We start from the raw sequence: 55,695 nt of genomic DNA, 5'->3' as shown, positions 1-55,695 counted from the left end.
GCCTTCCTGCGGCGTGTTCAGAGGAATGCCGGCCACCGGCGTCAGGCGGTCGCTGTACTTGCGGTACTGGTCCGCATGGAAGTGGTTGATGGCGCGGTGCAGCGGCTGGCGGAACTCATCGCCGGCGCCCAGCGGCGCCAGCACGTCGTTGGGAAACAGCACGGAATAGTCCGCGCCTTGCTCGGCCAGGCGTTCGTTGAGCAGCTCCGGCAGGGTGTAGGTGGCCAGGTCCAGCGTGTTGCGCGTGACCCGCGCCCACCAGGGCGAGCGCAGGGTGCGGTTGTCCTGGCGCTCGGCCGGGGTCTGCTGGTACCAGTCCTTGCCGCCGCTCCTGGTGGCAAAGCGCGAACCGAGGGCCTTGCGCAAGGCATCCACCAGCTTGCCGCCGCCGTAGTGCTGGACGTAGTCCTCCAGGACCGGCGCGTAGTCGTTGACGTGCACGTCGGTGTCGATCACCGGGTAGTCCAGCGTCGCCTTGACGGCGGCGGATCGTGACGCTTGGCTCGGGTGCAAAGGCTGGTTCATGCTGGCGCTCTCCGTAGTTCATGTCGCGAGGCGCAGGGGAATTCCCTGCTTGCCTGGCAAACATTACGGGAGCGCCGCGCGGCGCCCAACGAAGGATTGGTTGTTTAGTTGTGCGTCATGACTAAATAACCAGGCCGCCCGATCAGCCGCCGCGGCGCGCCGTCAGCCACTGCGCGGGCTTGAGCGCCTGGTTGACGATGCGGATTTCGCCGATGCTGCCGAAGAAGCCGTCGGCGCGCGCGCCGTCCCACGACCCGGCGCCGATGATCCACGGCATGTTGGCGGCCAGCGTCGCCAGGCCAGGGGCGTCGGCCACGTTGCGCAGCACCGGGGCGCCTTCGACGTACAGGATGGTCTCGTGCGTGGCGCCGTCGTTGACGATGGCCACGTGCATCCATTTGTCGGCGATGATCTCGCCGGACCAGTTGGCCTTGGCTTCGCGCGCGCCGCTGCGCTCGGGCACCACCTCCCATTGCACTTCGCGCAGGCTGGAGATGGCGAACAACAGGGGCGGCGATTCCGGGTCGCCGCCGCTGTAGCCGGGCAGGTCGCCGCGCTTGCCGTCGCGCGTCATGATGTTCATCCAGGCATTTTTCTGCGAGGTCCAATCGCGGTCGATCTTGATGAAGGCTTCCACCGTGTAGCCGTTGGGCACGGTCTCGGCGTTCAGCACCGCCGAGGTGGCGGTGCTGAAATAGCTCATGCGGCCGGTGTTCTTGTCGGTGTTGAGAAAGCGCACCGAGCCGGGCGCCGCCGACAGGTAGTGATGGTCGCTGGACCACACCAGGTCGCCCAGCTGGGCGCCGGCCACGCCGTCGATGTTGAGCGCGGCGCGGCTGATGGGGTTGAGGCCGGCCCGGTCCTGGATCACCTGGCCCACCGGCACCGGCTGGCCATCGGCGCCGCCGAAGAAGCGCCAGTGCGCCAGCGTGCCCGGCACCTGCGGGTAGTCGTCGCTGTCGACCGCGGGCTTCTGCGCGTTGGCGGTGGGGTCGGTGTAGTTGGCCAGGATCAGCGCGCGGGCCTGGTCCACCAGCGAGGTGTGCGTCGGCGCGGCGGCCTGGAACGTCTTGTTGAAGCCGCCAAAGCGCTTGGCGAAATCCATCTTGATGGTGAATTGCTCATTGGCGCCCGTCAGCACCGCCTGGTCGAAGGCGTTGAGCGTGTCCTTGGGCTTCTGCGGCACCCAGGGCGAGAACGACAGCACCCGGATCTCGTTGTTGCTCAGGTCGAATTCATACAGCCGCATCAGGCCGTTGCCACCCTGGTAGGCCATCTGGTAGTCCACCACCATTTCCTCGACCGCGTTGCCGAAGGCATTCATCTTGGTCAGGCGCGCGGCGCCATGGTAGTGGCCGTTCAGGGTCATGAAGATCTGGTCGTTGTCGCGGATCAGCTTGTCCCACAGCATCAGGCCATACGGCACTTCGAGCGGGCTGACGCCGTCCTTGTCGATGTTGAGCAGTTGGTGGTTGACGAGGATCACCGGCAGCGTCGGATTGGCGCGGATGACCTGGTTGGCCCAGGCCAGGGCGGCCGTGGAGATGCGCCACGACAATGACAGCACCATGAATTTCTGGCCCTCGGCCTCGAAGACATGGTATTCGTGGAAGCCGCTGGGATCACGGCCACCGAAGGTGGCCTGCTTGGCCGCGCGTTCGGGCCCGAAGGCCTTCAGATAGGGTTCGTTCGCCAGAATGCGATCGGCATCGGAGTCTTCGTCCATGTGGGCTTTGTCGATGTAATCACGGTCCCGGATCACATCGTGATTGCCCGCCAGGATCGAATACGGCACCTTGGCGTCTTCCAGGATCTTCATGGCCGAGCTGGCCACGGTCCACTGGTCCGGCTTGCCCTGCTGGTCGACCACGTCGCCCAGGTGGATCAGGAAGGGGATGCCCAGCGACCTGGCATGGTCCGCGACCCACTGCGTCTGGGCCTTGTACGGCTCGCTGCCGTACTTGCGCATGAACTGCTGGTTCTCGGCGTCGGTGGCGTAGCGCGAGTAGAACTGCGTGTCCGGCAGCACGGCCACGGCGAAGCTGGAGATGTTCTTCGGTTGCGGCGCGGGCGTGCCGGTCGACGGGCTGTCCTCATCGTCGTCGTCATCGCTGGAGCAGGCCGAAAGCAGCAGCGAGCCGCCCACCGGCAGCAGCGTGGCGCCAAAGCCGGCTTTCAGCAGGCTGCGCCGGCGCGGATCGGCCGCCGTCGGCAGGTTGTTGGAAATCGTGGCAATGCCGTGCTTGCCGTCTTGCGTGTCGTGCGCCATCTGTGTGCTGCCCATTCAGAAAAAGTGGGAAGCTTAGGAACGCCGAATGACGAACGTGTTAAGCGCGCATGAATATTGTGCGCGGCAGGCCGACGGCGGGCGCGGGCACGGCGCCCGGGCCCGCGCCGTTGCGCATCAGGCGCGTTGCGAGTCCAGCGCTTCCTGGTTGCGTTCGACGTCCTGCGCCTTGGCGTAGCTTTCGGCCAGCAACTGGTACGACGGGAAAATGCCGCCGTAGATTTCCGCCCATTGCGCCGCGTCGTCGCGGTGCCAGGTGCGTTGCAGTTCCGACGCCACCGCGGCGGTGTCCATCGGCACCACGCCGGCCTGGACCACGCGCGCCAGCGTGATTTCCTGCGCCATCTTCGAATAGGTGCCCGAGGCGTCGATCACGGCGAACACCTGGTAGCCGTCGGCCACCGCGGCAATGCTGGGAAAGGCCATGCAGACGCTGGTGATGGTGCCGGCGATGATCAGCTGCTTGCGGCCGGTGGCCTTGACCGCGGCAACGAAGTCGGGATTGTCCCAGGCGTTGATCTCGCCACGGCGCGCGACGTACTTGGCATGCGGCGCGTTCTGGTGGATCTCGGGGATCAGCGGACCATTGGGACCTTGCGGCACCGAGGCGGTGGTGATCACCGGCATCTTGGTCAGCGTGGCCATCCTGGCCAGCGCCGAGGCGTGGGCGCGCACGGTGGTGAAGGGCAGGTCGCCGATGGTCTGGAACAGGCCGCTCTGATGGTCGATCAGCAGCATCGCGGCCTGGTCCGGAACGATGACCGGACGGGCGCCATTGAAGTTCGCGGGTTGGCTCATGACGGGACTCCTTTGGGGGTGGGTAAGCAGAGTCATCACGATAATTTGCGGACGATGGCGGCGCTAGTAGGTCAAAATTGCCATCAGCGTTCCAAAAACAGGACGATAGCGCGGTCCGCGCGACAGCGCGCTAGGGAAAGGCCATCAACCCGTCCGCCTCGCCCGCGCCCGGATCGACCAGGTCGACCCGGTCCGGCGCCATCTCGCGCACCAGCCGCGTCAGCACGCGCGCGAACTCGCGCGCCTGTTCCGATGGCGCATAGGAACTGGGCAGCAGGAAGCCATACGGCATGGTCAGGCGTGGCTCGAAGTCGCGCAGCACGATGCCGGGCACGTTGGCCGCCAGGATCGGATCGGCCAGCGCGATGCCCATGCCCAGCGCCGCCAGTTGGCAGGCGGACTGGCCCGACGAGGTTTCCATCACCAGCCGCAGGCGCAGGCCGCGTTTTTCCATCAGGTCGTCGATGTGCTGGCGCAGCAGGGTGAAGGGACGCAGGGCGATGAAGGGTTCGTCCTCGATGTCGTCGACCGTGACGACGCGCCGGGCCGCCAGCCGGTGGCCTTCCGGCATGGCGATCACCAGGCGCACCTGGGCAAAGGTGCGCGAACGGATGCCGGGAAAGTCGATCGGCAGCGCGGCCACGCCCAGGTCGAACTGCTGCCCCGACATCCACAGGCCGACGTCCACCCGCGAGCGCACTTCCAGCGACACCCTGACCTTGGGATGGCTGCGCGCGAAATCGGCGATGGCGCGCGGCGTGACGCTGTAGGCGAAGTAGGGCTGGGTCAGGATGCGCAGCCAGGCGTCCTGCTGGGTGCGGATCGAGTCGGCGATGCGCGAGACTTCTTCGAAACCGGCCAGGATGTGGCGCGTGCCTTCATAGAAGCGCAGGCATTCCTGGGTCGGGATCAGGCCGCGCCCCTGGCGCAGGAACAGCGGAAAGCCGACTTCATCCTCGAGCGCCGAGATCAGGCGGCTGATCTGCGGCTGCGTGCGGTGGATGCGGTGCGAGGCTTCGGTGACGCTGCCGGTCTCGAGCACGGCGCGCAGCGCCTGCAGGCGGTTCAGGCGCATAGGGACAAACCCCGACAGGCGGCGCGAGGCGGGCGGGCACGGACCGGTGCCTGCCCCAGGGCAGGGCGGCCTGGCGGCGGCAACACATTACAAAAGCGCATGAATCAATACTCCAAACGAAATTGACGCATGAATTCACGCAATCTTAGGATCATCCCACCTTCAACGAAAGAGGCGCGGCGTGAATATCCTGGACAGACCGGTTTCCGTGGGCGGACCCGCGGCACTTTTTCCCGATGACCGCAATGGCATCGAGCAGCTCGACTGGAGCAATGTCGGCGACGCGTTCCCGATCAAGCAACGGCGGGCCTACCTGAACAACGCGTCGATCGGCGCGCTGAGCCTGCCGGTGGTGGCGGCCGTGAACCGCTTCATGGAGGACGTGCGCGACAACGGCCGCAACGCCTATCCCGAGTGGTGCCGCTACGCCGAGGAGACCATCAAGGCCCGCATCGGCCGTCTGATCGGCGCGCACCGCGACGAGATCGCCTACGTCAAGAACACCACCGAAGGCCTGGTGCACGTGGCCAACGGCTTTCCCTGGCGCGATGGCGACAACCTGATCCTGGCCGACATCGAATACCCGTCCAACGTGTATTGCTGGATGAAGCTGGCCGCGCGCGGGGTTACCATCCGCTGGGTGAAGAACCGCAACGGCCGCATCCTGGTGGACGATATCCGCAAGCTGATGGACGACCGCACCCGCCTGGTGTCGCTGAGCGCGGTGCAGTTCTCCAATGGCTTTCGCCAGGACCTGGAGGCCACCTCCAACCTGTGCCACGAACGCGGCGTGTACCTGAACCTGGACGCGATCCAGTGGGCCGGCGCGCTGGAGCTGGACGTGGAGCGGCTGGGCATCCACTTCCTGTCTGTGGGCGGCCACAAGTGGATGCTGGCGCCGATCGGCACCGGCTATTTCTATTGCCGCAAGAGCGTGCTGGGGCTGCTGGACCCGCCCAGCGTGGGCTATCACAGCGTCGACAGCACCGAAGACCACATGCATTACCTGCTGGAGTACCGGCCCAATGCCGGTCGCTTCGAAGAGGCGCTGGCCAACTTCACCGGCATCTGGGGGCTGGACGCGGCGGTGCGGGTGCAATTGGCGTTGACGCCGGCCCGCATCGAAACCCACATCCTGGAGCTGACCGACCATGCCGGCGCCGCCTTGCAGCGCAAGGGCTACCAGATCGTCAGTTCGCGGGCGCCGGGCGAGGCGTCGGGCAACCTGTCGTTCAAGCATCCGGGCCATGACGCGCAGGAACTGGCGCAGCGCCTGCGCGACGCCGGCGTCGACCTGGCGGTGCGCGGCGGCAACCTGCGCATTTCGCCGAGCTACTACAACGATTCCAGTGAAATCGACCGGCTGGTCGAGGCGCTGCCGTCCTGACGGCGCGCCCGGCACGGACCGGCATTGTGTACAAGGGGTAAAACATGACGATGATGCATACCTGGCGCCGCCTGGCGCACCTGTTGAGCGCCTGCGCCCTGGCGGCTGGCGCCGCGGCCGCGCAGGCCGCCGAGACGCCCAAGCAGGGCGGCACGCTGCGCTATGGCACGGTGTCCGAGATCGTGTCGCTCGATCCGCACGTCTATGGCGGCAGCGCCTGGAAGGTGCTGATCGAGGCGCTCTACAGCCCGCTGGCGGGCTATGACAAGAGCGGCGCGATCGTGCCGCGGCTGGCGCAAAGCTGGGAACAGCCCGACGCCCGCACCATCGTGTTCCACCTGCGGCCCGACGTGGCCTTCCAGGACGGCTCGCCGGTGACCGCCGACGACGTCAAATTCTCGCTCGACCGCATCCTGGACCCGGCCACCGGGGCCACGCTGCGCTCGAACCTGCAGGGCGCCACCGTCACCGTGGTCGATGCGGCCACCGTCAAGGTGGAAAAGCCCTCGGCCGACGCCACCATGCTGAGCGTGCTGGCCTTGCCCGAGGCCGCCATCGTCTCGCGCAAGTGGGTCGAGGGCGGCGCCAACCTGAAGCTGTCGGCCAACGGCACCGGCCCGTTCCAGCTAAAGAGCTACGAACCGGCCGTGCGCGCCAGCCTGACGCGCAACCCGCGCTACTTCGTCAGTGGCCAACCGTACCTGGACGGCGTCGACTTCCGCATGATCAAGAGCGACGACGCGCGCGTCAACGCCTTGCGCAGCCAGTCGCTGGACATGATCGACTTCGTGCCGTGGAAGGACATCGACGTGCTGCGCCGCAATGCCGGCACCCGAATCGACACCGCCGGCGGCGCTTTCATGAGCGTCTGGTTCAACACCGGCAAGAAGCCGTTCGACGACGCCCGCGTGCGCCGCGCGGTGTCCTACGCCATCGACCGCGAGGCCGTGTCCAAGGCCGCCTTCTTCGGCTACGGCAAGCCGATCTACGGCGCGCCCACGCCCGAGGATTCGCCGTACTACGACAAGTCGCTGGACGGCACCTACAAGCGCGACACCGCCAAGGCCCGCGCCCTGCTGGCCGAGGCCGGCTACGGCAACGGCGTGGACGCGTCCATGGTGGTGTTCCAGGGCCTGGGCATCTACACCACGATGGCACAGGTGGTGCAGGCCAACCTGAAGGAAGTCGGCATCAACCTGAAGCTGGAACCCGTCGAATGGGCCACGCTGGTCGAGCGCAAGAACCGCGGCGACTACGAGTCGATGATCTACGGCGTGTCGGTCAAGCTGCCCGACCCGGACGCCTACGCCTATTACCTGGGCGGCGACTCCAGCTACTGGGCCAAGCCGATAGGCTACCGCGATCCCGAGCTGGAAAAGCTGCTGGCCCAGGGCCGCGCGCTGACCGATCCCAAGGCGCGCCAGCCGATCTACCAGCAGGCGGAGAAGCGCATCCTGGAGACCAGCCCGTGGGTCTTCGTGAGCTGGCGCGAGCAGGCCCAGGGCTACCTGCGCAAGGTGCAGGGCTACACCCAGCTGGGCGGGGCGCTGAGCGAAAGCAGCCCGGGCATCTCGCTGCCCACCATGTGGCTCAAGTGAGCGCGCCGGCATGCTGCCCTTTCTGCTGAGGCGCCTGGGGTCTGCCGCCATCACGCTGGCGCTGGCCACGGGCGTGGTGTTCATCGCCATCCACCTGCTGCCCGGCGATCCGGTCGCCATCATGCTGGGCGACCAGGCCGGCAGCGATCCGGTGGCCGTGGCGCGGGTGCGGGCGCAACTCGGCCTGGACCTGCCGCTGGGCACGCAGTTCACGCACTGGGCCGGCGCGCTGGCGCGCGGCGACCTGGGGGTTTCGCTGCGCACCGGCGAACCGGTAGCCGACGAACTGGCGCGGCGCATTCCGCGCAGCCTGGAGCTGATCGGCGCCGGGCTGTTGATCGCCGTGCTGCTCGGCGTGCCGCTGGGCGTGGTCGCGGCGCGCTCGCGCGGCCGGCTGGCGGGCGCCCTGGCCGCGGTGATCGCGGTGGCGGGATTCTCGGCGCCGGTGTTCGTGCTGGGCATCCTGCTGGTGCTGCTGTTCAGCCTGGCGCTGGGCTGGCTGCCGTCGTCGGGCTTCGTGCCGTTCTCGGACGACCCGCTGCAGCACTGCCTGGCGCTGATCCTGCCGTCGCTCACCATCGGCCTGAACTTCATGGGCGTGGTGGCGCGCATGACGCGCGCCAGCCTGGCGGACGTGATGGGCCGCGACTACGTCAAGCTGGCCCGCGCCAAGGGCATGCCGCGCGGCCGGGCGATCCTGCGGCACGCGCTGCCGAACGCGCTGGTGCCGGTCATCGCCATCGTCGGCGTGCGCGCCGGCAACCTGCTGGGCGGCACCGTCATCATCGAGGCGCTGTTCGATTGGCCGGGCCTGAGTTCGCTGCTGGTGAGCGCGGCATTCTCGCGCGACTACCCCGTGATCCAGGGTTCGCTCCTGGCCATCTTCGCCTTGTTCATCCTGATCAGCCTGGTCATCGACCTGGCGCAGGGCTTCGTCGACCCCCGTATCCGCAGGCCTTCCGCATGATCGCATCGCTTCGTATCCCCAAGACCGGCGTGGCGGTCCGGCTGGCGCTCGGCTTCCTGGCCGTGGTGGTGCTGGCCGCCATCCTGGGCCCGGCGCTGGGCCTGGCCGATCCGTACCGCATCGACGCCGCCAACCTGCTGTCCTCGCCGTCCTGGCGGCACTGGCTGGGCACCGACGAACTGGGCCGCGACCTGCTGGCGCGGGCGGTCTACGGCGCCCGGGTGTCGCTGTCGGTGGCCGCGGCGGCGGTGATCCTGGCGGGCGTGCTGGGCGTGGCGCTCGGCGTCGGCGTGGCCTTCCTGGGCCGGCGCGCCGAGGCCGCCGCGATCCGCGTGGTCGACGTCTTCGTGTCGCTGCCGGAGATCTTCGTGGCGCTGGTGGTGCTGGCCTTCATCGGCGGCAATCTGCCGACGCTGGTGGGCACCATCGGCATCCTGTACGCGCCCCAGTTCGCCCGCGTTGCCTGGGGCGTGGCGCGCGGCATCCGGGCGCGTGAACACGTGCTGGCGGCCAGTTCGCTGGGCGCGGGCAGCGGCTGGATCATCTGGCACGAGGTGCTGCCCAATATGCGCTCGATCATCGCGGTGCAGGCTTCGTTCACGTTCTCGTTCGCCATGCTGCTGGAGGCCGGCCTGAGCTTTCTCGGCCTGGGCGTGCGGCCGCCGGTGCCTTCCTGGGGGCAGATGGTGGGATCGCTCAAGGATTACCTGTTCACCAATCCGTGGCCGGTGCTGGTGCCGGCGCTGGCGCTGTTCTTCACCGTGCTGGCCGTCAACGTGCTGGGCGACTGGCTGCAGGACGCGCTCAATCCGGAGTTGCAACGATGAGCCACGACGCCGACGTGCTGCTGGCGGTCAGGAACCTGACCGTCGATTTCGACACCCCGCAAGGGCCGTTCGCCGCGGTCAAGGGCGTGGACCTGACGCTGCGGCGCGGCGAGGTGGTGTGCCTGGTGGGCGAATCCGGCTCCGGCAAATCGGTCACGGGCTTTTCCCTGATGGGCCTGGTGGACCCGCCGGGGCGGGTGGCGGCCGATTCGCTGCGCTTCGACGGCCGCGACCTGCTGCGCGCGACCGAGAGCGAGCGGGATGCCCTGCGCGGCAAGGAGATGGCGATGGTGTTCCAGGAACCGATGACCGCGCTCAATCCCGGCCGCACCGTGGGCAGCCAGATCGCCGAGGTCATCCGCCTGCACGGCCAGGCGGGCCGCAAGGCGGCCTGGGAGCGCGCCGTGGCGCTGCTGGAGCGGGTCGGCATCCGCGAGCCGGCGCAACGCGCCAAGGCCTATCCGCATGAGCTTTCGGGCGGAATGCGGCAACGGGTCATGATCGCGATCGCCTGCGCGCTGTCGCCCAAGCTCATCATCGCCGACGAGCCGACCACCGCGCTGGACGTGACGGTGCAGGCCCAGGTGCTGGAACTGCTGTTCTCGATCCAGGCCGAAACCGGCGCCGCCGTGCTGTTCATCACCCATGACCTGGGCGTGGTGGCCGAGATCGCCGATCGGGTGGTGGTGTTGCGGGCGGGCGAAGTGGTGGAAGAGGGCATGGTGCAGCAGATCTTCGCGCGCCCGGCGCATCCCTACACCCAGGCGCTGCTGGCCGCCGTGCCGGACGTGGACGCGCCGCGCGACCGCGCCCGCCGCCTGGCGCCACCGGCGCGGGCCGCCGTCCGGGGAGCCACGCCATGACCGATTTCATCCTGCGCGCCGAAGGCGTCACCAAGGACTATGTCGCCGCCCGCGGCCTGCTGGGCCGGCCGACCCGCGTGGTGCACGCGGTCAAGGGCGTCAGCCTGGCGATGGCCGCCGGCACCACGCTGGCCCTGGTGGGCGAGTCCGGCTCGGGCAAGAGCACGCTGGGCCGCTGCATCGCCGGCCTGCTGCGGCCCAGCGCGGGCCGCATCCATCTGGCCGGCCATGACGTCGGCCAACTGGCCGGTCCCGCGCTGCGCGCCTTCCGGCGCCAGGTGCAGACCATCTTCCAGGACCCGTACTCCAGCCTGAATCCGCGTCGCACGGCAGGGGACGCCATCATGGACGGCATGGTGATCCACCGGCTGCACACGCCCGACGAACGCCGCGCGCGCATGCTCGCGCTGCTGCAGCGGGTGGGGCTGCGGCCCGAACACGCGCAGCGTTTTCCGCACCAGTTCTCGGGCGGCCAGCGCCAGCGCATCGCGATCGCCCGGGCGCTGGCGCTGGAACCGCGCTTCATCATCGCCGACGAGGCGGTGTCGGCGCTGGACGTGTCGGTCAAGGCGCAGGTGCTGGACCTGCTGGCCGACCTGCAGGCCGAGCATGGACTGACCTACCTGTTCATCTCGCACGACCTGGGCGTGGTGCGGCACTTCGCCGACCGCGTGGCCATCATGGCCGCGGGCGAGCTGGTGGAAGAGGGCGAGTGCGACCGCATCTTCGAGGCGCCGGCGCACGACTACACCCGCAGGCTGATCGCCGCGGTGCCGCGGCCCGATCCGACGCGCAGGCGCCTGCGTCCGCCGGCGGGGCAGGGCCGGCCGGCTTGATCCACGTCAAGGCAAGGGGCTGATCGCCGCGCGATTGGCCTTTCCGTGCGTCCTACAGCTGCCCGCGGGGCCTTTTTCACGGCACCCTGCGTGCTACCATCCGCGACTTCAAGAGGATGCGAATGCACACAGGCGCCGTTGCCCGAAGACGCTGCACCGCGCTGGTCGCGGTGTTCCTGTTCGTCTTCCAGGCGCTGATCGCTTCCGCCGCATTGGCCGGGCCCAGCACCGCGCCCGGCGCCACCACCATCGTCTGCACCGCCAGCGGACCGCGTGTGGTCACGCTGGACGCTGGCGGCGGCCTCGCGCAGGACGTGCAGCAGCATAGCGGCGCATTGCCGCATTGCTGTTTCGCCGGGTGCGCCATGCTGGGCGGCGCGGCGCTGCCCGGGCTGGCGTTGCTGGCCTGGCTGTTGCCCAGCACGCCGCTGGCGCTGCCGGCGCCCACCATCGATATCCATTTCCCCAGCGCGCAGGCGCGGTTGCCACGGCAGCCGCGCGCGCCCCCTCTGTTGGCCTGAACCCCGTCCTTTCCATTTTTTGCTGGCGCGCACCGATGCGGCCCGCGTGGTCGCGCGCGTCCAGCCTGTTCAGATCCAGAGAATCCCATGCGCAAGAAAAAGGAAATCCTGCGGGCCAGCTGCCTGGTCACCGCGTTGGCGGCGGCATTGCCCGCCTGGTCGAACACCGTCGACAGCGACGGCATCACGATGACCGACCCGGTGGTCATCACCGGCGTGGCGCCAAGCGCCCCGCTGACCGTCACCACCGATCCAAAGATCCCGCGCCAGCCGCTGCCGGCCAGCGACGGCACCGACTATCTCAAGACCATCCCGGGCTTCTCGGCCGTGCGCAACGGCGGGACCAACGGCGATCCGGTGCTGCGCGGCATGTTCGGTTCGCGCCTGAACATCCTGACCGATGGCACCTCGATGCCGGGCGCCTGCCCGGCGCGCATGGATGCGCCCAGTTCGTACATTTCGCCCGAGAACTTCGACAAGCTCACCGTCATCAAGGGTCCGCAGACGGTGCTGTGGGGGCCGGGCGCCTCGGCCGGCACCATCAAGTTCGACCGCGACACACCGCATTTCACCGAGCCCGGCGCGCGCTTCGATGGCAGCCTGCAAGGCGGATCAAACGGCCGCAACGACCAGGCCGCCGACCTGACGGTGGGCAACGACAAGGTCTACACCCGCTTCACGGCCAATCACTCGCATTCGCAGGACTACAAGGATGGCGACGGCAACACCGTGCCGTCGCGCTGGGACAAATGGAATGCGGACGTGGCGCTGGGCTTCACGCCCGACGCCGATACGGTCTATGAATTGACGGCGGGCACCGGCGACGGCCAGGCGCGCTATGCCGGCCGCGGCATGGACGGCTCGCAGTTCAAGCGCGAGAGCTTCGGGCTGCGCGCCGAGAAGCGCAACCTGGGCGGCACGCTGGACAAGCTGGAGGCGCAGCTCTACTACAACTACGCCGACCACGTGATGGACAACTACACCCTGCGCAAGCCGGACCCGCACGGCATGATGCCAATGGCGATGGCCTCCAACGTGGACCGCGCCACCTGGGGCGGCCGCATTGCCGGCACCTGGAACCTGGCGCCCGACCTGAGCCTGGTGACGGGCCTGGACTTCCAGCAAAGCCGCCATCGCTCGCGCAAGGGCAACGCCAAGGTTTCGTACCGCGCCAACAGCTGGATCAAGGACGCGAGCTTCGCCAACACCGGGGTATTCGGTGAACTGACCTGGCATGCCGCCGACGACAGCCGCGTCATCGGCGGCGCGCGCGTGGACTGGGCCTCGGCCAAGGACTTCCGCCGCGAGACCGGCTCCAGGATGATGCTCAGGCCCAACCCCACGGCCGGCGAGCGCCGCAACGACACGCTGCCCAGCGGCTTCCTGCGCTATGAACGCGATCTGGCCGCGCTGCCGGCCACCGTCTACATCGGCCTGGGCCACGCGGAGCGCTTCCCCGACTACTGGGAGCTGTTTTCGCCGACCAAGGGGCCGGACGGTTCGGTCAACGCGTTCCGCGGCGTCAAGCCGGAAAAAACCACGCAACTGGACCTGGGCGCGCAATACAAGACCGATACGCTCGACGCCTGGGTGTCGGGCTATGCGGGCTACGTCGACGACTTCATCCTGTTCGACTATGGCAAGGGCGGCATGGGAGGCATGGGCGCGACCGCCCAGGCGCGCAATGTCGACGCGCGCATTGCCGGCGGCGAGCTGGGCGTGTCGTACCAGGTCGCGCCGCGCTGGAAACTGGGCGGCACCTTGGCGTATGCGTGGGGCCAGAACCGCAGCGACGGCCGCCCCATGCCGCAGATGCCGCCGCTCGAAGCCCGGCTCAGCGCCGCCTACGACGATGGCACCTGGTCGGCGGGCGCCCTGTGGCGCGTGGTGGCCGCGCAGCGCCGCTACGCCCTCGAGCAGGGCAACGTCGTCAGCAAGGACTTCGGCCCGAGCGCCGGCTTCGGCGTGTTTTCGCTCAACGGCGGCTACGCGTTCAGCAAGCAGGTGCAGCTGTCGCTGGGCGTGGACAACCTGTTCGACAAGACCTATGCCGAGCACCTGAACCTGGCGGGCGACGCCGGTTTCGGCTTTGCCGCCAACACGGCCTTCAACGAACCCGGGCGCACCTTCTGGGCGCGCCTGAGCTTCAAGTACTGAGCGCCGTCCGGATCCGCTTGAGATCCCGGTCCAGCTCGATGCGCATCGCTTTCAGCAACGCCCGCGCGTTCTCTGAAAGCGGTGTGCCGGGCCGGAACACCAGCAGGCAGGCAAAGCCGATGTCCAGTTCCAGCGGCTTGATGGTCAGGCCGCGCGCCAGGTAGTCCAGCGCCATGACCGGATGCACCAGGCCGATGCCGACGCCGTGCAGCGCGAACTCGCAGACGGAATTGGAATAGGGCGTCTCCAGCACCGGCCGCAGCGCCAGGCCCTGGTCGTGCAGCGCCGTTTCCAGGCGCCGGCGGCTGGCGTCCTCGGGGTTGAGCGCGATGAAGGGATGCTCGGTCAGGTCGCGCAGCGTGATGCGCGGCCGCGCCGCCAGCGGATGGCGGCTGTGCATGGCGATCACGCCCGGCACCCGCAGGAATTCCGAATGCTCCAGGCCGGCCACCGACAGTTCGTCGGCCATCAGGCCGAAATCGAGTTGCCCGGCCGTGACCTGCTGCAGCACCTCGCGCGAACTCATGATCTGGAACGACATCTGGATGCGGCGGTCCTGCAGGCCGAACGCGGCGATCGCGCGCGGCATGAAGCCGGTGCCCAGCGCCGGCAGCGACCCCACCGCCAGGCGCCCGACGCCGAACGATTTGAGGCTGCGGATGCGGTGCTCGATCAGCTCGAAGCCGGCGAAACAGCGATCCACTTCCTCCATCAGCGCGCCGGCCTCCTGGGTCGGCACCAGCCGGCCGCGCACGCGCTCGAACAGCCGCAGTTCCGACGAGGTTTCCAGCTTGCGGATGGCCTGGCTCACCGCCGGCTGCGAAATGCCCAGCAGGGTGGCGGCCTTGCTGGTGGTGCCGGCCTGCATCACGGCCCGGAAGACCTGGATCTCGCGCATGTCCATCTATAAGTCCCGCTTATTGACTAAGTTTCTTCGATTGTTGAGGCAATGGTAGGAAAGGCAGACACTGGCGCTGTTCCCGATCACTCCTAAGCCCAGCAAATAGATTAGATGAAAGCTATCAATCAGACTAATAGAGATTTCGCCAGCCTCTCGCCCGCCGTGCAGCGCGCCTCGACCGTGGTGTTCGACTCGCTCGACGCCTTCGTCAACCGCAAGCACCGCCAGCCCGACGGCTTCAGCTACGGCGTCACCGGCACGCCCACGGCGCGCCTGCTGGAAGATCGCATCGCCGCGCTCGAAGGCGGCCGCCACTGCGTCATCACGCCGTCCGGCGCGGCGGCGCTGATGACGGTGGTGATGGGCTTCGTGCGCGGCGGCGACCACCTGCTGCTGTCGGCCGCCTGCTATGGCGCGCTCAAGACCTTCGGCGAGAAGTGGCTGGCGCACATGGGGGTGGATGTGGAACTGTACGACCCGTCGATCGGCGCCGGCATCGAGGCGCTGATCCGCCCGGCCACCCGCATGATCTGCATCGAGGCGCCCGGCACCGTCACCATGGAAATGGCCGACGTGCCCGCCATCGCCGCCGCCGCGCGGCGCCACGGCGTGCTGACCATGATGGACAACACCTGGGCCAGCCCGCTGGGCTTCCAGCCGCTGGCGCACGGCGTCGACTTCAGCGTCGAGGCCGCCACCAAGTTCTTCGGCGGCCATTCCGACGTGCTGATGGGCAGCATCAGCATGAACGACGCCGACCACTACGCCGTGCTGCGCGAGACCCAGAGCATCCTCGGCCAGCAGGTCAGCCCGGACGACTGCTTCCTGGTGCTGCGCGGCCTGGAGACGCTGGCGCTGCGGCTGCGCGCGCAGAGCGACGCGACCCTGCGCGTGGCCGAGTGGCTGCAAAGCCAGCCGCAGGTCGAGCGCCTGCTGTACCCGCCGCTGCCGTCGGACCCGGGCCATGGCCTGTGGAAGCGCGACTTCCGCACCAACGGCTGCCTGTTCTCGATGATGCTGGCGCCAGCGCCCGAGGCGGCCTTCAACGGCTTCTTCGATTCGTTGCGCCATTTCGCCATCGGCGCCAGCTGGGGCGGGGTGCACAGCCTGGCCGCCTATTACCCGGCGGGGCTGCAGGCCGGCCGCGCCTTCCCGGCGACCGACCGGCCCATCGTGCGCCTGTCGATCGGTCTGGAGGAGGTCGACACGCTCAAGGACGACCTGCGCGGCGCGCTGGCGGCCTACCAGGCGCAACGCTGAACGCGCGGCGGGCGCCGTCGCTCGTCCGCGCGGCCGGAGCCTTCCGGCGCACCTGTTCAACACCGGCCGGCCACGCATGGCCGACCGGCTCGAAGCGCCTCGAGGCGCTCACCACATAGCAAGGGGAATTGCCATGTTCAGCTTCAAGCAGACTTACCGTTGTCTCGCCCTGGCCATCGCGGCCTGCGCCCCGGCCGCCGTGCCGCTCCCGGCACAGGCCCAGGCCGCCGCCCAACCCGCGGCGCAACCCACGGCGCCCGCGACCGGCGCCTCGCCGGTGGCGGCCGCGGTCACGCAGACCAACAGTCCCACGGTGGACCAGATCCGCGCCCGCGGCTACGTCATCTGCGGTTCCGGCCATGGCACCACCGGCTTCTCGGCGCCCGACAAGGACGGCAACTGGAAGGGCCTGGACGTCGACACCTGCCGCGCCATCGCGATCGCGGTGCTGGGCGACGCCAGCAAGACGCGCTTCGTGCCGCTGACGGGCCAGCAACGCCTGACCGCCTTGCAGACCGGCCAGATCGACGTCCTGCCGCGCACCACCTCGTGGACCCTGCGGCGCGATGCCAACGGCATCAACTTCACCTACCCGAATTACTACGAGTACGACGCCTTCATGGTGCGCAAAGACCTGGGCATCACCCAGACCAAGGACATGAACGGCGCCACCATCTGCGTGCAGACCGGCTCGACCAACGAAGTCACGGTGGCCGACCTGTCGCGCAAGTTCAAGCTGGGCCTGAAGACCGTGCTGTTCGACAACGTCGCGGCCTCGCGCCAGGCGTTCTTCTCCGGGCGCTGCGACGGCCTGATCACCGACGCCTCGGCGCTGGCGGCGGTGCGCGCGACCCAGGCGCAGAACCCGGACGACTACGTGATCTTCCCGGCCAGCGGCCACAGCGAGGCGCTGACGCCGTCGGTGCGCCATGGCGACGACCGCTGGTTCGACATCGTCAAATGGGTCATCCAGGTGCCGATCGCCGCCGAGGACATGGGCATCACCCAGGCCAACGTCGACGACATGCTCAAGTCCGACGACCCGCGCATCGCCCGCTTCCTGGGCAAGGAGCCCGGCAACGGCAAGGCGCTGGGGCTGGATGAGCGCTGGGCCTACAACATCGTCAAGCAGCTGGGCAACTACGGCGAGATCTTCGAGCGCAACGTCGGCAAGAACAGCCCGATGAAGCTCGAGCGCGGCATGAACCGCCTGTATCGCGACGGCGGCCTGATGTACCCGTACGTCTTCAACTGATCGGCGGCCGAGTCTCATCATGTTCAAGCGACTCTGGTTCGACGGCCGCGCCCGGTCCGTCCTGGCGCAGCTGCTGATCGCCGGCGCCTTCGTCGGCGGCGTGGGCTGGCTGGCCTGGAACGCCCACGCCAACCTGACCCAGCGCGGCATCGCCATGGGGTTCGACTACCTTGGCGAGGCGGCCCGTTTTCCCATCGCCGAAAGCCTGCTGGCGTACCAGCCGACCGACAGCTACGGCCGCGCCTTCCTGGTGGGACTGGCCAACACGCTGTACATCTCGGCGCTGGTGATCGCGGCCTCGACGCTGCTGGGCTTCGGCTTGGCGCTGGCGCGCCGCAGCCGCCATCCGCTGGTGACGGGCGTGGCCACGGTCTACCTGGAAGCCGTGCGCAACACGCCGCTGGTGGTGCAACTGCTGTTCTGGTACAGCCTGGTGACGATCAACCTGCCGCCGGCGCGGCAGGCGCTGCAACCGCTGCCGGGCGTGTTCCTGTCGGTGCGCGGGCTGTTCTTTCCCAGCCTGTCGCTGCAGGGCGATACCGGACCGCTGTGGTGGGCGCTGGGCGCCGCGGCGCTGCTGCTGTGGGGCGCGTGGCGCCAGGCGCGACGGTGCGTGGGCGGACGCGTGCCGTGGCGCGGCCTGGGCCTGCTCGCCGCGGTCGCGCTGGTGGCGGCCGCGGCGGGGTGGGGCGGGGCGTCGCTGCACGCCGACGTGCCGGCGCTACGCGGCCTGAACTTCGCCGGCGGCAGCGCCTTCACGCCGGAGTTCACCGCCTTGCTGGTGGGGCTGACGATCTACTCGGCCGCTTTCTCCGGCGAGATCATTCGCGGCGGCATCGACGCGGTGCCCGCCGGCCAGTGGGAAGCGGCCCATTCGCTGGGCCTGAAACCCGCCGCCGCGCTGCGCTGGATCGTGGTGCCGCAGGCGCTGCGCGTGATCATCCCGCCGATGACCAGCCAGTACCTGTCCATCATCAAGAACACCACGCTGGCGCTGGCGGTGGGCTACCCGGACCTGTCCTTCGTCATCACCACCACCATCAACCAGACCGGCCAGGCCATCGAGGGCGTGGCGGTGCTGATGGCGGTGTACCTGAGCATCAGCCTGAGCGTGTCGCTGTTCATGAACCTGTACAACCGCCGCATCCTGAGGACGCAACGCGCATGAGCCTGTCCCATCCTTCCTCCCTGCCGCCGCAGGCCCTGCGGCCGCCGCGCGAGCGCCGCGACAGCGCCTGGCACCGCCTGTTCGGCAGCGCCGCCAGCGCGCTCGCCACGGTGGCCACGCTGGCGCTGGTGCTGGCCGCTGCCGGCAAATTGCTGAACTGGGCGGTGCTCGATGCCGTCTGGCCAGGCGCCACGGGCGATGTCTGCCGTCAGGCCAGCGGCGCCTGCTGGGCCTTCCTGGGCGAAAAAATGCGCCAGATCCTGTTCGGCATCTATCCGCCCGGCGAGCAATGGCGGCCCACCGTGGTCTGCCTGTTCATCCTGGCGATGACGGTGTTCTCGCTCAGCCCGCGCCAATGGCGCGCGCGCACGGCGGTCATCTGGATCGCGGGGCTGCTGGCGGGCCTGGCGCTGATGCAGGGCGGCATGTTGGGCCTGGCGCGGGTGCCGACCTCGTCGTGGGGCGGCCTGCCGATCACGCTGCTGCTGGCGGTGTGCGCGTTGGGCGCCGGACTGCCGCTGGGCGTGCTGCTGGCGCTGGGACGCCGCGGCAGCCTGCCGACGGCGCGCTTCATCAGCATCGGCGTGATCGAGCTGATCCGGGGCCTGCCGCTGGTCAGCCTGCTGTTCATGGCGTCGATCGTGCTGCCCATCATGCTGCCGGCCGGCATGACCATCGACAGCCTGCTGCGCGCCGGCATCGCGCTGACGGTGTTCTCGGCCGCGTATCTGGCCGAGGTGATCCGCGGCGGCCTGCAGGCGATCCCGCCCGGGCAGGCCGAGGCCTCGCGCGCGCTGGGGCTGTCGTGGTGGCAGATGACGCGGCTGGTAGTGCTGCCGCAGGCCCTGCGCAAGGTGATCGCGCCGCTCACCAATACCGCCATCGTGATGATCAAGAACACCAGCCTGGTGCTGATCGTGGGCCTGTTCGACCTGCTCAGCTCGGGGCGCGCGGCGCTGACCGACCCGGCCTGGCCCACGCCCTACGTCGAGACCTATCTCTTCATTGCATCGATCTATTTCTGCATCTGCTTCGGCCTGTCGCGCTATTCGATGTGGCTGGAGCATCGCTATAAAAAAGGGGAACTCCGATGACCACGCCTTCCGCCGCCACGCCGCCCGCCATCGCCATCGCCGGCATGCACAAGTGGTATGGCGAATTCCATGTGCTGCAGGACATCAACCTGCAGGTCCGGGCAGGCGAGCGCCTGGTGATCTGCGGGCCGTCCGGTTCCGGCAAGTCAACCATGATCCGCTGCATCAACCGGCTCGAACGCCACCAGCAGGGCTCCATCGTGGTCAACGGCGTCGAGCTGACCGACGACCTGCGCGCCGTGGACGGCGTGCGCACCGATGCCGGCATGGTGTTCCAGCACTTCAACCTGTTCCCGCACCTGACGGTGCTGGAGAACTGCATCCTGGCGCCGACCCAGGTGCGGCGCATGGCGCGCGCCCAGGCGGTGGATCTGGCCATGCGCTACCTGGAGCGGGTGCGCATTCCCGACCAGGCCGGCAAGTATCCCGGCCAGCTGTCGGGCGGGCAGCAGCAGCGCGTAGCCATCGCCCGTTCGCTCTGCATGCAGCCGCGCATCATGCTGTTCGACGAGCCGACCTCGGCGCTGGACCCCGAGATGGTCAAGGAGGTGTTGGACACCATGACCTCCCTGGCCGAGGACGGCATGACCATGCTGTGCGTGACCCACGAGATGGGTTTTGCCCGCAACGTCGCCGACCGGGTGGTGTTCATGGACGGCGGCCGCATCATCGAGATGGGCGAGCCGGGCGATTTCTTCGACAACCCGAAGCACGAGCGCACGCGGGCGTTCCTGGAGCGCATCCTGCATTGAGGGCAGGGCGGCGGACGCGGTCGGAGCGCGGGGGTTTGTTTATGAAAATGGAAACCATTATCATGCATGCCTCTGTTGATTGCGCGCCATGTCCTTGCGTCCGTCCCGTCCATCCGGCTTTCTGGCCTATTACGAAGAACTGCTCGCGGTCTGGACCCGCAAGCTGGGCTGCCGTGACGCCGCGCGCGACCTGGCCCACGACGCGCTGGTGAAGTGCCTGGAAACCGATCCGGCGCAGGTGGCGCAACCGCGCGCCTACCTGCACCAGGCCGCGCGCAACATGGCCGTGGACCAATTCCGCCGCGATGCCGGGCAGGAATGGGTGCCGCTTGATACCATTGCCCACCACACCAGCCCGCTGGGCGACCCGATGGCCCAGGCGCGCACCGGCCAGTTGGGCCAGGCGCTGGAAGCGGCGCTGGCGGAATTGCCGCTCAAGTGCCGCCAGGTGTTCGTCTGGCAGCGGCTGGAAGGCCTGACGCAGGCCGAGATCGCCGAGCGCATGGGATTGAGCAAGAACATGGTCGAGAAATACATGATCCGTACCGCCCTGCATCTGCGCGAACGGCTGGGGGCGTATGCGCCCAACTGACGCCGCATCGCCCGCAAACGCCGGCCGCGACGCCGGCCGCGACGCCGGTTCCGACGCCATCCGCGCCGAAGCGGCGCGCTGGTTCGCGCGCGCCCATTCCGGCGAATGGGACGCGGCGCAAGAACAGGCGCGCGCCGACTGGCTGGCCGCCGATCCGCGCCATGCCTACGAATACCGCCTGCTGGAATCGATCTGGCAGGCGGCCGGCGCCGTCGCGCCCGAACGCCTGCGCGCCCTGGCCGAAGCGCCGCGCCGGACGGCCAGTTCCGGACGGCGAGCCGCGCTGGCCTTGAGCCTGGGCGCCGCGATCATCGCCGTGGGCGGCTGGGCGCTGTGGCCGCGCGGCGCGGGCTGGACCGAATACCGGACACAGGTTGGCGAACTGCGCAGCGTGGCGCTGCCGGACGGCTCGCGCGCCGAATTGAACAGCCGCAGCCACATCCGCGTGCGCTTCGGCGAGGCCGAGCGGCGCGTCGAGCTGGTGGCGGGGGAGGCGCTGTTCTCGGTCGAAAAGAACACCGGCCGCCCCTTCGTGGTGGACGCCGGCCTGGGCACCGCGGTGGTGACCGGCACGCGCTTCGACGTGCGCCGTGACGCCGAACAGGTACGGGTGCTGGTGGAGTCCGGCTCGGTCAAGGTGGCCGGCGCGCGCGATGCCGCGGCCGTGCCCGTGGGGCCGGGCCAGGGCATCCGCATCGACGCGGCGGGCCAGGCCGACCGGCCCGCGCCCGCCGACCTGGCCGCGACGCTGGCCTGGCGCGGCGGTCAGATCCGCTTCAGCGATACCGACCTGGCCAGCGCGGCGCGGGAAGTGTCGCGCTATCGGCAGCATCCGATCGTGCTGGCGCCGGGGGTGGAGCACCTGACCGTGACCAGCGTGTTCCAGACCCGCGACACCGACGCCTTCCTGACCGCCTTGCCGCACATCCTGCCGGTGCGGGTGCGCCAGCTGCCCGACGGCCGCAGCGAAATCGTGGCGCGCTGACGCTGTTACAAAATAGTTCGGCGACGCATTCAGGTTTTTCGGCCGTATTGCGTCTTCTTCTTGATTCCGTGGGGCATGGGGCCCATCGAGCACGGAGCAGGAGCAGAAGCTGTGGTTCACAAGAAAACAGGACAAGGCGCGCCGGTGGGTGCGCGCCTGACGATGGCCGCGATCGCGGTATTGCTGGCATGCGGCGCGGGGGCCGCCCACGCGCAGGCGACGGCGCCGGTCGCCATCGACATGCCGGCGCAATCGCTGGACCAGGCCCTCAAGCGCCTGGCCGAGACGCATGGCCTGCAGATCTTCTACGCGCCGCAAACCGTGGCCGGCATGCAGGCGCCGGCGCTGTCCGGGGCGATGACGCCGCAACAGGCGCTGGCGGCGCTGCTGCAGGGCAAGCCGCTGCGGCTGCGGCAGGAGGGTTCGGCCACCATCATCGAACCCGAGGCGGCCAGCGGCGGCGCCACCGTGATGGCGCCGATCGAGGTCAGCGCATCGCGCACGTCCAGCAACCTGGTCAGCCCGGTGCAGCAGACCATCGTGCTGGAACGCGATGCCTTGCAGGAATTGCGGACCGGTTCGGACAGCCTGGCCACGGTGCTGGCCAAGACGGTGCCGGGCATGGCCGATTCCAGCCGCACCATGACTAACTACGGCCAGACGCTGCGCGGACGCGGCGTGCTGGTGCTGGTCGATGGCATTCCGTTGAACACCAACCGCGATTCCTCGCGCAATCTGGCCAACATCGATCCAGCCATGATCGAGCGCGTCGAGGTGCTGCGCGGCAGCAGCTCGATCTATGGCGCCGGAGCCACCGGCGGCATCGTCTCGATCACCACCCGGCCCGCCGGCGGCGAACCGGTGGCCGAAACCACCTTGACCGCCGTCAGCCCGCTGAGCCGGCTGAATTCGGACGGGCTCGGCGGCCAGTTGCAGCAGTACTTCGCCGGCAGCCAGGGCATGCTCGACTACGCGCTGGACCTGGGCGCGCGTCACAATGGCGCGTCCTATGACGCCCGCGGCCGCCGTATCGCGCCCGAACCAGCACAGGGCGATCTGTTCGACTCCAATATCTACAGCCTGGGCGGCAAGCTGGGCCTGCGGTTGGACGACAAGCAGCGCCTGCAATTGTCGGCCAGCTACTACAACGCCAACCAGAGTTCCGATTACACCTCCGATCCGTCGGTGGGCAGGCTGCCTCCCGGCGCGGCGCGCGCGCTGCCGATGAGCGGCCTGGACCTCGCAGACCAGAACCAGATCCGCAATACCCTGGTGAACCTGGAATACCAGCATCTGGACCTGCTGGGCAGCAAGGTCACTGCGCAGATGTACTACCGCGATTACTACACCCGCTTTACGCCGTTCGATGCGCGCGCGGTGGTGACTCGCGGCAACAACATCGACCAGGTCATGCAGAACAGCAAGGTGTTCGGCAGCCGCCTGACCGTCGATACGCCGCTGGGCGCGCAATCGAAGCTGCTGTGGGGCATGGACTACAACCAGGAACGCAGCGACATGCCGATCGACGTGTTCGACGCGGCCGCCTACGACGCCAGCGGCGGCCGGGTGTTCCGCAAGACCGGCCGCCTGACCTACATGCCCGAGCTGACCACGCGCAGCACCGGAATCTTTGGCCAGATTGAGCATCGCTTCAACGAGCGATGGTCAGTGCAGGGCGGAGCGCGCTACGAGTACGCCACGGCCAGGTTCGGCGATTTTGTGCCGTTGTCGCAGTCAAGATTGGCGTCGCCAGCATGGGTGCGCGGCGGCTCCGTCAGCTACGATGCCTTCCTGTTCAATGCCGGCCTGACCTACGCCCCGATCCGGGGCCAGGAGCTGTACGCAAACTTCAGCCAGGGCTTCCAACTACCGGACATCGGCGTGCAGATGCGCAATGCGCGGCCGGGCTTCGACATCGGCTCGTCGGACCTGGAACCAGTCAAGACCAACAACTATGAGCTTGGCTGGCGCGGCGGCGTGGGCAACACGACGGCGTCGCTGGCGCTGTTCTACACCACCTCAAAGCTGGGCGACGTGCAGAGCTTCAACAATGGCCTGATCCTGACGCGCACCGAAGAGCGCATCCACGGCATCGAGGCGACGGTGGACTACCTGACCGACAACGAGAAATGGGGCACCGGCGGCACCTTCACCTGGATGAAGGGACGCGAGCGTCCGGCTGGCGGCGCCTGGCGCGACTTGAACGGCTACCGCATTCCGCCGATAAAGCTCACTGCCTATCTGCAATACAGGCCGAACGAGCGCTGGAACAACCGCATCCAGGCCAACTACTTCGGCGCGCGGGACTACCGGCTGGATGGCGTCCAGGGATTCGGCCGCCGCGACGTGAGCGGATATTTCACGGTGGACCTGATGAGCCGCTATCAGTTCACTCCCAAGGACACGCTGGTGGTCGGGGTCGAGAACCTGTTCAACCGCGACTACTACCCGCTCTATAGCCAGCTGATGCGCAGCGACACCAACACCAGCCGCCTGCCGGCGCCAGGTACGGTGCTGACGCTGACTTATCAGCATCGCTGGTAGGGACCGGGAAGGGGCAGGGCCAGGGGCCGCGCGCGTGTTCTAATACGCGTTTTACGAGCCCTTGAACCCTGACACGGTTCCGCTGCCTCATGTTGCGTCTGACCGAAATCATCCTGCCCCTGTCGACCTCCCAAGCGGATATCGACGACACCCTGCGCGCCGCGGCCTGTAGCCGCCTGGGAATCGCCCCCGATGCCCTGCGCGCGCTGACCATCTTCCGGCGCAGCTACGACGCGCGCAAACGCAGCGCGATCACGCTGACCTATTCCGTGGACGTCGAGGTGGCCGACGAGGCCGCCGTGCTCAAGCGCGTCGCCGGCCTGCGCACGGTAATGCCGACGCCGCCCATGGAATACCAGTACGTCGGCCAGGCGCCGGCCGATCTGCCCGAGGGCAGTCGCCCGGTCGTGATCGGCTTCGGTCCCTGCGGCCTGTTCGCGGCGCTGATCCTGGCCCAGATGGGGTTCCGGCCCATCATCCTGGAACGCGGCCGGGTGGTGCGCGAGCGCACCAAGGACACCTGGGGGCTGTGGCGCAAGAACACGCTGCAGCCCGAGTCGAACGTGCAGTTCGGCGAGGGCGGGGCGGGCACGTTCTCGGACGGCAAGCTGTCGACCCAGGTCAAGGATCCCAAGCACTACGGCCGCAAGGTGCTGCAGGAGTTCGTCGCCGCCGATGCGCCGCCGGAAATCCTGTACGTCAGCAAGCCGCACATCGGCACCTTCCGCCTGGTCAAGATGATCGAGCAGATGCGCGCGCAGATCGCGACGCTGGGCGGCGAGTTCCGTTTCGAAAGCCGTGTCGACGACATCGAGATCGAAGACGGCCGGGTGCGCGGCGTGCGCCTGGCGGGCGGGGAGTTCATCGCCGCCAGCCACGTGGTGCTGGCCGTGGGCCACAGCGCGCGCGACACCTTCCGCATGCTGCACAAGCGCGGCGTGTTCATCGAACCCAAGCCGTTCTCGCTGGGCTTTCGCATCGAGCATCCGCAGTCCGTGATCGACCGGGCCCGCTTCGGCCCGAGCGCCGGCCACCCGGTGCTGGGCGCGGCCGACTACAAGCTGGTGCACCATGCCGGCAACGGCCGCGCGGTCTACAGCTTCTGCATGTGCCCGGGCGGCACGGTGGTGGCCGCCGCGTCGGAACCCGGCGGGGTCGTGACCAACGGCATGAGCCAGTATTCGCGCAACGAGCGCAACGCCAACGCGGGCATCGTGGTGGGCATCGAACCCAAGGACTTCCCGGGCATCGAAAACTCGCCGCTGGCGGGCATCGACTTCCAGCGCCATTGGGAGGCGCGCGCCTACGAGCTGGGCGGCGGCGACTACAGCGCACCGGCGCAGCTGGTGGGCGACTTTCTTGCCGGCCGGCCGTCGACCGCGCTGGGCAGCGTGACGCCCTCGTACAAGCCCGGCGTCAAATTGACCGACCTGTCGGCCAGCCTGCCGGACTACGTCATCGCCGCCATCCGCGAAGCCTTGCCCGCGTTCGAGCGGCAGATCAAGGGTTTTTCCATGCACGATGCCGTCCTCACCGGCGTCGAGACGCGCACCTCGTCACCGCTGCGCATCACGCGCCGCGACGATTTCCAGAGCATGAACACGCTGGGCCTGTTTCCGGCGGGCGAGGGCGCAGGCTACGCGGGCGGCATCATGTCGGCCGCCATCGACGGCATGAAGGTCGCCGAGGCCGTCGCGCTGCACTTGCTGGGCCGCGACGACATCACCGGCGGCAACCGCCGCGGCGCCAGCGACGACTATTGACCGGCTTCGGCGCGGCGGCGCGCCCCGCGCGCCATGCCAGCCGGCTCAGGCCGCTTCCATCGCGGCTGTCTGCCGCGCCGCATCGCTGCCCGCCACCAGGGTCTTGCGGAAGATCTCGATGGCGCTGGCCAAGGCGCGCACCGGGCGCGCGGATCAGGCGCGGGCGTCGCTCGCGCCTTCCAGGAACAGCTTCTGGCCATCGCCAGCGCCTGCCTGTCCGGAGCGAAGGGGGAGGAGGGGAGAGATAATTCCATTCGTAGGACACTGATCAGCCTTTCCGTCAAACAGGAACCCCATGAAAATCCATCTGAATCGACTCCTGCTCGCGGCCGCGCTGGCCGGCGGCGCCGTCCCGGTCCATGCCGCGGGCGTGGACTACCGCATCGACCCCGAACACACGCAGGTGGTGGTGACCTGGAACCACCTGGGCTACTCGAAGCCTTCGGCGCACGCCGGCGGCATCCAGGGCGTGATCCGCTACGACGCGGCCAACGTTTCCGCCTCGTCGGTCAAGCTGGACGTGCCGCTGGCGAGCTTCACCTCGCATGTGCCGAAGCTGGACGAGATGCTGCGCGGCCCCGGATTCTTCGCCGCCGGCAAATATCCCGCCATCGGCTTCGAAAGCACCTCCGTCGAGGACAAGGGCAACGGACGGCTGCTGATCCACGGCAAGCTGCGCATCAAGGACCACGAGAAAGCCATCGTGCTGGAAGCCAGGCAGAACAAGGCAGGCGTGCATCCGATGGCGCAGCGGCCGGCAATCGGTTTCGACGCGGCCACGGTCCTCAAGCGCAGCGATTTCGGCGTCCAGGCGTACGCGCCCGACGTCAGCGACGAGGTCACGCTGCGCATCACGGTCGAAGCGCTGGCCGACGCGGCGCGGTGAGCATAGCGCCGACAAGAACGGCTCGTCTAAGCCTGGCGAGCCGTTCTTGTCGGCGCACGGTTATCGGTGGGCCGGCAACAGGCAACGTGTCGGGAAGATGCGGAGAGTCGAGCCACGGGGGGACGCGCGCCTGGACCGACATAAAATACGCATAATGTATATTATGTAAAGTAATGGACTGGCGGCCGGAGCCGCTGTCCTCAAGCCGCGCGCGCCAGCAGCACCGGCACGTTCGATTGGCGAATCACCCCTTCCGCGCAGCGGCCCAGCAAGGCTCGGCCGACACCCCGGCGCCCATGCGTCCCCATCACGATCAGGTCTGCCGGCCAGGCGCGGGCAAGCTCCAGAATGCGCTCCTCGACCGGCCGCCCCTGACTGTCGCAGAGCACGGTTTCGGCCACTACGCCGGCGGCTCGGACGCGCGACGCCGCCCGCGCCAGGAGTTCCGCGCCCGCCTGCCGCAGAGTTGCCTGACGAGGTCGCGGGTGTAATAGCGGGCGTAGGGATTGAAGGTCAGCGCAATGGATTGACCCTCGAGCACATGGATGATGCGCAGCTCTCCGCCCGGCGCTTGCGCAATGCCGATGCCCTCGCCCAGCGCACGCTGCGCCGCGTGGCTGTCGTCGATGGCCACGAGGATGCGCCGATATCCCGCGTTCATGGCGATCCGGCCAAGTGGGCATGGCGGTCCACGCAGGCATCGGACACGCGGCGAACTAGTGTGAAAACAGCACCGGGACGGTCATCGCCGCCAGCAACGAGCGCGTGGCGCCGCCAAGAATCCACTGGCGGGTGCGGCTATGGCCATAGGCGCCCATGACGATGAGATCGGCGCCGAAGTCCGCCGCGGCGCTCAGGATGGCGTCGCCGATCTCCGCTTCACGCGCGTCGCGGATTTCCGATTCCAGCTCGGGAAACCCATGGCTGGCGCAATATGCCGCCAGGTCTTCGAAGGCGGCTTGCCGGTCGGCGTCCGCCGCGGCACCGTTTCGCAGGCTCAGGGCGCGCAGCGCGGTGGCGCTGCGCAGCATCGGCGCCGCATCGGCAATTGCCCGCGCTGCCTCGCGGCTCCCGTTCCAGCAATACAGGACCCGGCTTCCGACCGTGCGGAAGGTACCCGAGACAGGCAATACGATCACGGGCCGTCCGGCGGCAAGCAGCGTCTGCGCCACGAAGTCGTTGCCGGTCGCCGCCTCGACATCGTAGGCGTTTTCCTGGCCGATGACCACCACGTCCGAATAGCGCGCGTGCCAGGCCACGCAGTCTGCGGGCGTTTCGTCGCCCTGCCGCCAGGATGACGAAACGCCGGCCTGCGCCGTGGCCAGGCTGAACGCCTGCTGCACCGCCGCGCGTTCCTTCGTGTTGATTTCCTTGATGATGTCCATTGAGCGAGCCCAGAGGCCGCCCTCGTCGTAAAAATAGCCAGGCAACATGTAGCTGGCGAATATGCCGGTGAGATGGGCGTCGTGCGCCTTGGCCATATGCAGGGCGAAGTCGACGCGGCGTTGGCAATCGACGCCGTTGTCCAGGTGCACAGCGATGCGGCGGAACATGGCGGTTCTCCAGTGGGATGGACGTTTCCGCGCCGGCGGGCGCCGGGCGCGCCGCTCGGGCCGGACTGTTTTCGCCATGTTGCGCCCGCGGGCCCGGTCGACCTTGACCTTTGTCAATCTTGGCATGGCGCGCGACGGCGGCCGACAGGCAGCGCAGGAAGGCCCAGGCGGACGGGCCGCGCGATAAATCGCGCCGGATTGATCGGCGTCAACCGGCGGCGCGGCGGCGGCGCGATGATGAATTCATCCGTCGTCCTTATCACTTGCCCCGCCTGGAGACTCCATGAAAAACGTACTCATTCCCGTGGATGGATCGGCCAATGCGCTGCGCGCCGTGCGCTATATGATCGATTATGTCCGTGATCATGGTCCCTGCACCCTGCATCTGCTGAACGTACAGCTGCCGATTGTCTCCGGCACGGTGCTGGCCTTCGTGTCGAACGACATGATCCAGCAGTATTACGAAGACGAGGCCAGGACCGCGCTTGCCGACGCCCGGGCGGCCCTGGACAAGGCCGGCATCATGTACCAGTCGACTTTCAGGGTCGGCAAGATTGCCGAAGGCATACAGGCCTATGCCACCGAGCACCAGTGCGACCATATCGTGATGGGATCGCGCGGGCTTGGCGCCGCCGGCAGCCTGATGCTCGGCTCGGTGGCCTTGAAATTGCTGCATACGGTGCACGTTCCGGTCGTCATGGTGAACTGACGGAGGTATCTTCGTGGCCCGACCGACGCTTGCCTGCCCTTCGGCGGCGCCTGCCTGGCGCTGGCGTCGCCTGGTTCTGGTCGGCGTGCTGCCACTCCTGGGAGCCGCTCCGATGGCGCAAGCGCAATCCGCCGCCGGAGATGTGGCGCGTGCTTTCGCCGCGCAAGTCACGCCATTGCTGACGCCGCCGGCCGAGGAACAGGCGCGCTACGGCGAACTAGCGACGCAAGCGCTGCGCGCGGCCGGGATCACGCCGCTCGGACCGCAATTCGTCGTGGTTGTGGACCGCGACACCAAGGTGCAGGCGGCGTTGCTGTACTGGCTGGCCCAGCCCCCGGTGTTCCTGGGCGCAACATCGGTGTCCACCGGTCGCGTCGGCCAGTTCGACCATTTCGAGACGCCCACCGGCGTGTTCGCGCATACGCTCGCCAACCCCGACTTCCGCGCCGAGGGGACGCGCAACGCCAACGGCATCATGGGCTACGGCGCCAAGGGCATGCGGGTCTACGACTTCGGCTGGCAGACGGCGAACAAGGGATGGGGCGACCGCGCACCCGCCACCATGCGTCTGCAGATGCATGCGACCGATCCTTACCGACTGGAACAACGTCTGGGCACGGTGCAATCGAAAGGCTGCATCCGCATCCCGGCGGATTTCAACCGGCTGATCGATCGGTTGGGACTGCTGGACGCCGATTACGAACTGGCGGCCGCATTGGTGGCGCCACCCTGGGTGCTGCTGCGCGACCGCACGCCGGTGGCCGGAGCCGGCCGCTACCTGATCATCGTCGACACCGCCCGCGCCGAGCCTGCGCCCTGGGCGGCGCCCGCCAGCGCCGGAAAAGGAAAACCATGACGTCCGTGCCGTCCAGTGCCGAGGTCGACCGCCTGCACGCCTATTGGCAGGCCAGCAACTACCTGTGCGCCGGGATGCTGTATCTGCGCAACAACGCCCTGCTGCGCCGGCCCCTGGAGCCGGCCCATATCAAGCGCCGCATATTGGGGCATTGGGGCACGTGCCCGGGCCAGACCTTCACGCTGACCCACCTGAACCGGCTCATCCGTGAACATGAGCTCGACCTGATGTATGTGTGCGGCCCCGGGCATGGCGCGGCGGCGGTGCTGGCCCACGCATATCTGGACGGGCACTATTCGGAGCGCTACCCCGACTGCTCGCAGGACGAAGCCGGCATGACGCGCCTGTTCCAGCGGTTCTCGGCGCCAGGGGGCATCGGTTCGCATTGCTCGCCGCATGTGCCGGGATCGATCCATGAGGGGGGCGAACTCGGCTACAGCCTTTCGCACGCCTTCGGCGCCGCGTTCGACAACCCGGCGCTGATCGTCGTCGCCATGATCGGCGATGGCGAAGCCGAGACCGGCCCGTTGGCCGCGTCGTGGCAGTCGGCCAAGTTCCTGAACCCGGCGCGCGATGGCGCCGTGCTGCCCATTCTGCACCTGAACGGCTACAAGATCGCCAACCCTTCCCTGCTGGCTCGCATTCCCCACGCCGAGTTGCAGGCCTTGTTCGAAGGCTATGGCTACCGACCCTGCTTCGTGGAAGGCGACGATCCACCCGCCATGCACCGGAAAATGGCGCGCGCGCTGGGCCAGTGCCTGGCGGAGATCCGCGCGGTCCAGGCGCGCGCACGCGGCGGCGGTGGACGCACCCGCATCCGCTGGCCCATGATCGTGCTGCGCACCCCGAAAGGCTGGACCGGGCCACGCCAGGTCGACGGCCACGCGGTCGAGAACTCATGGCGCGCGCATCAGGCGCCCCTGCCCGACCCCGCGCGCCGGCCCGAGGACCTGCGTGCGCTGGAAACCTGGATGCGCGGCTACCGGCCGGAGGCATGGTTCGACCCGGCCGGTCGACTGCTGGCCGAACTACGTCAACTGGCGCCGGCCGGGCCCCACCGCATCAGCGCAAACCCGCACGCCGACGGCGGCTCGCTGCGGCGCGCGCTCGAACTGCCGGCGGTTGGGACTTACACCCAGGCAGTGACCGCGCCCGCCGCGGTCGATACCTCGCCCACGCAACGCCTGGGGACATACCTGCGTGATGTGATGCGGGCCAATGCCGACCGCTTCCGGCTGTTCGGTCCCGACGAGACCGCCAGCAACCGCCTGGCGGCGGTGTACGAGGCCAGCGGCAAGACCTGGATGGCCCAGTGTCTGGACAGCGATGCCGACGGCGGCCATCTGGCCCCTGACGGTCGCGTCATGGAAATCCTGAGCGAACACACTCTGCAGGGTTGGCTGGAAGGCTACACGCTGACCGGCAGGCACGGCTTGCTGACCACCTACGAAGCCTTCGCGCACGTCATCGACTCAATGTTCAACCAGCACGCCAAATGGCTGGACAAGGCGCGCCACCAGGAGCCCTGGCGGGCGCCGGTCCCGGCGCTGAACCTGCTGCTGACGTCGGTGGTCTGGCGCCAGGACCACAATGGTTTCAGCCACCAGGATCCGGGATTCCTGGATGTGGCTGCCAACAAGCATCCCGACGTGGTGCGCATCTACCTGCCACCGGACGCCAATTGCCTGCTGCACGTGGCCGAGCACTGCCTGCGTTCGGTCGGCCACGTCAACGTGATCGTGGCGGACAAGCAACCCCACCCGCTCTACCTGGACGCTGACGCCGCCGCCAGCCACTGCCGGGCGGGCGCGGGCGCGTGGGATTGGGCCGGAACCCACATCGCCCACGAACCGGATGTGGTGATGGCCTGCGCTGGCGATATCCCCACCCAGGAAGCCCTGGCGGCGGTGGCGCTGCTCAGGTCGCTGTTCGCCGGCCTGAAGATCCGCTTCGTCAACGTGGTCGACCTATTCAAACTGGTGCCCCCGTCCGTGCACCCGCACGGCCTGTCCGACGAGGCGTTCGACCGCCTGTTCACGGCTGACAGGCCGGTGATCTTCAATTTCCACGGCTATCCGGCCTTGATACATCGCTTGTGCTACCGGCGCCGCAACCATGCCAGTTTCCATGTCCATGGCTATCGCGAACAGGGCGACGTCAACACGCCTTTCGAACTGGCGGTGCTCAATGGCATCGACCGCTATAGCCTGGCGATCGACGTGCTGGCCCGCGTGCCGCGCCTGCACGCCTGTGGCGCGGGCGCGCGCGCGCAGTTGCTGGCGGAGCGTGACCGGCTGGTGGCCTGCGCGCGCGCCGAAGGCATCGACAGCGAGGCGTTGCGCAATGGGATCTGGCCAACGTCAGCCACGTCATGATCAAGCCAGCGCCACGCTGTCGTTCTGCTCCATCGCGCGGCAACGCCAGCCCAGTTCGTCCTTGATGCGCAAGCGCAGCGCGTCAGCGGCGCCGGGCTCGCCGTGCACGATGAACGTCTCCCGGGGCGGCCGCTCAAACCCACCCAGCCAGCGCAGGATTTCATCGGCGTCGGCATGTGCAGACAGCATCGACAGGTTGTCGACCTCGGCGCGCACCGGAATGTAGTTGCCATGGATCTTGACGGATGGCGCGCCGTCCAGCATGGCCGCGCCGCGCGTGCCCATGGCCTGGAACCCCGCAAACAGCACCGCGTTGCGCGGGTCGGGCAGGTAGCGCTTGAGGTGATGGATCACGCGGCCGCCCGTGGCCATGCCGCTGGCCGATACGATAATCTTCGGCGTGGGCGAAGCATCGAGCGCCTTGGACTGCTCCACCTCGGTCACACAGGTCGCCACGCCGAGGGCCGCGCGCGCCTCGGCCCGCGTCAACCGCTGATCGGCCAGGTGGCGCAGGTAGACGTCGACCGCGCCGCTGGCCATCGGGCTGTCCAGGAAGATCGGCAGGTCGCCGGGGATGCGCCCGGCCTGCTTGAGTTGCCACAGATGGAACAGCAATGATTGCGCCCGCCCTACCGCGAACGAGGGAATCACCACCGTGCCGCCGCGCCTGACGGTGCGCATGATGATGGTCTGCAGGGCCTCAAGCGCGCTTTCCTTGCCGTGCACGCGATTGCCGTAAGTGGATTCGATCACCAGATAGTCGGCCTGCGCGATCGAGCGCGGCTCCAGCATGAGCGGATCGCCGTAGCGCCCCAGATCGCCGCTGAACACCAGGCGGCCACCCGGATATTCGAGTTCGACGATGGCGGCGCCCAGGATATGGCCGGCGCGGTGCAATCTGGCGTGGCAGCCACCGGGCAGTTCGATCGTGCTGTCGAAAGCGTACGGATGCAGCGTGGCGATCGCGCGCTGCGCATCCGCCACGGTATAGAGCGGCAATGCCGGCTTGTGGCTGGAGAGATTGTGCCGGTTCAGATAATCGGCGTCGGCTTCCTGCAAATGGGCGCTGTCCAGCAGCAGCAGCCGGCACAGGTCCAGTGTGGCGTGGGAACAATGGACCGGGCCGCGAAAGCCGTCTCGCACCAGCCGCGGCAGGTAGCCCGAATGATCCAGGTGCGCGTGGGACAGCACCACCGCGTCAATGTCGGCAGGTGGCACCTGGAACGGCGCCCAGTTGCGCAGGCGCAGGGGCTTGACGCCCTGGAACAGCCCGCAATCAAGCAGGATCCGGCGGCCCCCGATCTCCAGCAGATGGCGCGAGCCGGTGACGGTGCCGGCGGCTCCCAGGAAACGCAGCATCGGACGGTTCGACATGGATTCTCCTTGCGGGCGCGCTGCCAGCATCGCACAGCGTGAGCGCGGGCGAAATGACGGACGAGAGGCGGCTTGACCTAGATCAAGATCGCGCGTATCGGCCGGATCAAGATGGAAACAAGGTACCGCGCCAGCCAGCGTAACCCCTTTCCCCCTGGAGAACAGCATGCGCGCGAGCGAACTCATGACTTCCAACCCATACTGTGTCAATGCCCGGACGCCGGTCTCCCACATCATGCGCGCGATGGTCGAACGGGAAATCAGCGCCGTCATGGTGGTGAGCGATGACGGCACGCTGATCGGTCTGGTCAGCGAAGGCGACCTGGTTCGCCGGCAGGACAGCGCCCACCAGAAGAAGCTCGAGCACTGGCTGGCGCTGTTAGCCGAGGGAGAAGCCCTGAATCTTGAATTTCTGCACAACCTGCAGCTGGGGGAGCGCTCCGCCGCCAGCGTCATGACCAGCCCCGTCATCACGGTCGAAGAGTCGGCGCCCCTGTCGCGGGTCGCCGACCTGTTGCTCAAGCACGCCATCAAACGCGTGCCGGTCACGCGCGACGGCAAGCTGGTCGGCGTGGTCAGCCGCCGCGATATCCTGCGGGCCCTGCTGGCCCAGGACGAGCGCGGCCCCTTCCCTCACACGGAGGCGCCATGACCCGCTTCGGCATCGTGTTCTATTCCCGTAGCGGCACCGCGCGGGCGGTCGCCGAGAACCTGGCCGCCATGACCCGCTGGCCGGTCCATGAGATACGCGACGGCGTGCCCCGGATCGGCCTGCGCGGCGATCTGCGCTGCATCGTGGACGTCCTGCTCAAGCGCACCCCGGCGTTCCGCTACGACGGACCGCCCCTGGACGCCTATGACCACGTGGTGCTGATTGCGCCGGTCTGGCTGCGCGCCCTGGCCGCGCCCATGCGCGCGTTCCTGCTCAATGAGCGTCAATGGATCCGGGCCTACTCGGCGATCTGCGTCATGTCCGGGTATGGCGGCTTTCGCGCGGTCGACGATATGGCCAGCGTGATCGGCGCCAAGCCGCGGTCCATTCTGCTGCTCAAGCAGTTCGACGTGCTGGCGGGCGAAAGCGACGCCTCGCTGTGCCGCTTCAAGGCGCAATTGCAGGCGTTCGGCGGCGCCGGAGATTGGGACGATCCAGTGCTGCCGGCAGTCGATTGAGCGACGCGCCGGCCTGGGAATAAAAATAGGGACGGTGTTCACCTGACCCATGTGGCCCCGTGCGTGCGGCCTATGGCGCATGGACAGGAACTGTGCTGCAATGATTCGAAACCTGTCCCGGGTTCGGCACGCGCACATCCGGTCTGCCCATGGAGCTTCCGGCCATCACGCCACCGCTTCTCGACATCATCCAGTCCGCCACGGAACCCATCATCACGGTCGACGAGCGCCAGCGCATCGTGATGTTCAACCCGGCGGCGGAGCGCGTTTTCCTGCGCCAGGCCGCCCAGGCCATCGGCGCCAGCCTCGACATCCTGATTCCCGCGCGCTTTCGCGGCGTCCATGCCAGGCACGTCGAGCGCTTCCGCCACACTGGCATTTCCGAACGCAAGATGGGACTGGGCGCGCCGCTATGGGGGCTGCGCGCCAATGGCGAGGAGTTCCCCATGGAAGCCTCGATCTCGCAGACGCGCGGCGAGGCCGGCGTGTTCCTGTCGATCTTCCTGCGCGACATTACCGAAAGGCAGCGGGTGGATCAGGCCCTGCTGGCCTCGCGCGACGAATTAACGCGACTGTCCAACGCCCTGCTGCACGTTCGCGAACAGGAGAAAAAACACATTGCGCGGGAACTGCATGACGACCTCGGCCAGAGCCTGACGGCGCTGACCATGGAATTGTCGCAACTGGCCGCGCGCCTGCCTTCGGACGACCAGGACCTGCATAACCGGGTCGAGGCCATGCGCCACCTCATCAAGCTGACCTTCACGTCGTTGCGGCGCATCGCCGCAGACCTGCGGCCGGTCATGCTGGACGATCTGGGGCTGGCCGCGGCCCTGGAGTGGCTGGTGTCGAACTTCGTTTCGCGCTACGGCATCGAGACCGACGCGCGCATCAACGTCGGCCCCGACGAACCCGCCAAGCAAGTGGCGACCACGCTGTTCCGCGTGGTCCAGGAGGCGCTGACCAACATCGCCAAGCATGCGCAGGCCAGCCAGGTGCAGATTCAGCTGTCCTGCAGCGCCACCCAGTGCTGCGTCATCGTGCAGGACAACGGCGTGGGCGCGACGGCGGAGAGCCTGACCCGCAAGGTGCCCTTCTCGCTGGGGTTGCAGGGCATTCGCGAACGGGTGCGCCTGCTCAATGGCGAGGTCAGTATCACGACACGCAGGAAAGGCGGTTTCCGCCTGAAAGCCACCTTGCCGATGCACCCGACCCAGCCCCCATGGGAGGCTCCATGATTGCCGTCATGCTGGCCGACGACCATACGCTGGTGCGCGCAGGCCTGCGCCGCCTGCTCGAACCCACGGGCGACATCTCGGTGCAGGGCGAAGCCGGCAACGGCGCCGAAGCCTTGCGGCTGTTGGCAGAACGGCCTTGGGACCTGCTGGTGCTGGACCTGTCGATGCCGGGCCATGATGGTGTCGACCTGATCCGCCGGATCCGGCGCGACTACCCCGCCGTACCGATACTGGTGCTGACCATGCACGGCGAGCCGCAATACGCGGTCCAGGCGATCAAGGCGGGCGCGGCCGGTTACCTGACCAAGGACTGCGCCGCGACGGAACTGGAGCAGGCCGTGCGCCGGGTGGCCGCCGGCGGCCGCTACCTGAGCCCGTTCGTGGCCGAAAGCGTCGCCTTCGAACGCCATGGCGACGGTGCCGTGCAACCCCACCTGCTGCTGTCCGATCGGGAATCGGCAGTGTTCCGCCACCTCGCCCGCGGCCTGAACAACGCCGACATCGGCCGGCTGCTGTTCCTGAGCGTCAAGACGGTCAGTACCTACAAGAGCCGGATTCTGGTCAAAATGCGGCTGCGCAACCAGGCCGACCTGGTCCGTTATGCACTCAAGCACCGCTTGATCGACGACCAGGACGGCCCCGGCGGCTGAGACGTCGACACGCGATGCCCGCATGACGTAGGAAATTTCCTACACCCGTAGGTCAGTTCGCATGAAAACTGACGCGTAGCGCCGATAGCGCCGCGCCTCGCGGCCGCGCATACTGGCTGTATACGCGTGTCGGTCGCGCGCCAACCCCGAGGCCGGCACGAACGTTTGCCTGCGCGAAGAGGTGCAACCATGGATACCATGTCACTCCCGTTGTCGACGCCACTGCCGGCCTGCCAGCCGCGGTCCCGCGAATGCGCCTCATGCAGCGTGACGCAGCTGTGTCACCCCGCGGCTGCGCTCTCCCCGGCCCTGAGCGCGCGTGGCCGGCGTAGCGTACGCCGGGGCGAAGCGCTCTATCGCGCCGGCGACGCGCTGCACAACCTGTATTTGCTGCGCGCCGGCTCCATGAAGATCCGTGTCACCAATACCGCGGGACTGGAACAGATCACGGCATTCCCCGTGGCCGGTTCCCTGCTGGGCCTGGATGCCATCGAAACCGGCATCCATACCTGCGACGCCATCGCTTTGGAAGATTCGGTCACCTGCGCCCTGCCCTATCGCGAACTGGAGGCCAATTGCGAACGGAATCCCGAAGCGGGCCGCCAGTTCCATCGCCTGATCGCTCACGACATCAACCATTGTCAGCGCCTGTTGCTGACCCTGGGCCGCATGACGACCGACGAGCGTATCGCCAGCTTCCTGGTCGAGACGTCCGAACAAATGGCCGCGCATGGCTATTCGCCGCGCCAGTTCGTCCTGAAAATGACGCGCGAAGACATTGCCAACCACCTCGGCATGAAGATCGAAACGGTGTGCCGCGTCTTCTCGCGCCTGCAAACGGCCAGCCTGCTCCACGTGAGCAAGCGCCACCTGGAGATTCTCGATGTCGACGCGCTGCGTCGCATGAGTTGCGGTTGACGCGGCCCAGCCCGGCCGGCGAGCGTCATTGCGTTTGGTCAATGTCCGACGCGACGGCGCCCCTATGCTGGTGTTTCCAGGGCGCGCGAGCGCGCACCGCCTTCTTGGAGAAACCCGCCATGCAACTCGAATACGAACCCCATGCGGGGCTGTACAAGTACGGCCTGAACAGTTTCCTGGCCGCGGCCTCCGGCTATTTCGACATGCTGCGGCAGTTGCGCACGCTGCAACTCAAGACCGACAAAGAGATGCTGGCCTTCGTGCAGAATGCCCGTGCCGAGGTCGACGCCGCCGACACCGCGGGCGCCATCCTCGCGGTGCAGCAGAAAATCGCGATGGAGTTGATGGGCCGCGAACTGGCCTACTGGCGCGAACTGGAGAAAATCGGGCGCGAAGCATCCGCCTCGACCGCCGCCGCCATCCGCAGCAGCCAGAGTCCCTGGCAGGAACGCATGGCGCAGATCGCCGAAGGCGCCGCGCAATTCCTCGCGCAGGGCAACGCCGCCGGCGCCGATCGCCACGCTCAGACCAACACATAGCCGGCCCAGGCGGCCGCGATCATCAACAGCAACCCCGGCACCACCTGCGCGGCGAAACGGCGCCCGCCGCTGGCGGCCGCGAATACCGCCTTGCTGAGGGCATTGGCCGATAACGCGGCCAGCACCGGTACCACGGTCTGTGTCGGCAGGAGCCGGTCGGCGGCGGCCAGCGTTGCCACCGACGCCGCCGCCGCGTGGGTATCGACAAATCCGCCCAGCAATGCCGCCAACGCAATCCCCTGCCGGCCAAGCCACGCATTCAGCGCCGCCGTTCCGACCAGCACGGCCGCCGCCATCAGCGCCAGCGTCAGGGCCGCCTGCAACTTGAACGGCCGTCCGGGCTCGATCGGGGCCGCCGGCGGCTGGCGCATCGCCCTGAGCAGGAACATGGCGCCGTAGGCCAGCGCCGCGACACCGCTGCAGGCCAGGGGCACCATCAAGGCCTGTAATGTGGCCGGGCTGATCGCGAGCAGCACCGTCGCCATCAGCACCAGGGTGGAGATCGAGGATAGCACCGCCCCCGCCACCGCGGGCCCCATCAGCGACGGCTCGGCGACCACCCGCTGTCCCATGGCGCCGATGGTCAGCGTGCTGGAAATGAAGCCCGACGCGAAGCCAGCCAGCGGCAGTCCCAGGCGCGGTCCGAACAGCCGCAAGGCGACGTGACCGGCCGCGCTGACCGCCATCACCAGCACCGTGAACTTCCAGACGGTGCGCAGGTTCAGGGCCCGGAACGGCCCGAGGTAGGTGTCGGGCAGCATGGGCAGCACCACCAGCGCGGCAGCTGCCAGGATCAGCGCATCGACCATTTCCTCGCGGCTGAGGACCTTGCGCACGAACCGATGTAGGCGCGTGCGCGCCGCCAGCAGGATGGCGGCCGTCACGGCCAGGCCCGACGCCAGCACCGGGTCGCGCAGGCATAGGCCGCCCAGCAGCAGGTTCAACAGCAAGGCGGCCTGGGTGGCCATGCCCTGCCCCGTCCCGGTTGTCCGCGCGTGCGCCAGCAACAGCAGCCCCAACGCGGCCGCGGCCAACCCTACCAGCAGCGCGCCGCCCAGGTGCATGGAGACCGCGCCGAGCAATGACGTCAGGGCGAACGTGCGCACGCCGGCGGCCGGCCTGGCCAATGCGCCGCGCTTGCGCCGTTCGCGCTCCACGCCCATCAGCAAGCCGATGCCGAGCGCGATGGCGAACGGAAGTGGAGTCTGCGTGTCCATGATGTCACGTCAATACGGCGAAGACGGCGGGGCCGCCCGAAGCCTCATTGTTGCGCCAAAACGGCCCCGACGGGAATCGGCAATCCGGCCGATCCGGGCCCGGCGACCGATCTCAACGCCGGTTGACTCCCGTCAACATCGGCGCTGTCGCGCGCTCCTAACGTAAACCCACGGTAAACCCATTCCCCATTTCGGAGAACTCGCATGTATCAACGCATCCTCGTACCCGTCGACGGCAGCCCGACGTCGGAGCGCGGCCTGCAGGAGGCCATCCGCCTGGCCCTGCTGACGCATGCCCACCTGCGCCTGATCCACGTGATCGACGAAATGTCCTTCATGCTCGGCATCGACGCCTACGGCTACGCCGCTGGCGAACTGCTGGACCTGCTGCGCAAGGACGGCACCGAGATTCTGCAACAGGCCAGCGCCACCGTGCGCGCGCAAGGCGTGCCGGTCGACAGCGTGCTGTATGAGAACCTGGACAAGACCGTGCAGCAGCGCATCATCGCCGAAGCCGAACTGTGGAAGGCGGACCTCATCGTGATCGGCACGCACGGCCGTCGCGGCGTGCGCCGGCTGGTGCTGGGCAGCAGCGCCGAAGGCGTCCTGCGCACCTCGCCCGTGCCGGTGTTGCTGGTGCGCGCGCCAGAGGAATCCACGTGATTCTAGGGCGCCGCGCCTGGCGTCGCGGGGCGAGGTGATCCGGCATGCGCGCGCAGAGCCACCGGCCCGCGGCGGGCCGGCGCCAGGCGCGGGCGCGCCCGCCCGCTGCCTCGCCCTACGGTCCACGGCAGCTGGGGGCCGGCCTGATCACCGGCGCCGCCGACGACGATCCCAGCGGCATCGCCACCTATTCCCAGGCTGGCGCCCAGTTTGGCTACGCGATGCTGTGGACGATGCCGCTGACGCTGCCGCTGATGGTGGCTATCCAGCTCGTGAGCGCGCGGATCGGCTACGTGACGCGGCGCGGCCTGGCGGCCAACATCAAGCGCGCCTTCCCGCCAGCCGTATTGTGGATGGTCGTCGGGCTGCTGGTGACGGCCAACATCCTCAACCTAGCGGCGGACATTGCCGCAATGGCGCAGGCGCTGCACCTGGTGGTGGGCGGCCCGCGTGGCGCCTATGCCGTCGGCTTCGGCGCGCTGTGCCTGGCGTTGCAGGTGTTCATGCGCTACCACGCCTATGTGCGCTGGCTGAAATGGCTGACGCTGGCCCTGCTGGCCTACGTCGCTGTGGCCTTTACCGTCGAGCTGGACTGGCGCGAGCTGGCGTGGCAACTGGCTCTGCCTGGCTGGGCGGTCGGCCATGACGCCCTGGTGATGATCGTGGCGGTGTTCGGCACCACCATCAGCCCCTATCTGTTCTTCTGGCAGGCCGCGCTCGAGATGGAATCGGGCCGGGACGGCCGGCCGCGCGCGCGCGGCGAAGTGCGGCGGCAGTTGCGGCGTATTCGCGCCGACACGCTGGTCGGCATGACGTTCTCGAATCTGATCGGCTTTTTCATCATTCTGGCCACCGCCGCCACGCTGCACGCCGGCGGCGGCGTCCGCATCGAAACCTCGGCGCAGGCGGCCGAGGCGCTGCGGCCCGTGGCCGGCGACCTCTGCTTCCTGTTGTTCTGCCTGGGCATCGTCGGCACCGGCCTGTTGGCGGTGCCGGTGCTGGCCGGATCGGCCGCGTATGCGGTGGCCGAGGCCGCTGGCCTGCCCGCCAGCCTGGATGCCCGGCTGGAGCGGGGCGAAGGCCACGCGTTCTACGCGGTCATCGCCGCCGCGACGGCCGGCGGCGTGGCGCTGTGCTTCGCGCCGGTCGATCCGGTCGAGGAATTGTTCTGGGCCGCGGTCCTCAACGGCGTGGTGGCCCTGCCCATCATGGCCGTGATGATGCTGCTGGCCTCGCGGCGCGCCGTGATGGGCGCGCATGTGATCGGGCCGCGCCTGCGGCTGGCGGGATGGTGCGCCACGGTGGCGATGGGGTTCGTCGTCGCCGCCATGCTGCTCACGGTCTAGCGGCGCGCCGCGCTGCCGCCCCCGGCGCAGGCCGCTGGGGCGTCCCCGCACATGACCAGCGGAACCTTGATGAACTGGCTGCCTGACAGGAACAAGCCGCGCAACAGGCGATCCGCCGACAGGATGAAGCCGGCGATCGGCGCGACCGTGGGCGCGCGCGGCCCCGCCATGGCGCTTTCGTCCAGGATCTGGATGGTGCCGTTCTCACCCTCGATCCAACCGGGACCGGCCAGGAACGCGCGCAACGCGTCGTGGGCGGAAAAAAACAGCACGACGGCCTTGCCATCGAGGCCGAGAATAGCGCCGGCCGGACCCACGATGACGTTGTAATAGGTGCGCTCGCCGCTGGCTTCGATCAGGACGCCGCGCCCGTAGGCCACGCCCAGGATGCCGCCGTCGGCGCGCAGGCCGGGCACCACCAGCACGCCGAAGGCGCGCGCCACCAGCGCATGCGCGGGGGGCGAGAGCCGGTACAGCCGCGACAGGGTGGCCTCGGCTTCACGGTCGACCCGGTCCAGCATCGCGGGGGGGACCGCCAGCGGGCCCGGGGCCGGCTGCGCCCGCGCGGCGCTGGTCACCAGCAAGGCCAGCAGGAGAAAGAGCAGCAACAGGAGGATGGGCTTTTTCATGACGCGCTCCCGTGATGGGCGGCATGGCGGGCGCGGGAGCGCCGCCTGGCCGAGAGTCACCTTGATTGACGCACGGGCGCGCCGACCCGCTGTTGACAAGTGTCAACCAGCCGGCGGCGCGGCGATGCTACACCGGGTTGTCGGCGCGGCCATCCGGGACGCACCGCCCGCCTTGCGAGGACGCGCGTCATGCCGCCATCCGCGGATATCTCCGACCTGGTCTTCGCCGACCGCTATGCCCGGCCCGGTGAAGCGACGCGGCTCGACACCTACCGCCGGGTAGCGACAGCCCTGGCGCGCTGCGAGGCCGCGCCCGACCGCGCCCGCCACGCCGCGCGCTTCTTCGATAACTTCCTGGCGGGCGCTATCGGCGCCGGCCGCATCATGGCCAACGCCGGCGCCGGCGACGACGCCACCATGGTGAATTGCTTCGTGCAGCCGGCCACCGAGCCGGCGCTGGGGTGGCCGGGCGGTGTCGACGTCGCGTTGGCGCGCGCCGCGCGTACCCTGGGCATGGGGGGCGGCGTGGGCTACGACTTCACCCCGGTGCCGCCGGTGGGAACCGGCGCGGGCGGAGTCTGCGCCGTCATCGACCGCTACGACCAGGCCTGCCAGGCGCTCGCCGCAACCGGGCGCCGCCGTGGCGCGCAGATGGCCGTGCTGGGGGGCGACCACCCCGATCTGCCGGAGTTCCTGGGGGCCAAGGCAGGCCGGCGCCGCTGGCCGACGTTCAACCTTTCCGTGGCGCTGAGCGATCGCTTCTTGCGGGCGGTGGAACAAGACGCGTCCTGGGATCTGCGCCACGCCTGCCCGCCGGCGCCTGGCGCGGCAGGGCCGCAGGCAGGCCGCGACAGCGACGGCTGCTGGCGCTACACGCGCCTGCCGGCGAGGCAGCTATGGGAGCAAATCACCGCCGCGGCCTGGCGCGACGCCGAGCCGGGCGTGCTTTTCATCGATACCATCAACGCCCTGAACCCGCTGCGAGGCAGCGAATGGCTGGCCGCCACCAACCCCTGCGGTGAACAACCCTTGCCCGCCTATGGCAGCTGCGTGCTCGGCCCGATCCAAGTCTCGCGCTTCGTGCGCCATCCGTTCGGCGTGGGCGGGCCTGCCGGCTTCGACTTCAGCGCGCTGGCGCGGCGCGTGCGCATCCAGGTGCGGCTGCTGGACAACGTGCTGGAGCTGACCCACTGGCCCTTGCCCGAACAGGCCGCCGAAGCGCGGGCCAAGCGTCGCATCGGCGTCGGCCTGTCGGGCCTGGCCGACGCCCTGCTGATGCTGGGGTTGGACTATGGCGAGGCGCCCGCGCGGGCCTGCGCGGCGCGCATCGCGCGCTGCATCCGCGACAACGCCTATCTGGCATCGGCCGAATTGGCGGGCGAACGCGGCCCCTTCCCTGCATTCCGGCCGGCTCCCTACCTGGACGCGGACGCGGGTGCCCGCGCCCGGCCAGGCCTGCCGCCGGCCGTCCGGGCAGCCATCGCTCGACATGGCCTGCGCAACAGTCATCTGGTGTCGTTCGCGCCTACCGGCAGCGTCAGTATCGCCTTCTTCGACAATTGTTCGTCGGGGATCGAGGCGGTCCACGCCTGGCAATACCAACGCTGGCTGCGCCTGGGCGCGGGCGAGCCGGTTTCGGTGCTGGCGACCAACCCGGCCTGGCGCTTGTGGCATCGCCTGCACGGTGACGCAACGATCCTGCCGACCTGTTTCCGCCGCGCGGCCGAGCTGCCCGCCACCGCGCATCTGGCCATGCAGGCGGCCTTGCAATCCTGGGTCGATGCGGCGATTTCCAAGACCGTACCGTTACCGCCTGCCAGCACGCCAGCCGACGTCGGCGCCCTGTTCCTGCAGGCCTGGCGCCAAGGCGTGAAAGGCCTGACCGTGTTCCGGCCGGATCCGGCCATGGCAGCGGTGCTGGAACCGGCCCCGGACCTGGCTGGCGCGTGCGCGGCCGCCCGCGCGGCGGGCTGAGGGGCGGCGCGCTACGCGGCCGCCGGCGGTCTCGCGGGCGCGCCCTCCGCCAGGCGCCGCGCCACGCGCCCCTGCTTGCGCGCCGTCCAGAATGACGGCGATCGCAGGAAGCGCCTGCCGGCCTTGCGCGCCTCGGCCTGGGCCAGACGCCGCAGGCCTCGACAGGCGTCATCCAGGCCTTGGCGCGCCAGTTTGCCGGTGGCCAGGCTGACGCAGGTATCCGGGGCCAGCCGCGCCGCGGTGCGCAGGTCTTGTGTGCCGCCCAGCGCCGCCTGCAGGTCGGCCAGCCCCTTGGCATAGCGTTCGAGCCGGCGCGAGGGGCACAGCTGCAATAGCGCTTCGCTGGCATATCGCAGGCGTTTGGCCTCGATACGGGTCTGATGCTCGCGCCGGGCGCCCTGCCCCTCGGCCTCCAGGCAGCCGCGCAGCGTCGCGTCCCAGCGGCCGAGCCGACGGCGCATGGCGCGGTACAGCGCCTTGGGTTTGCGCTCGGCCAGGGCCGCGTGCATTTCGTCGCTGCGCTCGCGCAGCAGGCGCACCATGCCGTCGAAGCGCTCGCTGCGCAGGCTTGCATACATCTCGGCGTGCGCCACGTCCGAACGCGCCTGCGCCCGCCGCAGCGAAACCTCACGGTCGATATCCGGCTCGGCCTCGCACATCCGCGGCAGGACGTCGGCCATGAACACATCCCAATCACGCGCGCGCGACAGGGGCTGCATGGCCCAGGCGACCTCGCGGCGCAGCGCGCGCCGCAACGGCTGCCGGTCGGCCGGACGCGGCAACAAGTCGGACAAGGCGCACAAACGGCGCACGTAGATCCGCAGGTCATGGATGAGGTCGGGCGCGGCCTGCCCCACCGCTGCATCGCCTTCCCTCAAGCGCCGCACGCGCCCGTGGATCTCGCCGAACCAGGTCGCGGCAACGGCGTGCAGCCCGTCCTGCAAGGGAGATGGCGCGGCGGTGCCATTGCCACTGGGCCTGGCCCGCGGCGCCGGCTTGGCGCCGGCGGCTTCCCGCGCGCTGCCGCCGTTGGCCGCGGTGGGCTTGGTTGATCGCGTCATGACCGCGCTCCTCGTGATTGGGTCAATCCCACGGTACTCGCCCGCGCCCGGGGCTTATTGACGTTGGTCAAGCTTGCGCGGCCCCAAGGAGCGGCACGGCCCCAATTCTTGGCTTGACCAGACTCAATATGCGCCCTGCCCGAGGCGCGAGACTAGACCTGCGGAGCGCCTGGTTCCCTGTGGGCCGTGCCCGCACAGCCGCCGCTCCCTTCTTCCTCAGTTGCCATTGGAGATTCAACATGAAAGACGAAGAACTACGCCGCAATGTCCTGGATGCCCTGGAATTCGATCCGCGCATCGACGCCTCCGGCATCGGGGTCGCCGCGTCCGGCGGCGTCGTCACGCTGACCGGCCACGTCGGGACCTACAGCGAAAAGTACGACGCCGAACGGATCGTTTCGCATCTCAAAGGCGTCAAAGGCATTGCCCAGGACCTCGAAGTGCGCACCGCCCTGCAGCAGCAAAACTCGGATGACGAACTGGCCCGGCGCGCGATCAGCAGCATTGGCTGGAGCGGCTCGGTGCCGGACGGCAAAGTCCAGGTGAAAGTCCAGCAGGGCTGGGTCACCCTGACTGGCCAGGTCGCCTGGCACTATCAGCGCGCGGCCGCCGAAAGCGCGGTCCGGCGGCTGTCCGGGGTCAAGGGCGTTGCGAACCTGATCACCCTGGAAGCGGGAGTGCCGGTGGGCGATATCAAGGAACGTATCCAGAATGCGCTCAAGCGCAGCGCGGAGCTGGAGGCCAATGACATCCAGGTATCGGTGCACGACCGCAAGGTGACGCTGACCGGCAAGGTCAGGAGTTGGGCGGACCGGCACACCGCCGAACTGGCCGCCTGGAGCACCCCCAGCGTGGCGGGCGTGGATGACCGCCTGGAGATCCGCTGACCGTCGCCGGCACGGCCTTGCCGCGCGGTCCATGCGGGGCGGCGCGGCACGCTCGCCGGGCCGCCGCTATGGCCGTGGCGGACGTCAGGGAATCAGCACCGCGGTGGCTTGCAACCGCCCTTGGCGCAAGTCTTCCAGGGCCGCATTGGCATGTTCGAGCGGATAAGTGTGGATGTCGCAATGTACGCCCGCCGCCGAGGCGAGTGCCAGGAACTCCCGGCCATCCGCGCGCGTCAGGTTCGCCACCGACACCAGCTTGCGCTCGCCCCACAGCAGCCGGTAGGGAAATGCGGGAATATCCGTCATGTGGATCCCGCCGCAGACCACGCAGCCGCCTTTGCGCACCGCTTGCAAGGCCATCGGCACCAATTCGCCAAGGGGCGCGAAGATGATGGCCGCGTCCAGCGGCTCGGGCGGCGCCTGCCCACTGTCACCGGCCCACACCGCGCCTAGCGCCCGTGCATGCTGCTAGGCCGCCGTATCACCGGGCCGGGTGAAAGCATGGACACGGCGGCGCTGCCACGCGCAGACCCGGGCCAGCACCTGGCCCGCCGAGCCAAAGCCGTACAGGCCCAGACGCGTCGCTTCGCCGGCCGCGCGCAGGGCACGCCAGCCGATCAGGCCGGCGCACATCCACGCCGCCATCGACTCGGCCGCGCCATCCTGCGGCAGCGGGTAAAGATAGGCGGCCTCGGCCAGCATGTGCGAGGCAAAGCCGCCGTCCGGTGTGTAGCCGGTGAAAGCGGCCGCGTCGCACAGGTTTTCGCGGCCGCAAAGGCAGAATGCGCAGCGTCCGCAGGTCCACGCCAGCCAGGCGGCGCCCATCCGCCTGCCCAATAGGCCGGGATCAACGCCCGCGCCGGTCTCCTCGACCACCCCGACCACTTCGTGGCCGGGCGTGACGGGATAGCGCAAGCCTGGCAGGTCGCCGTCCACGACATGCAGGTCCGTGCGGCAGACGGCGCACGCCTCGACCCGAGCCGTACCTGGCCCGCGGCCGGCCGCGGCGTGGGCCGCCGCTCCAGTGCCAGCGCCGCGCCCCGCGTCCGTTGCGACATGACTCGCATGGCTGGGCGCGCCGCGACGGGGTCAGCCCACCACCAGCCTGTCGGCCACCTCGACCACGCCCGGGGCCGACCAGGCGGCGCGTTCAGCCGCGCCCCGCTCGCTCCAGCTGTTGACGCAGCCGTTCAGGGTCACCTTGTTGTCCTGCACACTGACCTGGACCCGGTTGGCTTCCAGCTGGGCGCTGCGCAGCAAGGCGTCTTCGATGCGCCGCTTGATGTCGCCGGCGCGCACGCTGGGCACGACTTCGATCGTGTTCGAAATGCCGATCACGCCCGAAAGCTTGCGCACTGCGCGTTCGGCGGCGTCACGCTGGTAGAACCAGTCGACGCTGCCGCTCAGGGTGACCCAGCCCTTTTGCACGGTGACCTGCACCTTGCCATCGGGCACGGTGGCGTCCCAGGCAATGATGCTCAGCGCGCGCGCGGCGATCTGGTCGTCCGCCAGCTGTTTGGCCGCCGCGGTGCGCACCTGGATTTCCTGGGCGATGCCGCGCACGCCCTTTACATGCCGCACCGTATGTTCGGCGGCCAGTTTCTGCGCGTAACTGCCGACGTGGCCACTGAGCGTCACCACGCCGTTCTCCACCGCCACGCCGATATGCAGGTCGTCGATGCTGGGTTCGAACGCCAGCGCCTGCAGCACCCGCTCCCGCAGTCCTTCGTCACTCATGATGTTCTCCTGGTCTCGTGACCGGCCGGATCCGGCCGGTGTGCATCGCCAGGGCGCTTCGCGCCCCTTGCCCGTTGCAGCTCGGTGCGTGGCGCTATTCAATCCGCAGCGTCTTGCCTTGGCTGCCCGCCATTTTCGGCAGCGTCAGCACCAGCACGCCGTTTTCGCAGGCCGCCTTGGCGGCGGACGAATCGATCGGGCTTGCCAGGGTGATCGAACGTTCGATCTGGCCCCAGTAGCGCTCCCTGCGCAGGACCTTGCCCTCTTCCTTGACTTCGCTGTGCTGCTCCTTGTTGGCGGAAATCATGACGGTGGCGCCGTCGATCTGCACCGAGATGTCCTTCTTGTCGACGCCGGGCAATTCGGCTTTCAGGACATACTTGTCGCCATCCTCGGTGACGTCGAGGTCCATGCGCGGTGATTCGCCGTCGGCGCGTTGCCGCATCGGCCGCAGGAAAGCCTGGAAGACGTCCGCGAACGGGTCGGCGGAGACGGCACTGTAGGGGGTGAGACGAGACATGATGGCTCCTTCGATAACGGTGTGGACACACCTGTCCCGCCATCTTGAGCCGTGGCCGGCGGGGGCCATTGACCTTTGTCAAGCCGGAATCGCGCCCTCGCCTTTTTCCGTCACCACGATTTTTATTCAATGATTCTCGAATCATTGTATTATCCCGCCATGAATGAAGATCAAACCGTTCTCGCCCTTGGCGCCCTGGCCCACACCCAGCGGCTTCGCGTTTTTCGCGCGCTCGTGGTGGCTGGCCTCGGCGGCCTCACGCCCAGCGTGCTGGCCGACCAGCTGGACGTCGCCCGCAATACCTTGTCCTTCCATCTGAAAGAGCTGTCCCATGCCGGCCTGGTCACCATCGAGCAGCAAGGCCGCAATCTGATCTACCGGGCCGACTTCTCGCGGATGAACGGGCTGCTCGGCTATCTCACCGAACACTGCTGCCAAGGGGCTCCCTGCGAGATCTCCGACTCCAGCGGTTGCACAACCTGCTGATCCCCGAATATCCGATCCTCCACTCGTTGCCGCCAGGAATTTGCATGTCACGTTCTCCTTTCAAGGTACTGTTTCTCTGCACGGGCAATTCCGCGCGCTCCATCCTGGCCGAAGGCCTGCTCAACGGGCTGGGTGGCGACCGCTTCCAGGCCTATTCCGCTGGCAGTACGCCCAAGGGCGAAGTTCACCCGCTGGCGCTCTCCACGCTGAGCTCCTTTTCGCTGCCGACCGACGGCTATCGCAGCAAGAGTTGGGACGAGTTCGCGGCGCCCGAGGCGCCACGGATGGACTTCATCATCACTGTCTGCGACAACGCCGCCGGCGAGGTCTGCCCGATCTGGCCAGGTCAGCCCATGACGGCGCATTGGGGCGTTCCCGACCCCGCGGCCCACGAAGGAACCGAGCAAGCGCGCCGCAAGGCGTTCCAGGATGCCGCGCGCGTACTCAAGCGCCGCATCGAGCTGTTCCTTTCCCTGCCCATGGAACGCCTGGACGCGATGTCGCTCCAGGCCGAATTGCGTGGTATCGGCAAGGCCCGGGAGTAAGTCATGTCATCCAATGCACAGGCAGCCGCGAGCGCCCCGCGGACGCGGGGCGGGATGAGCCTCTTCGAGCGTTACCTGACGCTCTGGGTGTTTCTCTGTATCGTCCTGGGCGTGGTCCTTGGCCAGCTCATGCCGGCCTTGTTCCAGGCGATCGGGCATCTCGAAGTCGCGCAGGTCAATCTTCCCGTCGGCCTGCTGATCTGGGTAATGATCATCCCGATGCTGCTCAAAGTCGATTTCGGCGCGCTCGGCCAGGTCCGGCAGCATTGGCGCGGCATCGGCGTGACGCTGTTCATCAATTGGGCGGTCAAGCCGTTCTCGATGGCATTCCTGGGATGGCTGTTCATCCGCCAGGTCTTTTCCCCCTGGCTGCCGGCCGACCAGCTGGATAGCTACATCGCGGGCCTGATCCTGCTCGCCGCCGCGCCGTGTACCGCGATGGTGTTCGTCTGGAGCCGGCTGACGGGCGGCGATCCGGTATTCACGCTATCGCAGGTCGCGCTGAACGACACGATCATGGTGTTCGCATTCGCGCCCATCGTGGGATTGCTGCTCGGCCTGTCGGCCATCTCCGTACCCTGGGACACCCTGCTTGTGTCGGTCGGGCTGTACATCGTCATCCCGGTCATCATCGCCCAGCTCTGGCGCCGCGCGTTGCTGCGTCGCGGGCAGCAGGCGTTCGAGGCGGCCCTGGCCCGGATCGGACCGTTCTCGATGGCCGCCCTGCTCCTGACGCTGGTGCTGCTGTTTGCGTTCCAGGGCGAAGCGATCATCGGGCAGCCGCTGGTGATCGCCATGCTGGCGGTGCCGATCCTGATCCAGGTGCTGTTCAATTCGGGGCTGGCGTACTGGCTCAATCGTCGCCTGGGCGAAAAGCACGACATTGCCTGCCCGTCGGCGCTGATCGGAGCCTCCAACTTCTTCGAGCTCGCCGTCGCCGCCGCGATCAGCCTGTTCGGATTCCAGTCCGGCGCCGCGCTGGCGACCGTGGTGGGCGTGCTGATCGAGGTGCCGTTGATGTTGCTGGTCGTACGGGTGGTGAACCAGTCCAGGGACTGGTATGACGCGGGCGCCAAGCGGAGCTGACCGGTGACGGGCGCCCCCGTCCGGGTCGTCGGCGCCCTGGGCACCGCCCAGACGCTGGCCTGGGCCTCCTCCTACTATCTGCCTGCCATGCTGGCGGCGCCGATGGCGGCTGATCTGGGCGTTGCGACGCCTACCGTCTTCGCGGCCTTTTCCGGCGCGATGGTGGTGTCGGCCCTGGTCGGCCCGTGGGCGGGGCTGGCGATCGACCGCCACGGTGGCCGCGTGGTGCTGGCCGGCACCAGCCTGGTATTCGCGCTCGGATTGGGCATGCTGGGTTTTGCCCAGGGTCTTTGGACGATGGTCATCGCCTGGCTCGTCATTGGCGCAGCGATGGGCGCCGGCCTGTACGAGGCGGCGTTCTCCAGCCTGGTTCGCCTGTATGGACAGCACGCCCGCGGCGCGATCACGGGCATTACGCTGCTCGCCGGATTTGCCAGCACCGTCGGCTGGCCGCTGTCGGCCTGGATGGAAGCTCGGTTCGGGTGGCGCAACGCGTGCCTCGGGTGGGCCGGCATACATTTGCTGATCGGCTTGCCGCTGAACGCCTGGCTGCCCACGCTGCCGTCCCCGGCGCAGCCCGAACGGACTGCCGCCGCGGACCCCGCGCAGGCGATTGCGTCGGCATCCCCTTCCCCCGTTGCCGCGGCCGGGGGGGCTGGATACGCGACCGCCCTGCTCGCCTTCGTGTTCGCCGCAACCTGGTTCATCAGCACCGCGATGGCCACGCATTTGCCGCGGATGCTGGAGGCTGCCGGCGCCACGCTCGCCGCCGCGGTCGCCGTGGGCGCCCTCGTCGGTCCCGCGCAGGTGGCCGGCCGCGTGCTGGAGTTCGGGTTCCTGCGGCGCGTCCACCCATTGCTGTCGGCGCGCCTGGCCGCGCTGGCACACCCCGCCGGCGTGACCGTGCTGTTGATGGCGGGGCCGGTGGCGGCCCCCCTTTTCGCGATCCTGCATGGGGCGGGCAACGGCATCCTCACCATCGCGAAGGGCACCTTGCCGCTGGTGCTGTTTGGCGCCCAGGGCTATGGCGCGCGCCAGGGCTGGCTGATGCTGCCGGCCCGCATCGCCCAGGCGCTTGCCCCGCTGCTTTTCGGGCTGGCGCTGGACGCCTGGGGGGCCAACGCTTTGTGGCTGTCCGGCGCCATCGGCCTGGCTGCCTGTGGCGCGCTGATGCTGCTGCGCGGCCCGACCCACACACATTGAAATTCCCGTCTTGCGTCAAGAGAGGCATTGCATGAGTTCCACTCCCATTCATCACAACCACATGGAAGGCATTACGCCGGCAGCGTTCGCCGACCTGCCCAACATCGATCCATCCCGGTTCAACCGGCCGTCCCCCGGGGAATTGTTCTCTCCCCGGCGCGCCACGCACGCGCCGCGCTTCCTGCTGCTGTATGGCTCGTTGCGCGAGCGTTCCTACAGCCGCCTGGCCGCCGAGGAATCCGCGCGGCTGCTTCAAGCGCTGGGAGGCGAAACCCGCATTTTCAACCCGTCCGGGCTGCCGCTGGTCGACGACGCCAGCGATGATCACCCCAAAGTCCGCGAGCTTCACGAGCTGGTCCAGTGGTCGGAAGGCATGGTGTGGAGTTCGCCGGAGCGCCACGGCGCCATGACCGGCCTGATGAAGACGCAGATCGACTGGATTCCGCTGTCGGTGGGCGCGGTGCGCCCGACCCAGGGCAAGACACTGGCCGTCATGCAGGTGTCCGGCGGCTCGCAGTCGTTCAATGCCGTGAACCAGATGCGGGTGCTGGGCCGCTGGATGCGGATGCTGACGATACCCAACCAATCCTCGGTCGCCAAGGCCTACCAGGAGTTCAACGATGCTGGGCGGATGAAGCCCTCGCCCTACTATGACCGCATCGTTGACGTCGTCGAAGAACTGATGAAATTCACCTTGCTCACGCGTGACGTCGCGCCCTACCTCGTGGACCGCTACAGCGAACGCAAGGAAACCGCCGCGGCGCTGTCGCACCGGATGCGGCAAGCCTCCATCTAGACGACCCCTGGCGTCCCCCCTTCGCGGCATTCAGCCCGGGTGGAACTTGTACAGCGCATACGCCAGAAAACCCGCTCCCAGCGCCAGGTGGATGGCAATCCCCTGCCGCCCTTGCAGGATCGATGCCGGTTGCCTCGCGCGCACCAGGCAGGCGAGCAAGCCGGAATGCGCCAGCAGCAGCCCGACCGGCCACAGCGACAGGTAAAGCAGCACCCCGAGCGGATCGGGACCGTAGCCGTCGCCGTGGCGCGGCGCTTCGTAGACGGCGACGGTGATTGCCCAGACCGCCAGCGCCAGCAGGCTCGCCACGAAACTGATCCGGTAGTACAGAAACAAGGAACCCCCTTTGCTTTTCCCGGGGCGCCATCGGCCCCGGTTGTGGCATTCATGCAAACGTTCCCGGCTCAATTTCCCAGCAGCCGCACCGTCTGCGGGTTGTAGCCGGAATAGGCGCCGGCGCCGCAGGCCACGACCGCTCGCGCCTGCGGCGGCACGCCCGTGGCGCGCACGGCCAGGTCCCCCCCGCGCAGGCGCATTTCGCGGAACCGTTCCGCAGCCACCGACCCGTCGGGCAGGAAATACAGCCGCACGCGTGGCAGGCCCTTGTCGGGATCGGCCTGGCTCGCGGCGCTGAAGGCGGGCACCACCACCCTCGCCTCCTGCCAGCGCGACGGATCCTGCAGCGTCTGCCAGCGCACGCGCAGCGGCTGTTCCAGGTCCAGCATCGCGGGGCTGCCGCCGCGCGCCGGATCGCAAGGCTGGCCAGCCTGGCTGCGCGCGGGATCGCCGCCCAGATCCAGCGTCTGGCCGTTGATCTCCAGGCGGGCGATGGCGTGCGGGCTGTGGTTGTCCAGGCTGACGATGGCCAGCCCGGCAACGCGGGCCGCGGTCATGGCGTCCTCGGTGCTGGCGGCAAAGCGGCCGAGGCTGGGCGCCACCTCGACGCGATCGGGGTAATGGAAGTATTGATAGACCAGCAGCGCCGCTTCGCCGTAGGCGAATGCCGGCAGCAGCTTGCCCAGGTCGGGCGCGGGCAGGCGTCGCAGCGGCAGGGAATCGCCGGCCTGGCCGTCCTGCGAGGAATACGCATAGCGCTCGACGCCCGGCTTCAGGTGTGCGCCAGCGTACGGAAACGTGCCGGCGGCAACCAGGTCCGGACCGGGATAGCGGCGAAAACGCGAGAAGCGGTCGTTTGTCGCCGAAGCGGGTTCCATATAGGGCTGGCCGCCGCCGTCGGTCGAGGATCCGGCGCGATAGTCCAGCCAGAGCGTGCGTCCGCTGAAGTTGACGTGGTTCTCGGTGATCGCCGGGTTGGCGCCGCGGAAGCGGTCGGCGCCGGCCCGCCGGATCTGGTCGTCGATCGGCACGATCATCAACGCCACCAAAGATGGCAGGAACAACAGTCCGTGCACCCTAGCGGGCACCTGGCCGCGATCCCGCACCAGGTACACGATCCAGGTCAGCACCAGCACGATGGCCAGCGGTCCGCCGAACAGGACGCCATATGACAACAGCGCCGCCATGCCCCAGCCGAGGTTGTCGCTGGAGACGGCCACCAGCCCCAGGAATGCCAGGAGCGTTGCCAGCAGCAGCGACACGATGATGCCAAACAGATAGTTCTTGGTCTTCAAATCGATAAGGCCTCGTCGGATGCCCGATGCGGGCGGCGGGGTCTTGCGCGGCGGACACGGCGGTCCGGCCGCGCCCACGATAACAGAGACGAGGGTCCAGGCGCGATCAGGCGGGGTCGGCGCGTCCGTCCGGCCAGGGATCGGCCCACGCCGGCAGGCGCATCAGGCCGTCGAGCCAGGCCACGATGCGCGGATACGGCGCCATCGGCATGCCGGCGGCCTTCCAGTACGCCGCCATCGACGCCAGCTGGAAGTCGGCGATGGTCAGCCGGCCACAGGCGACCTGTTCGCGGTCGCGCAGATGGGTATCGAGGACCGCGGCATAGCGGTCGAAGGCTTTTTCCTTGCCGGCCAGTTCGCCGGCGTCCGGCGGGCCGATGCCAAAGGTCGATTTGACGATGTGCTCGAAATAATACGGAGCGACCGCCGGGGCCCAATGACAGTCGTTCCATGACAGCCAGCGCAGCACCTCGATCTGTTCCCGCGTATCGGCGGGCCACATGTCCGAGCCGGCCTTGACGCACAGGTACGCCATGATCGCGGACGACTCCCACAGATGGTAATCGCCGTCGACCAGGGTGGGCACCTTCATGTTGGGATTGATGGCGGCGTACTCCGGCCGCCGCAGCGCGCCCGCCATCAGGTCCATTTCGATGAATTCGGCCTCGATGCCCAGGTGCTTGACGAGCGCGAGGACGCGCCGCGGCGCCTGCGCCTGGATCCAGTAGATCTGCATGGGTTGCTCCTGCGGGGTGTCGATATGGTTGCCACTTGCGGAACACGATACTTCACTCGCCGCGGCCGTAGCACCCCAGGAACATCGCCACCGCCGAATCCACCACGCGGTCGCGCTCGGCCGGTCCCAGGGGTGGCTGTCCCAGCGTGACCTGCGGCCAGAAGGCGAAACTCTTGACCAGCCCCTGCAACTGATGGCCGGCGAACTCCGGGTCGACCTTGGCCAGTCGGCCGTCGGCGATGGCGGCACGGATCCAGGCGATCTCGCCGCCCTCCTTCGCGCCCATGCGGCAGACGATGGCCTGGGCCCGTTCCGGCGTGTGGATGATCTCCGCCATGGCGACGCGCGCCAGATCGATGAAATTCGGATCGCCCAACAGTTCCAGCTTCTCCATCAGCAACTGGCGCAACTGCGCGGCCAGCGGCTGGTCGGCGCGATACACGACGGTGGCGTTGGCAATGCTGCGGTTCCACAGCTGTTCCAGCATCAGCCCGAACAGTTCGTCCTTGCTGGGGAAATGGTTGTAGACCGTGCGTTTGGACACGCCGGCCGCGGCGGCGATGCGGTCCATGCTGGTGGCCTCGTAGCCCGCCGTGCGGAACTCCTCCACCGCGGCGCGGAGGATGGCTTCGCGCTTTCTGTCGGTGAGCCGCTGCGGTACTTCTGCCATGGGAAATGTCCTGATAGAGGGATAGCGAAAATTTTACACTCAGCGGTGTACTTTCATAAAAAAGGAAATTACACTGCTCGGTATA

At 68.3% G+C, this 55,695-nt stretch carries 54 protein-coding genes and 1 pseudogene (1 of these 55 running past the window's edge); 36 read left to right on the top strand and 19 right to left on the bottom strand.

What is annotated here, in order from left to right; all coding sequences use genetic code 11:
* From DK459_RS03930 to DK459_RS03915, 4 genes are all read right to left on the bottom strand, one after another.
* Positions 1-525, bottom strand: the 5' end (the start) of a protein-coding gene (locus tag DK459_RS03930) for an amidohydrolase family protein (protein ID WP_110134468.1). The gene continues 996 nt to the left of window position 1, outside the view; the window shows 525 of its 1,521 coding nt (coding positions 1-525); it begins with the start codon at positions 523-525; its stop codon lies off the left edge, out of view.
* 142 nt (positions 526-667) lie between these two features.
* Positions 668-2,809: a LamG-like jellyroll fold domain-containing protein gene (locus tag DK459_RS03925; protein ID WP_233256753.1), complete on the bottom strand. Its 2,142-nt coding sequence runs from the start codon at positions 2,807-2,809 to the stop codon at positions 668-670.
* Positions 2,810-2,929: 120 nt separating this feature from the next.
* Complete coding sequence (locus DK459_RS03920; RefSeq protein WP_006384344.1) at positions 2,930-3,610, bottom strand: hydrolase; 681 nt, start codon at positions 3,608-3,610, stop codon at positions 2,930-2,932.
* 130 nt (positions 3,611-3,740) lie between these two features.
* A complete protein-coding gene (locus DK459_RS03915; protein ID WP_006384343.1) occupies positions 3,741-4,685 on the bottom strand; it encodes a LysR family transcriptional regulator in 945 nt (314 codons plus the stop codon).
* Between the two features lie 181 nt (positions 4,686-4,866).
* Between DK459_RS03915 and DK459_RS03910 the strand changes: the two genes are divergently transcribed.
* The 8 genes from DK459_RS03910 to DK459_RS03875 all read left to right on the top strand — a co-directional run bounded on the left by DK459_RS03910 (position 4,867) and on the right by DK459_RS03875 (position 13,841).
* Entirely contained in the window at positions 4,867-6,072 is a 1,206-nt protein-coding gene (locus DK459_RS03910; RefSeq protein WP_006384342.1) for an aminotransferase class V-fold PLP-dependent enzyme, read from the top strand.
* A gap of 44 nt (positions 6,073-6,116) precedes the next feature.
* Positions 6,117-7,670 carry an ABC transporter substrate-binding protein gene (locus DK459_RS03905; RefSeq protein ID WP_006384341.1) on the top strand — a complete coding sequence of 518 codons (1,554 nt, stop codon included), beginning with the start codon at positions 6,117-6,119 and terminating at the stop codon, positions 7,668-7,670.
* Between the two features lie 10 nt (positions 7,671-7,680).
* Entirely contained in the window at positions 7,681-8,637 is a 957-nt protein-coding gene (locus tag DK459_RS03900; protein ID WP_020927733.1) for an ABC transporter permease, read from the top strand.
* Complete coding sequence (locus tag DK459_RS03895; RefSeq protein WP_020927732.1) at positions 8,634-9,464, top strand: ABC transporter permease; 831 nt, start codon at positions 8,634-8,636, stop codon at positions 9,462-9,464. The genes DK459_RS03900 and DK459_RS03895 overlap by 4 nt, the downstream gene beginning before the upstream one ends.
* Entirely contained in the window at positions 9,461-10,327 is an 867-nt protein-coding gene (locus DK459_RS03890) for an ABC transporter ATP-binding protein (protein WP_024068886.1), read from the top strand. The genes DK459_RS03895 and DK459_RS03890 overlap by 4 nt, the downstream gene beginning before the upstream one ends.
* The gene (locus DK459_RS03885; protein WP_020927730.1) at positions 10,324-11,163 is read left to right on the top strand and encodes an ABC transporter ATP-binding protein; all 840 of its coding nucleotides are present in this window, start codon (positions 10,324-10,326) and stop codon (positions 11,161-11,163) included. Before DK459_RS03890 ends, DK459_RS03885 begins: the two co-directional genes overlap by 4 nt.
* A 122-nt stretch (positions 11,164-11,285) precedes the next feature.
* Positions 11,286-11,684 (top strand): DUF2946 family protein, encoded by a 399-nt coding sequence (locus tag DK459_RS03880; RefSeq protein ID WP_110134466.1) that lies wholly within the window; start codon positions 11,286-11,288, stop codon positions 11,682-11,684.
* A gap of 87 nt (positions 11,685-11,771) precedes the next feature.
* A complete protein-coding gene (locus DK459_RS03875) occupies positions 11,772-13,841 on the top strand; it encodes a TonB-dependent copper receptor (RefSeq protein ID WP_070781620.1) in 2,070 nt (689 codons plus the stop codon).
* Here DK459_RS03875 and DK459_RS03870 read toward each other — a convergent pair.
* The gene (locus tag DK459_RS03870) at positions 13,831-14,745 is read right to left on the bottom strand and encodes a LysR substrate-binding domain-containing protein (RefSeq protein ID WP_006384141.1); all 915 of its coding nucleotides are present in this window, start codon (positions 14,743-14,745) and stop codon (positions 13,831-13,833) included. The two genes, DK459_RS03875 and DK459_RS03870, sit on opposite strands and share 11 nt — an antisense overlap.
* Positions 14,746-14,853: 108 nt before the next feature.
* Here DK459_RS03870 and metC point away from each other — a divergent pair, with 108 nt between their 5' ends.
* From metC to DK459_RS03820, 10 genes are all read left to right on the top strand, one after another.
* Positions 14,854-16,002 (top strand): cystathionine beta-lyase, encoded by a 1,149-nt coding sequence (metC, locus tag DK459_RS03865; protein WP_110134465.1) that lies wholly within the window; start codon positions 14,854-14,856, stop codon positions 16,000-16,002.
* 133 nt (positions 16,003-16,135) lie between these two features.
* The gene (locus DK459_RS03860; protein ID WP_020927727.1) at positions 16,136-17,257 is read left to right on the top strand and encodes an amino acid ABC transporter substrate-binding protein; all 1,122 of its coding nucleotides are present in this window, start codon (positions 16,136-16,138) and stop codon (positions 17,255-17,257) included.
* A 19-nt stretch (positions 17,258-17,276) separates the two neighbouring features.
* The gene (locus tag DK459_RS03855; RefSeq protein WP_110134464.1) at positions 17,277-18,425 is read left to right on the top strand and encodes an amino acid ABC transporter permease; all 1,149 of its coding nucleotides are present in this window, start codon (positions 17,277-17,279) and stop codon (positions 18,423-18,425) included.
* A complete protein-coding gene (locus DK459_RS03850; protein WP_038503548.1) occupies positions 18,422-19,519 on the top strand; it encodes an amino acid ABC transporter permease in 1,098 nt (365 codons plus the stop codon). Before DK459_RS03855 ends, DK459_RS03850 begins: the two co-directional genes overlap by 4 nt.
* Positions 19,516-20,271, top strand: coding sequence for an amino acid ABC transporter ATP-binding protein (locus tag DK459_RS03845; protein WP_024068881.1), 756 nt, complete (start codon positions 19,516-19,518; stop codon positions 20,269-20,271). Before DK459_RS03850 ends, DK459_RS03845 begins: the two co-directional genes overlap by 4 nt.
* A gap of 88 nt (positions 20,272-20,359) precedes the next feature.
* Positions 20,360-20,863: a sigma-70 family RNA polymerase sigma factor gene (locus DK459_RS03840; protein WP_020927720.1), complete on the top strand. Its 504-nt coding sequence runs from the start codon at positions 20,360-20,362 to the stop codon at positions 20,861-20,863.
* A complete protein-coding gene (locus DK459_RS03835) occupies positions 20,850-21,848 on the top strand; it encodes a FecR domain-containing protein (protein ID WP_110134463.1) in 999 nt (332 codons plus the stop codon). Before DK459_RS03840 ends, DK459_RS03835 begins: the two co-directional genes overlap by 14 nt.
* A gap of 162 nt (positions 21,849-22,010) precedes the next feature.
* Positions 22,011-24,392, top strand: coding sequence for a TonB-dependent receptor (locus DK459_RS03830; RefSeq protein WP_110134462.1), 2,382 nt, complete (start codon positions 22,011-22,013; stop codon positions 24,390-24,392).
* An 89-nt stretch (positions 24,393-24,481) separates the two neighbouring features.
* A complete protein-coding gene (locus DK459_RS03825) occupies positions 24,482-26,155 on the top strand; it encodes an NAD(P)/FAD-dependent oxidoreductase (protein ID WP_006384126.1) in 1,674 nt (557 codons plus the stop codon).
* 295 nt (positions 26,156-26,450) lie between these two features.
* On the top strand, positions 26,451-27,041 hold the full coding sequence (locus DK459_RS03820) for a YceI family protein (protein WP_006384125.1): 591 nt from the start codon (positions 26,451-26,453) through the stop codon (positions 27,039-27,041).
* 200 nt (positions 27,042-27,241) lie between these two features.
* Here DK459_RS03820 and DK459_RS31105 read toward each other — a convergent pair whose 3' ends face one another.
* The 3 genes from DK459_RS31105 to DK459_RS03810 are packed head-to-tail and all read right to left on the bottom strand — an operon-like array spanning position 27,242 to position 28,594.
* Complete coding sequence (locus tag DK459_RS31105; protein ID WP_255412856.1) at positions 27,242-27,481, bottom strand: universal stress protein; 240 nt, start codon at positions 27,479-27,481, stop codon at positions 27,242-27,244.
* Entirely contained in the window at positions 27,442-27,702 is a 261-nt protein-coding gene (locus DK459_RS31100; protein WP_051429242.1) for a universal stress protein, read from the bottom strand. Before DK459_RS31100 ends, DK459_RS31105 begins: the two co-directional genes overlap by 40 nt.
* Before the next feature lie 55 nt (positions 27,703-27,757).
* The gene (locus DK459_RS03810; protein WP_020927714.1) at positions 27,758-28,594 is read right to left on the bottom strand and encodes a universal stress protein; all 837 of its coding nucleotides are present in this window, start codon (positions 28,592-28,594) and stop codon (positions 27,758-27,760) included.
* Between the two features lie 283 nt (positions 28,595-28,877).
* Between DK459_RS03810 and DK459_RS03805 the strand changes: the two genes are divergently transcribed.
* From DK459_RS03805 to DK459_RS03795, 3 genes are all read left to right on the top strand, one after another.
* On the top strand, positions 28,878-29,303 hold the full coding sequence (locus tag DK459_RS03805) for a universal stress protein (protein WP_020927713.1): 426 nt from the start codon (positions 28,878-28,880) through the stop codon (positions 29,301-29,303).
* Between the two features lie 112 nt (positions 29,304-29,415).
* Positions 29,416-30,159 carry a L,D-transpeptidase gene (locus tag DK459_RS03800; protein ID WP_223821404.1) on the top strand — a complete coding sequence of 248 codons (744 nt, stop codon included), beginning with the start codon at positions 29,416-29,418 and terminating at the stop codon, positions 30,157-30,159.
* Complete coding sequence (locus DK459_RS03795) at positions 30,156-32,534, top strand: phosphoketolase (RefSeq protein WP_020927711.1); 2,379 nt, start codon at positions 30,156-30,158, stop codon at positions 32,532-32,534. The genes DK459_RS03800 and DK459_RS03795 overlap by 4 nt, the downstream gene beginning before the upstream one ends.
* Here the strand turns inward: DK459_RS03795 and DK459_RS03790 are convergent, their stop codons facing one another.
* Positions 32,535-33,908: an MBL fold metallo-hydrolase RNA specificity domain-containing protein gene (locus DK459_RS03790; protein ID WP_110134461.1), complete on the bottom strand. Its 1,374-nt coding sequence runs from the start codon at positions 33,906-33,908 to the stop codon at positions 32,535-32,537.
* Between the two features lie 184 nt (positions 33,909-34,092).
* On the opposite strand from DK459_RS03790, the gene DK459_RS03785 reads away from it, so the two are divergent.
* The 6 genes from DK459_RS03785 (at position 34,093) to DK459_RS03760 (ending at position 38,423) form a co-directional block, all read left to right on the top strand.
* The gene (locus DK459_RS03785; protein ID WP_233256752.1) at positions 34,093-34,560 is read left to right on the top strand and encodes a CBS domain-containing protein; all 468 of its coding nucleotides are present in this window, start codon (positions 34,093-34,095) and stop codon (positions 34,558-34,560) included.
* A complete protein-coding gene (locus tag DK459_RS03780) occupies positions 34,557-35,078 on the top strand; it encodes a flavodoxin family protein (protein WP_020927708.1) in 522 nt (173 codons plus the stop codon). Before DK459_RS03785 ends, DK459_RS03780 begins: the two co-directional genes overlap by 4 nt.
* A 149-nt stretch (positions 35,079-35,227) precedes the next feature.
* Entirely contained in the window at positions 35,228-36,316 is a 1,089-nt protein-coding gene (locus DK459_RS03775; RefSeq protein WP_020927707.1) for a PAS domain-containing sensor histidine kinase, read from the top strand.
* Entirely contained in the window at positions 36,313-36,966 is a 654-nt protein-coding gene (locus tag DK459_RS03770; RefSeq protein ID WP_020927706.1) for a response regulator transcription factor, read from the top strand. Before DK459_RS03775 ends, DK459_RS03770 begins: the two co-directional genes overlap by 4 nt.
* Before the next feature lie 267 nt (positions 36,967-37,233).
* A complete protein-coding gene (locus tag DK459_RS03765; RefSeq protein WP_233256751.1) occupies positions 37,234-37,884 on the top strand; it encodes a helix-turn-helix domain-containing protein in 651 nt (216 codons plus the stop codon).
* 119 nt (positions 37,885-38,003) lie between these two features.
* Entirely contained in the window at positions 38,004-38,423 is a 420-nt protein-coding gene (locus tag DK459_RS03760; protein WP_026385031.1) for a hypothetical protein, read from the top strand.
* Here the strand turns inward: DK459_RS03760 and DK459_RS03755 are convergent.
* Positions 38,408-39,640: an MgtC/SapB family protein gene (locus DK459_RS03755; protein ID WP_026385030.1), complete on the bottom strand. Its 1,233-nt coding sequence runs from the start codon at positions 39,638-39,640 to the stop codon at positions 38,408-38,410. The two genes, DK459_RS03760 and DK459_RS03755, sit on opposite strands and share 16 nt — an antisense overlap.
* A gap of 204 nt (positions 39,641-39,844) precedes the next feature.
* Here DK459_RS03755 and DK459_RS03750 point away from each other — a divergent pair, with 204 nt between their 5' ends.
* Both DK459_RS03750 and DK459_RS03745 read left to right on the top strand, forming a co-directional pair.
* Positions 39,845-40,303 (top strand): universal stress protein, encoded by a 459-nt coding sequence (locus DK459_RS03750; protein WP_020927702.1) that lies wholly within the window; start codon positions 39,845-39,847, stop codon positions 40,301-40,303.
* A gap of 44 nt (positions 40,304-40,347) precedes the next feature.
* Complete coding sequence (locus tag DK459_RS03745) at positions 40,348-41,649, top strand: NRAMP family divalent metal transporter (protein WP_110134460.1); 1,302 nt, start codon at positions 40,348-40,350, stop codon at positions 41,647-41,649.
* On the opposite strand, the gene DK459_RS03740 is transcribed toward DK459_RS03745, so the two are convergent.
* Positions 41,646-42,278 (bottom strand): hypothetical protein, encoded by a 633-nt coding sequence (locus DK459_RS03740; protein WP_110134459.1) that lies wholly within the window; start codon positions 42,276-42,278, stop codon positions 41,646-41,648. The two genes, DK459_RS03745 and DK459_RS03740, sit on opposite strands and share 4 nt — an antisense overlap.
* A gap of 189 nt (positions 42,279-42,467) precedes the next feature.
* Between DK459_RS03740 and DK459_RS03735 the strand changes: the two genes are divergently transcribed.
* Positions 42,468-44,252, top strand: coding sequence for an adenosylcobalamin-dependent ribonucleoside-diphosphate reductase (locus tag DK459_RS03735; RefSeq protein ID WP_051429240.1), 1,785 nt, complete (start codon positions 42,468-42,470; stop codon positions 44,250-44,252).
* Positions 44,253-44,263: 11 nt separating this feature from the next.
* Here DK459_RS03735 and DK459_RS03730 read toward each other — a convergent pair whose 3' ends face one another.
* Positions 44,264-45,313, bottom strand: coding sequence for a CHAD domain-containing protein (locus tag DK459_RS03730; RefSeq protein WP_020927698.1), 1,050 nt, complete (start codon positions 45,311-45,313; stop codon positions 44,264-44,266).
* A gap of 239 nt (positions 45,314-45,552) precedes the next feature.
* Between DK459_RS03730 and DK459_RS03725 the strand changes: the two genes are divergently transcribed.
* The gene (locus tag DK459_RS03725) at positions 45,553-46,200 is read left to right on the top strand and encodes a BON domain-containing protein (protein WP_054499022.1); all 648 of its coding nucleotides are present in this window, start codon (positions 45,553-45,555) and stop codon (positions 46,198-46,200) included.
* Between the two features lie 84 nt (positions 46,201-46,284).
* Here DK459_RS03725 and DK459_RS03720 read toward each other — a convergent pair.
* The 3 genes and pseudogenes from DK459_RS03720 to DK459_RS03710 all read right to left on the bottom strand — a co-directional run bounded on the left by DK459_RS03720 (position 46,285) and on the right by DK459_RS03710 (position 48,457).
* Positions 46,285-47,267 (bottom strand): annotated as a pseudogene (locus DK459_RS03720) (zinc-binding alcohol dehydrogenase family protein).
* Between the two features lie 22 nt (positions 47,268-47,289).
* On the bottom strand, positions 47,290-47,937 hold the full coding sequence (locus DK459_RS03715) for a BON domain-containing protein (protein ID WP_020927694.1): 648 nt from the start codon (positions 47,935-47,937) through the stop codon (positions 47,290-47,292).
* Between the two features lie 94 nt (positions 47,938-48,031).
* Positions 48,032-48,457: an Hsp20/alpha crystallin family protein gene (locus tag DK459_RS03710; protein ID WP_020927693.1), complete on the bottom strand. Its 426-nt coding sequence runs from the start codon at positions 48,455-48,457 to the stop codon at positions 48,032-48,034.
* Positions 48,458-48,616: 159 nt separating this feature from the next.
* Between DK459_RS03710 and DK459_RS03705 the strand changes: the two genes are divergently transcribed.
* Genes DK459_RS03705 through arsH form a run of 5 tightly spaced genes read left to right on the top strand, consistent with a single transcriptional unit; the run spans position 48,617 to position 52,573 of the window.
* The gene (locus DK459_RS03705) at positions 48,617-48,943 is read left to right on the top strand and encodes a helix-turn-helix transcriptional regulator (protein WP_035181149.1); all 327 of its coding nucleotides are present in this window, start codon (positions 48,617-48,619) and stop codon (positions 48,941-48,943) included.
* Between the two features lie 44 nt (positions 48,944-48,987).
* A complete protein-coding gene (locus DK459_RS03700) occupies positions 48,988-49,488 on the top strand; it encodes an arsenate reductase ArsC (RefSeq protein ID WP_006384123.1) in 501 nt (166 codons plus the stop codon).
* 3 nt (positions 49,489-49,491) lie between these two features.
* Positions 49,492-50,574, top strand: a complete 1,083-nt coding sequence (gene arsB / locus DK459_RS03695; protein ID WP_054470244.1) for an ACR3 family arsenite efflux transporter — start codon at positions 49,492-49,494, stop codon at positions 50,572-50,574.
* Between the two features lie 3 nt (positions 50,575-50,577).
* Positions 50,578-51,777 carry an MFS transporter gene (locus DK459_RS03690; protein ID WP_110134458.1) on the top strand — a complete coding sequence of 400 codons (1,200 nt, stop codon included), beginning with the start codon at positions 50,578-50,580 and terminating at the stop codon, positions 51,775-51,777.
* Between the two features lie 31 nt (positions 51,778-51,808).
* The gene (gene arsH / locus DK459_RS03685; RefSeq protein WP_233256750.1) at positions 51,809-52,573 is read left to right on the top strand and encodes an arsenical resistance protein ArsH; all 765 of its coding nucleotides are present in this window, start codon (positions 51,809-51,811) and stop codon (positions 52,571-52,573) included.
* Positions 52,574-52,603: 30 nt separating this feature from the next.
* Here the strand turns inward: arsH and DK459_RS03680 are convergent, their stop codons facing one another.
* The 4 genes from DK459_RS03680 to DK459_RS03665 form a co-directional block, all read right to left on the bottom strand.
* The gene (locus DK459_RS03680) at positions 52,604-52,909 is read right to left on the bottom strand and encodes a hypothetical protein (RefSeq protein WP_020927687.1); all 306 of its coding nucleotides are present in this window, start codon (positions 52,907-52,909) and stop codon (positions 52,604-52,606) included.
* Between the two features lie 68 nt (positions 52,910-52,977).
* A complete protein-coding gene (locus DK459_RS03675; RefSeq protein WP_024068873.1) occupies positions 52,978-54,204 on the bottom strand; it encodes a hypothetical protein in 1,227 nt (408 codons plus the stop codon).
* A gap of 106 nt (positions 54,205-54,310) precedes the next feature.
* On the bottom strand, positions 54,311-54,940 hold the full coding sequence (locus DK459_RS03670) for a glutathione S-transferase family protein (RefSeq protein WP_006384117.1): 630 nt from the start codon (positions 54,938-54,940) through the stop codon (positions 54,311-54,313).
* Between the two features lie 52 nt (positions 54,941-54,992).
* Positions 54,993-55,610 carry a TetR/AcrR family transcriptional regulator gene (locus tag DK459_RS03665; RefSeq protein ID WP_110134456.1) on the bottom strand — a complete coding sequence of 206 codons (618 nt, stop codon included), beginning with the start codon at positions 55,608-55,610 and terminating at the stop codon, positions 54,993-54,995.
* Positions 55,611-55,695: the final 85 nt, after the last annotated feature.

The organism is Achromobacter sp. RW408 (assembly GCF_003184165.1).
In the GTDB taxonomy this organism is placed as follows: Bacteria; Pseudomonadota; Gammaproteobacteria; order Burkholderiales; family Burkholderiaceae_B; genus Achromobacter; species Achromobacter xylosoxidans.
This window is presented reverse-complemented; position numbering and strand designations above follow the sequence as displayed.

What these genes read in the sequence shown, in the direction of transcription:
- DK459_RS03775 (WP_020927707.1), top strand. Translation starts at nt 35,228, where the DNA reads ATGGAGCTTCCGGCCATCACGCCACCGCTTCTCGACATCATCCAGTCC.
- DK459_RS03730 (WP_020927698.1), bottom strand. Translation starts at nt 45,313, where the DNA reads ATGACGCGATCAACCAAGCCCACCGCGGCCAACGGCGGCAGCGCGCGG.
- DK459_RS03920 (WP_006384344.1), bottom strand. Translation starts at nt 3,610, where the DNA reads ATGAGCCAACCCGCGAACTTCAATGGCGCCCGTCCGGTCATCGTTCCG.
- DK459_RS03750 (WP_020927702.1), top strand. Translation starts at nt 39,845, where the DNA reads ATGTATCAACGCATCCTCGTACCCGTCGACGGCAGCCCGACGTCGGAG.
- DK459_RS03885 (WP_020927730.1), top strand. Translation starts at nt 10,324, where the DNA reads ATGACCGATTTCATCCTGCGCGCCGAAGGCGTCACCAAGGACTATGTC.
- DK459_RS03835 (WP_110134463.1), top strand. Translation starts at nt 20,850, where the DNA reads ATGCGCCCAACTGACGCCGCATCGCCCGCAAACGCCGGCCGCGACGCC.
- DK459_RS03725 (WP_054499022.1), top strand. Translation starts at nt 45,553, where the DNA reads ATGAAAGACGAAGAACTACGCCGCAATGTCCTGGATGCCCTGGAATTC.
- DK459_RS03870 (WP_006384141.1), bottom strand. Translation starts at nt 14,745, where the DNA reads ATGGACATGCGCGAGATCCAGGTCTTCCGGGCCGTGATGCAGGCCGGC.
- DK459_RS03755 (WP_026385030.1), bottom strand. Translation starts at nt 39,640, where the DNA reads ATGGACACGCAGACTCCACTTCCGTTCGCCATCGCGCTCGGCATCGGC.
- DK459_RS03820 (WP_006384125.1), top strand. Translation starts at nt 26,451, where the DNA reads ATGAAAATCCATCTGAATCGACTCCTGCTCGCGGCCGCGCTGGCCGGC.
- DK459_RS03745 (WP_110134460.1), top strand. Translation starts at nt 40,348, where the DNA reads ATGCGCGCGCAGAGCCACCGGCCCGCGGCGGGCCGGCGCCAGGCGCGG.
- DK459_RS03850 (WP_038503548.1), top strand. Translation starts at nt 18,422, where the DNA reads ATGAGCCTGTCCCATCCTTCCTCCCTGCCGCCGCAGGCCCTGCGGCCG.
- DK459_RS03665 (WP_110134456.1), bottom strand. Translation starts at nt 55,610, where the DNA reads ATGGCAGAAGTACCGCAGCGGCTCACCGACAGAAAGCGCGAAGCCATC.
- DK459_RS03760 (WP_026385031.1), top strand. Translation starts at nt 38,004, where the DNA reads ATGCAACTCGAATACGAACCCCATGCGGGGCTGTACAAGTACGGCCTG.
- DK459_RS03785 (WP_233256752.1), top strand. Translation starts at nt 34,093, where the DNA reads ATGACTTCCAACCCATACTGTGTCAATGCCCGGACGCCGGTCTCCCAC.
- DK459_RS03875 (WP_070781620.1), top strand. Translation starts at nt 11,772, where the DNA reads ATGCGCAAGAAAAAGGAAATCCTGCGGGCCAGCTGCCTGGTCACCGCG.
- DK459_RS03845 (WP_024068881.1), top strand. Translation starts at nt 19,516, where the DNA reads ATGACCACGCCTTCCGCCGCCACGCCGCCCGCCATCGCCATCGCCGGC.
- DK459_RS03670 (WP_006384117.1), bottom strand. Translation starts at nt 54,940, where the DNA reads ATGCAGATCTACTGGATCCAGGCGCAGGCGCCGCGGCGCGTCCTCGCG.
- DK459_RS03740 (WP_110134459.1), bottom strand. Translation starts at nt 42,278, where the DNA reads ATGAAAAAGCCCATCCTCCTGTTGCTGCTCTTTCTCCTGCTGGCCTTG.
- DK459_RS03780 (WP_020927708.1), top strand. Translation starts at nt 34,557, where the DNA reads ATGACCCGCTTCGGCATCGTGTTCTATTCCCGTAGCGGCACCGCGCGG.
- DK459_RS03915 (WP_006384343.1), bottom strand. Translation starts at nt 4,685, where the DNA reads ATGCGCCTGAACCGCCTGCAGGCGCTGCGCGCCGTGCTCGAGACCGGC.
- DK459_RS03860 (WP_020927727.1), top strand. Translation starts at nt 16,136, where the DNA reads ATGTTCAGCTTCAAGCAGACTTACCGTTGTCTCGCCCTGGCCATCGCG.
- DK459_RS03880 (WP_110134466.1), top strand. Translation starts at nt 11,286, where the DNA reads ATGCACACAGGCGCCGTTGCCCGAAGACGCTGCACCGCGCTGGTCGCG.
- arsH (WP_233256750.1), top strand. Translation starts at nt 51,809, where the DNA reads ATGAGTTCCACTCCCATTCATCACAACCACATGGAAGGCATTACGCCG.
- DK459_RS03715 (WP_020927694.1), bottom strand. Translation starts at nt 47,937, where the DNA reads ATGAGTGACGAAGGACTGCGGGAGCGGGTGCTGCAGGCGCTGGCGTTC.
- DK459_RS03900 (WP_020927733.1), top strand. Translation starts at nt 7,681, where the DNA reads ATGCTGCCCTTTCTGCTGAGGCGCCTGGGGTCTGCCGCCATCACGCTG.
- DK459_RS03770 (WP_020927706.1), top strand. Translation starts at nt 36,313, where the DNA reads ATGATTGCCGTCATGCTGGCCGACGACCATACGCTGGTGCGCGCAGGC.
- DK459_RS03805 (WP_020927713.1), top strand. Translation starts at nt 28,878, where the DNA reads ATGAAAAACGTACTCATTCCCGTGGATGGATCGGCCAATGCGCTGCGC.
- DK459_RS03710 (WP_020927693.1), bottom strand. Translation starts at nt 48,457, where the DNA reads ATGTCTCGTCTCACCCCCTACAGTGCCGTCTCCGCCGACCCGTTCGCG.
- DK459_RS03840 (WP_020927720.1), top strand. Translation starts at nt 20,360, where the DNA reads ATGTCCTTGCGTCCGTCCCGTCCATCCGGCTTTCTGGCCTATTACGAA.
- arsB (WP_054470244.1), top strand. Translation starts at nt 49,492, where the DNA reads ATGTCATCCAATGCACAGGCAGCCGCGAGCGCCCCGCGGACGCGGGGC.
- DK459_RS31100 (WP_051429242.1), bottom strand. Translation starts at nt 27,702, where the DNA reads ATGAACGCGGGATATCGGCGCATCCTCGTGGCCATCGACGACAGCCAC.
- DK459_RS03800 (WP_223821404.1), top strand. Translation starts at nt 29,416, where the DNA reads ATGGCGCAAGCGCAATCCGCCGCCGGAGATGTGGCGCGTGCTTTCGCC.
- DK459_RS03925 (WP_233256753.1), bottom strand. Translation starts at nt 2,809, where the DNA reads ATGGGCAGCACACAGATGGCGCACGACACGCAAGACGGCAAGCACGGC.
- metC (WP_110134465.1), top strand. Translation starts at nt 14,854, where the DNA reads ATGAAAGCTATCAATCAGACTAATAGAGATTTCGCCAGCCTCTCGCCC.
- DK459_RS03790 (WP_110134461.1), bottom strand. Translation starts at nt 33,908, where the DNA reads ATGTCGAACCGTCCGATGCTGCGTTTCCTGGGAGCCGCCGGCACCGTC.
- DK459_RS03830 (WP_110134462.1), top strand. Translation starts at nt 22,011, where the DNA reads ATGGCCGCGATCGCGGTATTGCTGGCATGCGGCGCGGGGGCCGCCCAC.
- DK459_RS03810 (WP_020927714.1), bottom strand. Translation starts at nt 28,594, where the DNA reads ATGTTCCGCCGCATCGCTGTGCACCTGGACAACGGCGTCGATTGCCAA.
- DK459_RS03855 (WP_110134464.1), top strand. Translation starts at nt 17,277, where the DNA reads ATGTTCAAGCGACTCTGGTTCGACGGCCGCGCCCGGTCCGTCCTGGCG.
- DK459_RS03890 (WP_024068886.1), top strand. Translation starts at nt 9,461, where the DNA reads ATGAGCCACGACGCCGACGTGCTGCTGGCGGTCAGGAACCTGACCGTC.
- DK459_RS03895 (WP_020927732.1), top strand. Translation starts at nt 8,634, where the DNA reads ATGATCGCATCGCTTCGTATCCCCAAGACCGGCGTGGCGGTCCGGCTG.
- DK459_RS03825 (WP_006384126.1), top strand. Translation starts at nt 24,482, where the DNA reads ATGTTGCGTCTGACCGAAATCATCCTGCCCCTGTCGACCTCCCAAGCG.
- DK459_RS03735 (WP_051429240.1), top strand. Translation starts at nt 42,468, where the DNA reads ATGCCGCCATCCGCGGATATCTCCGACCTGGTCTTCGCCGACCGCTAT.
- DK459_RS03795 (WP_020927711.1), top strand. Translation starts at nt 30,156, where the DNA reads ATGACGTCCGTGCCGTCCAGTGCCGAGGTCGACCGCCTGCACGCCTAT.
- DK459_RS03705 (WP_035181149.1), top strand. Translation starts at nt 48,617, where the DNA reads ATGAATGAAGATCAAACCGTTCTCGCCCTTGGCGCCCTGGCCCACACC.
- DK459_RS03700 (WP_006384123.1), top strand. Translation starts at nt 48,988, where the DNA reads ATGTCACGTTCTCCTTTCAAGGTACTGTTTCTCTGCACGGGCAATTCC.
- DK459_RS03905 (WP_006384341.1), top strand. Translation starts at nt 6,117, where the DNA reads ATGACGATGATGCATACCTGGCGCCGCCTGGCGCACCTGTTGAGCGCC.